The organism is Lysobacter auxotrophicus, assembly GCF_027924565.1.
GTDB classification, from domain to species: domain Bacteria; phylum Pseudomonadota; class Gammaproteobacteria; order Xanthomonadales; family Xanthomonadaceae; genus Lysobacter_J; species Lysobacter_J auxotrophicus.
The window spans coordinates 3,119,404-3,176,783 of the sequence record NZ_AP027041.1 but is presented as its reverse complement, the minus strand read 5'-3'; the positions used below and the strand labels follow the sequence as shown (position 1 = coordinate 3,176,783).

General features: G+C 68.2%; 50 protein-coding genes and 1 pseudogene (2 of these 51 only partly in view). 28 read left to right on the top strand and 23 right to left on the bottom strand.

Annotated features, from left to right (window positions below; genetic code table 11):
* The 5 genes in view from LA521A_RS14440 to LA521A_RS14420 are tightly spaced (at most 44 nt apart) and all read right to left on the bottom strand, a layout consistent with a single transcriptional unit that may run on beyond the window.
* Window positions 1-339, bottom strand: partial view of a cysteine desulfurase gene (locus LA521A_RS14440; protein WP_281779564.1) — the start only. 906 nt of this gene lie to the left of the window's left edge; only the first 339 of its 1,245 coding nucleotides appear in the window; its start codon is at window positions 337-339; the stop codon falls past the left edge of the window.
* Between the two features lie 11 nt (window positions 340-350).
* Complete coding sequence (sufD, locus tag LA521A_RS14435; RefSeq protein ID WP_281779563.1) at window positions 351-1,652, bottom strand: Fe-S cluster assembly protein SufD; 1,302 nt, start codon at window positions 1,650-1,652, stop codon at window positions 351-353.
* 1 nt (window position 1,653) lies between these two features.
* Window positions 1,654-2,418, bottom strand: a complete 765-nt coding sequence (sufC, locus tag LA521A_RS14430) for a Fe-S cluster assembly ATPase SufC (protein ID WP_281779562.1) — start codon at window positions 2,416-2,418, stop codon at window positions 1,654-1,656.
* 44 nt (window positions 2,419-2,462) lie between these two features.
* Window positions 2,463-3,926 (bottom strand): Fe-S cluster assembly protein SufB, encoded by a 1,464-nt coding sequence (gene sufB / locus LA521A_RS14425; RefSeq protein ID WP_281779561.1) that lies wholly within the window; start codon window positions 3,924-3,926, stop codon window positions 2,463-2,465.
* A 15-nt stretch (window positions 3,927-3,941) separates the two neighbouring features.
* Window positions 3,942-4,397, bottom strand: coding sequence for an SUF system Fe-S cluster assembly regulator (locus tag LA521A_RS14420; RefSeq protein WP_281779560.1), 456 nt, complete (start codon window positions 4,395-4,397; stop codon window positions 3,942-3,944).
* A gap of 227 nt (window positions 4,398-4,624) precedes the next feature.
* Between LA521A_RS14420 and LA521A_RS14415 the strand changes: the two are divergent.
* From LA521A_RS14415 to LA521A_RS14405, 3 genes and pseudogenes are all read left to right on the top strand, one after another.
* Window positions 4,625-5,086, top strand: a pseudogene (locus LA521A_RS14415) (SET domain-containing protein); the annotation flags it as partial.
* Window positions 5,087-5,490: 404 nt separating this feature from the next.
* Window positions 5,491-6,300 (top strand): 3-hydroxybutyrate dehydrogenase, encoded by an 810-nt coding sequence (locus tag LA521A_RS14410; protein ID WP_281779559.1) that lies wholly within the window; start codon window positions 5,491-5,493, stop codon window positions 6,298-6,300.
* Window positions 6,301-6,545: 245 nt separating this feature from the next.
* Window positions 6,546-8,771 carry a DUF5916 domain-containing protein gene (locus LA521A_RS14405; protein ID WP_281779558.1) on the top strand — a complete coding sequence of 742 codons (2,226 nt, stop codon included), beginning with the start codon at window positions 6,546-6,548 and terminating at the stop codon, window positions 8,769-8,771.
* 143 nt (window positions 8,772-8,914) lie between these two features.
* On the opposite strand, the gene LA521A_RS14400 is transcribed toward LA521A_RS14405, so the two are convergent.
* From LA521A_RS14400 to fusA, 6 genes are all read right to left on the bottom strand, one after another.
* Window positions 8,915-9,412 carry a putative toxin-antitoxin system toxin component, PIN family gene (locus LA521A_RS14400; protein ID WP_281779557.1) on the bottom strand — a complete coding sequence of 166 codons (498 nt, stop codon included), beginning with the start codon at window positions 9,410-9,412 and terminating at the stop codon, window positions 8,915-8,917.
* A 10-nt stretch (window positions 9,413-9,422) separates the two neighbouring features.
* The gene (locus tag LA521A_RS14395) at window positions 9,423-10,118 is read right to left on the bottom strand and encodes a hypothetical protein (protein ID WP_281779556.1); all 696 of its coding nucleotides are present in this window, start codon (window positions 10,116-10,118) and stop codon (window positions 9,423-9,425) included.
* 1 nt (window position 10,119) lies between these two features.
* Entirely contained in the window at window positions 10,120-10,692 is a 573-nt protein-coding gene (locus LA521A_RS14390; protein ID WP_281779555.1) for a YceB family lipoprotein, read from the bottom strand.
* A gap of 142 nt (window positions 10,693-10,834) precedes the next feature.
* The gene (locus LA521A_RS14385; protein WP_281779554.1) at window positions 10,835-11,476 is read right to left on the bottom strand and encodes a LysE family translocator; all 642 of its coding nucleotides are present in this window, start codon (window positions 11,474-11,476) and stop codon (window positions 10,835-10,837) included.
* A 157-nt stretch (window positions 11,477-11,633) separates the two neighbouring features.
* Window positions 11,634-12,881 (bottom strand): DUF2272 domain-containing protein, encoded by a 1,248-nt coding sequence (locus LA521A_RS14380; protein ID WP_281779553.1) that lies wholly within the window; start codon window positions 12,879-12,881, stop codon window positions 11,634-11,636.
* An 87-nt stretch (window positions 12,882-12,968) separates the two neighbouring features.
* The gene (fusA, locus tag LA521A_RS14375) at window positions 12,969-15,011 is read right to left on the bottom strand and encodes an elongation factor G (RefSeq protein WP_281779552.1); all 2,043 of its coding nucleotides are present in this window, start codon (window positions 15,009-15,011) and stop codon (window positions 12,969-12,971) included.
* A gap of 271 nt (window positions 15,012-15,282) precedes the next feature.
* Between fusA and LA521A_RS14370 the strand changes: the two genes are divergently transcribed.
* The 3 genes from LA521A_RS14370 to LA521A_RS14360 all read left to right on the top strand — a co-directional run bounded on the left by LA521A_RS14370 (window position 15,283) and on the right by LA521A_RS14360 (window position 17,168).
* Complete coding sequence (locus LA521A_RS14370) at window positions 15,283-15,720, top strand: OsmC family protein (RefSeq protein WP_281779551.1); 438 nt, start codon at window positions 15,283-15,285, stop codon at window positions 15,718-15,720.
* Window positions 15,721-15,729: 9 nt separating this feature from the next.
* Entirely contained in the window at window positions 15,730-16,422 is a 693-nt protein-coding gene (locus tag LA521A_RS14365; protein ID WP_281779550.1) for an alpha/beta fold hydrolase, read from the top strand.
* Window positions 16,423-16,532: 110 nt separating this feature from the next.
* Entirely contained in the window at window positions 16,533-17,168 is a 636-nt protein-coding gene (locus tag LA521A_RS14360) for a glycine zipper 2TM domain-containing protein (protein WP_281779549.1), read from the top strand.
* A 53-nt stretch (window positions 17,169-17,221) separates the two neighbouring features.
* On the opposite strand, the gene LA521A_RS14355 is transcribed toward LA521A_RS14360, so the two are convergent.
* Entirely contained in the window at window positions 17,222-18,103 is an 882-nt protein-coding gene (locus tag LA521A_RS14355; protein WP_281779548.1) for a PhzF family protein, read from the bottom strand.
* A gap of 184 nt (window positions 18,104-18,287) precedes the next feature.
* On the opposite strand from LA521A_RS14355, the gene LA521A_RS14350 reads away from it, so the two are divergent.
* From LA521A_RS14350 to murD, 3 genes are read left to right on the top strand one after another with little or no spacing between them, the layout of a single operon-like run.
* The gene (locus tag LA521A_RS14350; RefSeq protein WP_281782106.1) at window positions 18,288-20,867 is read left to right on the top strand and encodes a bifunctional aspartate kinase/diaminopimelate decarboxylase; all 2,580 of its coding nucleotides are present in this window, start codon (window positions 18,288-18,290) and stop codon (window positions 20,865-20,867) included.
* A complete protein-coding gene (gene murL / locus LA521A_RS14345; protein WP_281779547.1) occupies window positions 20,864-22,225 on the top strand; it encodes a UDP-N-acetyl-alpha-D-muramoyl-L-alanyl-L-glutamate epimerase in 1,362 nt (453 codons plus the stop codon). Before LA521A_RS14350 ends, murL begins: the two co-directional genes overlap by 4 nt.
* On the top strand, window positions 22,206-23,630 hold the full coding sequence (murD, locus tag LA521A_RS14340) for a UDP-N-acetylmuramoyl-L-alanine--D-glutamate ligase (RefSeq protein ID WP_281779546.1): 1,425 nt from the start codon (window positions 22,206-22,208) through the stop codon (window positions 23,628-23,630). The genes murL and murD overlap by 20 nt, the downstream gene beginning before the upstream one ends.
* A gap of 24 nt (window positions 23,631-23,654) precedes the next feature.
* Here murD and LA521A_RS14335 read toward each other — a convergent pair whose 3' ends face one another.
* Entirely contained in the window at window positions 23,655-24,671 is a 1,017-nt protein-coding gene (locus LA521A_RS14335) for a polyprenyl synthetase family protein (RefSeq protein WP_281779545.1), read from the bottom strand.
* Window positions 24,672-24,818: 147 nt separating this feature from the next.
* Between LA521A_RS14335 and LA521A_RS14330 the strand changes: the two genes are divergently transcribed.
* The 8 genes from LA521A_RS14330 to LA521A_RS14295 all read left to right on the top strand — a co-directional run bounded on the left by LA521A_RS14330 (window position 24,819) and on the right by LA521A_RS14295 (window position 31,583).
* Window positions 24,819-25,106, top strand: coding sequence for a hypothetical protein (locus tag LA521A_RS14330; RefSeq protein ID WP_281779544.1), 288 nt, complete (start codon window positions 24,819-24,821; stop codon window positions 25,104-25,106).
* The gene (locus tag LA521A_RS14325; RefSeq protein WP_281779543.1) at window positions 25,106-25,420 is read left to right on the top strand and encodes a DUF5076 domain-containing protein; all 315 of its coding nucleotides are present in this window, start codon (window positions 25,106-25,108) and stop codon (window positions 25,418-25,420) included. Before LA521A_RS14330 ends, LA521A_RS14325 begins: the two co-directional genes overlap by 1 nt.
* A 139-nt stretch (window positions 25,421-25,559) precedes the next feature.
* On the top strand, window positions 25,560-26,057 hold the full coding sequence (gene ssb, locus LA521A_RS14320; RefSeq protein WP_281779542.1) for a single-stranded DNA-binding protein: 498 nt from the start codon (window positions 25,560-25,562) through the stop codon (window positions 26,055-26,057).
* Between the two features lie 44 nt (window positions 26,058-26,101).
* The gene (gene rfbB, locus LA521A_RS14315) at window positions 26,102-27,154 is read left to right on the top strand and encodes a dTDP-glucose 4,6-dehydratase (protein WP_281779541.1); all 1,053 of its coding nucleotides are present in this window, start codon (window positions 26,102-26,104) and stop codon (window positions 27,152-27,154) included.
* Between the two features lie 9 nt (window positions 27,155-27,163).
* Window positions 27,164-28,048 (top strand): glucose-1-phosphate thymidylyltransferase RfbA, encoded by an 885-nt coding sequence (gene rfbA, locus LA521A_RS14310; protein WP_281779540.1) that lies wholly within the window; start codon window positions 27,164-27,166, stop codon window positions 28,046-28,048.
* Complete coding sequence (gene rfbC / locus LA521A_RS14305; protein WP_281779539.1) at window positions 28,045-28,602, top strand: dTDP-4-dehydrorhamnose 3,5-epimerase; 558 nt, start codon at window positions 28,045-28,047, stop codon at window positions 28,600-28,602. Before rfbA ends, rfbC begins: the two co-directional genes overlap by 4 nt.
* A gap of 7 nt (window positions 28,603-28,609) precedes the next feature.
* Window positions 28,610-29,494: a dTDP-4-dehydrorhamnose reductase gene (gene rfbD, locus LA521A_RS14300; RefSeq protein WP_281779538.1), complete on the top strand. Its 885-nt coding sequence runs from the start codon at window positions 28,610-28,612 to the stop codon at window positions 29,492-29,494.
* Between the two features lie 250 nt (window positions 29,495-29,744).
* Entirely contained in the window at window positions 29,745-31,583 is a 1,839-nt protein-coding gene (locus LA521A_RS14295; RefSeq protein WP_425494526.1) for an alpha/beta hydrolase family protein, read from the top strand.
* Between the two features lie 56 nt (window positions 31,584-31,639).
* Here LA521A_RS14295 and LA521A_RS14290 read toward each other — a convergent pair whose 3' ends face one another.
* A complete protein-coding gene (locus LA521A_RS14290; RefSeq protein ID WP_281779537.1) occupies window positions 31,640-33,409 on the bottom strand; it encodes a peptide MFS transporter in 1,770 nt (589 codons plus the stop codon).
* A gap of 682 nt (window positions 33,410-34,091) precedes the next feature.
* Between LA521A_RS14290 and LA521A_RS14285 the strand changes: the two genes are divergently transcribed.
* The 4 genes from LA521A_RS14285 (at window position 34,092) to LA521A_RS14270 (ending at window position 40,709) form a co-directional block, all read left to right on the top strand.
* Window positions 34,092-36,035, top strand: coding sequence for an OPT family oligopeptide transporter (locus tag LA521A_RS14285; RefSeq protein WP_281779536.1), 1,944 nt, complete (start codon window positions 34,092-34,094; stop codon window positions 36,033-36,035).
* A 171-nt stretch (window positions 36,036-36,206) separates the two neighbouring features.
* Window positions 36,207-38,288, top strand: a complete 2,082-nt coding sequence (locus LA521A_RS14280; RefSeq protein WP_281779535.1) for a S9 family peptidase — start codon at window positions 36,207-36,209, stop codon at window positions 38,286-38,288.
* A 92-nt stretch (window positions 38,289-38,380) separates the two neighbouring features.
* Window positions 38,381-39,625: a DUF819 family protein gene (locus LA521A_RS14275; RefSeq protein WP_281779534.1), complete on the top strand. Its 1,245-nt coding sequence runs from the start codon at window positions 38,381-38,383 to the stop codon at window positions 39,623-39,625.
* Window positions 39,626-39,788: 163 nt separating this feature from the next.
* Window positions 39,789-40,709 (top strand): hypothetical protein, encoded by a 921-nt coding sequence (locus tag LA521A_RS14270; protein ID WP_281779533.1) that lies wholly within the window; start codon window positions 39,789-39,791, stop codon window positions 40,707-40,709.
* Window positions 40,710-40,847: 138 nt separating this feature from the next.
* On the opposite strand, the gene LA521A_RS14265 is transcribed toward LA521A_RS14270, so the two are convergent.
* The 8 genes from LA521A_RS14265 to LA521A_RS14230 all read right to left on the bottom strand — a co-directional run bounded on the left by LA521A_RS14265 (window position 40,848) and on the right by LA521A_RS14230 (window position 48,258).
* Window positions 40,848-41,075 (bottom strand): YbdD/YjiX family protein, encoded by a 228-nt coding sequence (locus tag LA521A_RS14265; RefSeq protein ID WP_425494603.1) that lies wholly within the window; start codon window positions 41,073-41,075, stop codon window positions 40,848-40,850.
* Entirely contained in the window at window positions 41,059-43,119 is a 2,061-nt protein-coding gene (locus tag LA521A_RS14260) for a carbon starvation CstA family protein (RefSeq protein WP_281779531.1), read from the bottom strand. The genes LA521A_RS14265 and LA521A_RS14260 overlap by 17 nt, the downstream gene beginning before the upstream one ends.
* Window positions 43,120-43,232: 113 nt before the next feature.
* Window positions 43,233-44,258, bottom strand: coding sequence for a magnesium/cobalt transporter CorA (gene corA, locus LA521A_RS14255; protein WP_281779530.1), 1,026 nt, complete (start codon window positions 44,256-44,258; stop codon window positions 43,233-43,235).
* 38 nt (window positions 44,259-44,296) lie between these two features.
* Window positions 44,297-45,463 carry a lipoprotein N-acyltransferase Lnb domain-containing protein gene (locus LA521A_RS14250; protein ID WP_425494602.1) on the bottom strand — a complete coding sequence of 389 codons (1,167 nt, stop codon included), beginning with the start codon at window positions 45,461-45,463 and terminating at the stop codon, window positions 44,297-44,299.
* A 10-nt stretch (window positions 45,464-45,473) separates the two neighbouring features.
* Window positions 45,474-46,370, bottom strand: a complete 897-nt coding sequence (locus tag LA521A_RS14245; RefSeq protein WP_281779528.1) for a CorC family transporter — start codon at window positions 46,368-46,370, stop codon at window positions 45,474-45,476.
* 95 nt (window positions 46,371-46,465) lie between these two features.
* Entirely contained in the window at window positions 46,466-46,945 is a 480-nt protein-coding gene (gene ybeY / locus LA521A_RS14240; protein ID WP_281779527.1) for an rRNA maturation RNase YbeY, read from the bottom strand.
* An 8-nt stretch (window positions 46,946-46,953) separates the two neighbouring features.
* Window positions 46,954-47,937 (bottom strand): PhoH family protein, encoded by a 984-nt coding sequence (locus tag LA521A_RS14235; RefSeq protein WP_281779526.1) that lies wholly within the window; start codon window positions 47,935-47,937, stop codon window positions 46,954-46,956.
* 90 nt (window positions 47,938-48,027) lie between these two features.
* Window positions 48,028-48,258: a hypothetical protein gene (locus LA521A_RS14230; protein WP_281779525.1), complete on the bottom strand. Its 231-nt coding sequence runs from the start codon at window positions 48,256-48,258 to the stop codon at window positions 48,028-48,030.
* Window positions 48,259-48,422: 164 nt separating this feature from the next.
* Between LA521A_RS14230 and LA521A_RS14225 the strand changes: the two genes are divergently transcribed.
* The 7 genes from LA521A_RS14225 to LA521A_RS14195 all read left to right on the top strand — a co-directional run bounded on the left by LA521A_RS14225 (window position 48,423) and on the right by LA521A_RS14195 (window position 56,919).
* A complete protein-coding gene (locus tag LA521A_RS14225) occupies window positions 48,423-49,145 on the top strand; it encodes a TetR/AcrR family transcriptional regulator (protein WP_281779524.1) in 723 nt (240 codons plus the stop codon).
* A 4-nt stretch (window positions 49,146-49,149) separates the two neighbouring features.
* Window positions 49,150-50,097: an HlyD family secretion protein gene (locus tag LA521A_RS14220; RefSeq protein WP_281779523.1), complete on the top strand. Its 948-nt coding sequence runs from the start codon at window positions 49,150-49,152 to the stop codon at window positions 50,095-50,097.
* A 38-nt stretch (window positions 50,098-50,135) separates the two neighbouring features.
* Entirely contained in the window at window positions 50,136-51,068 is a 933-nt protein-coding gene (locus LA521A_RS14215) for an ABC transporter ATP-binding protein (protein ID WP_281782104.1), read from the top strand.
* Window positions 51,065-52,174, top strand: coding sequence for an ABC transporter permease (locus LA521A_RS14210; RefSeq protein WP_281779522.1), 1,110 nt, complete (start codon window positions 51,065-51,067; stop codon window positions 52,172-52,174). The genes LA521A_RS14215 and LA521A_RS14210 overlap by 4 nt, the downstream gene beginning before the upstream one ends.
* A 100-nt stretch (window positions 52,175-52,274) precedes the next feature.
* On the top strand, window positions 52,275-53,912 hold the full coding sequence (locus LA521A_RS14205; protein WP_281779521.1) for an amidohydrolase: 1,638 nt from the start codon (window positions 52,275-52,277) through the stop codon (window positions 53,910-53,912).
* Between the two features lie 241 nt (window positions 53,913-54,153).
* On the top strand, window positions 54,154-55,785 hold the full coding sequence (locus LA521A_RS14200; RefSeq protein ID WP_281779520.1) for an ABC-F family ATP-binding cassette domain-containing protein: 1,632 nt from the start codon (window positions 54,154-54,156) through the stop codon (window positions 55,783-55,785).
* Window positions 55,786-55,866: 81 nt separating this feature from the next.
* Entirely contained in the window at window positions 55,867-56,919 is a 1,053-nt protein-coding gene (locus tag LA521A_RS14195; RefSeq protein WP_281779519.1) for a DUF5694 domain-containing protein, read from the top strand.
* Between the two features lie 46 nt (window positions 56,920-56,965).
* Here the strand turns inward: LA521A_RS14195 and miaB are convergent, their stop codons facing one another.
* On the bottom strand, window positions 56,966-57,380 hold the final stretch of the coding sequence (gene miaB / locus LA521A_RS14190; RefSeq protein WP_281782103.1) for a tRNA (N6-isopentenyl adenosine(37)-C2)-methylthiotransferase MiaB. The gene runs 905 nt beyond the window's last position; only the last 415 of its 1,320 coding nucleotides appear in the window; its start codon lies off the right edge, out of view; it ends in the stop codon at window positions 56,966-56,968.

Sequence of the window (57,380 nt, the reverse complement as noted above, 5' to 3'; positions counted from 1 at the left end):
CCACGAATACGCGACCAGGTTCAGCGCGAACGTGGTGCCGCTGCACAGCACCAGTTCGTCTGCGCGCACGTTGAGGAACTTGGCCAGCTTCGAGCGCGCGCCTTCGTAGGCTTCCGTCGCCTCCGTGCCGAGCGCATGCACGGCGCGGCTGACGTTGGCGTTGTGGCGACGATAGAAGTCGTCGACCGCGTCGATCACCGACTCAGGTTTCTGCCCGGTGTTGGCCGAATCGAAATAGACCAGCGGCTTGCCGTGCACTTCGCGCGTGAGCAGCGGGAAGTCCGCGCGGACGCGGGCCCAGTCGATGACGTGGGTCGAATCGGTGGCGGGAAGGTTCATCGTGGCTCCAATCAGGCCGCGCCGAGGCGTTCCAGCGCGGCGTCGAGGCGGGCTTCCAGCGCGCTGCGCAGCGCGTCGCCCGGCTCGAATACGGACAGGGTTTCGCGGCAGAACGCCGCGGTGAGCAGCGCGCGCGCCTGGTCGGACGACAGGCCGCGGCTGCGCAGGTAGAACAGCGCGGTCGGGTCCAGCTGGCCCACGGTCGCGCCGTGCGCGGCCTGCACTTCGTCGGCGTGGATTTCGAGCACCGGCTGCGTGTCGATCTCCGCGCCTTCGCTCAGCAGCAGGTTCTTGTTCGACAGCTGCGCGTTGGTGCCATCGGCGCCTTCGCGGATCAGGATGCCGCCATGGAACGCCGCCTTGGAACGGCCGGCCGCCATGCCGCGCCACGTGAGTTCGCACGAGGTGTCGCGGCCGACGTGGTCGATGCCAAGGCGCGTATCCAGATGACGCTTGCCCGACGCGAGCAGCACGCCGTTCGCGTGCAGGCGCGCGTTGTTTCCGTGCAGCGCGGCGTTGAGTTCGTGGCGCGACAGGCCGCCGCCGAGTTCGAGATCGATACGACGGTAATCCGCGTCCTTCGCGAGCACCGCTTCGGTACGCGCCATCAGCGTTGCGTCGGTCGCGTCGTCCTGCACGCGCGCGTGGCGCAGCGTGGCGCTCGCGCCGAGGTGCACGTGCATCAGCTGGTTCGCAAGATGGCTGTGCGCGCCGGCTGCGAGATGGTGTTCGACCACGACGAGCGATGCGTCATCGCGAAGCTCGATGAGATGACGCAGATGCCAGGCCTGGTCGGTACCAGCGGCTGCGACGCCGACGAACACCAGGTGGATGGGCTGCGACGACTGCACGCCGGCTTGCGCGCGAAGCACGACGCCATCATCGGCGAGCGCGGCGTTGATGCGCGCGAAGATCTCGTCGCTGCGATCGAAGCGGCGTGCGAGGAAGTTGGCGTCGCGCGGCTCGCCTTCGACCAGCAGGTGCGACAGCGGCTGCAACGTCACGCCGGACGGCAGGCCCGACACATCGCTGTGCTGCGCATCGAAACGGCCGTTGACGAACACGATGCGCGGCGACGGAATGTCGGCGAGCAGCGCGGTATCCAACGCCGCGGGAGATTGCGAGGGCGCGGCGAACGCACGGCGTTCCAGCGCACGCAGCGGCGTGTACTTCCACGCCTCCACGCGCGCATGCGGAACGCCGTCGCGCAGTGCGTCGTCGAGCGCGGCGCGGCGGGTGTCGCGCAGGCCCGCGGCATCGCGCAGGTCCAGCGACTGGAAAGCCGCGGCGAAGGAATCGAGCAGGGCGCTCATGTCAGGCGCTCGCGGTTGGCGTGATGCGGTCCTTCACCCACGCGTAGCCGTGCTGTTCCAGCTCCAGCGCGAGTTCGGGGCCGCCGGTCTCGACGATGCGGCCATCGGCCAGCACGTGCACCACGTCAGGCTTGATGTAGTCGAGCAGGCGCTGGTAGTGGGTGATCACCAAGAACGCACGCTCCGGCGAACGCAGTGCGTTCACGCCATCGGCGACGGCCTTCAAAGCGTCGATGTCGAGGCCCGAATCGGTTTCGTCGAGGATCGCAAGCTTCGGCTCGAGCAGCGCGAGCTGGAAGATCTCGTTGCGCTTCTTTTCGCCGCCGGAGAAGCCTTCGTTGACGCCGCGGTGCAGCAGCTCGTCCTTCAGGTGCAGCACGGCGAGCTTCTCGCGCACCAGCTTGAGGAACTGCATCGAATCCAGTTCGCTCTCGCCGCGCGCCTTGCGCTGCGCATTGAGCGCCGAACGCAGGAAATAGGTGTTGTTCACGCCCGGGATCTCGACCGGGTACTGGAACGCGAGGAACACGCCAGTCGCGGCGCGCTCTTCCGGCTCAAGCGCCAGCAGGTCGCGGCCATCGAACGTCACGGTGCCGGCAGTGACTTCGTAGCCTTCGCGGCCGGCGAGCACGTTGCCGAGCGTGGACTTGCCCGCGCCGTTGGGACCCATCACCGCGTGCACCTGGCCGGGCGTGAGTTCCAGCGTGAGGCCCTTGAGGATCTCCTTGCCGGCGACGGAGACGTGGAGGTTTTCGATCTTGAGCATGGCGGCGTGATTCGTGATTCGTGATTTGTGGTTCGAAAGATGCGTCAACCGACGCTGCCTTCCAGCGACACTTCCAGCAGCTTCTTGGCTTCCACCGCGAACTCCATCGGCAGTTCGCGGAAGACGCTCTTGCAGAAGCCGTCGACGATCATCGACACGGCGTCTTCCTCGCCGATGCCGCGCGAACGGCAATAGAACAGCTGGTCCTCGCTGATCTTCGAGGTGGTCGCTTCGTGCTCGACGGTGGCGTCGGGATGCTTCACTTCGATGTACGGGAACGTGTGCGCGCCGCACTTCTTGCCGATCAGCAGGCTGTCGCACTGCGTGTGGTTGCGCGCGCCGGAGGCAGAGCCGAGCACCTTCACCAGGCCGCGGTAGGTGTTCTGGCCGTGGCCGGCGCTGATGCCCTTGCTGACGATCTTGCTCTTGGTGCGCTTGCCGACGTGGATCATCTTGGTGCCGGTGTCGGCCTGCTGGCGATGGTGCGTGAGCGCGACCGAATAGAACTCGCCGACCGAGTCGTCGCCGACCAGCACGCACGACGGATACTTCCACGTGATCGCCGAACCGGTTTCCACCTGCGTCCAGCTGATCTTGCTGCGTGCGCCGCGGCATTCGCCGCGCTTGGTCACGAAGTTGTAGATGCCGCCGCGACCTTCCTCGTCGCCCGGATACCAGTTCTGCACGGTCGAATACTTGATCTCCGCATCGTCCAGCGCGACGAGCTCGACGACCGCCGCGTGCAGCTGGTTCTCATCGCGCATCGGCGCGGTGCAGCCTTCCAGGTACGACACGTAGCTGCCTTCCTCGGCGATGATCAGCGTGCGCTCGAACTGGCCCGTGCCCATAGCGTTGATGCGGAAGTAGGTGCTCAGCTCCATCGGGCAACGCACGCCCTTGGGGATGAACACGAAGCTGCCGTCGGAAAACACCGCCGAATTCAGCGCGGCGAAGTAGTTGTCGCCGGTCGGGACCACCGTGCCGAGGTACTGCTTCACCAGCTCGGGGTGATCGTGCAGCGCTTCGGACAGCGAGCAGAAGATGATGCCCTTCTCGGCCAGTTCCTTGCGGAACGTGGTGCCGACGGATACCGAGTCGAACACCGCGTCCACGGCGACACCGGCGAGCTTCGCGCGCTCGTGCAGCGGCACGCCGAGCTTCTCGTAGGTGTCGAGCAGCTCCTGCGGGACGTCGTCGAGCGAGGCGTACTTGGCCTTCGGCGCGGAGTAATAGCTCACCGCCTGCAGGTCGATCGGCGCGATGTTGAGCTTGGCCCAGTGCGGCATCGGCATGGTGAGGAAGTGCCGGTACGCGGCCAGGCGCCAGTCGGTCATCCATGCCGGCTCGTTCTTCTTCGCCGACAGCGCGCGGATCACGTCCTCGTTGAGGCCGGGCGGCAGGGAGTCGGATTCGATGTCCGTGACGAAGCCGGCCTCGTACTTGCGGCCGAGCTGTTCATGGATCTCGCGGTTTTCGAGCGGGCGGTTTTCAAGGATTTCGGTGGCCATTGGGCTGCCTACTGTTCAAGCCAGGCGCAGGTCGATGCGCTTGGCGGGTGTTCCGGGGACGCCGTCGGGCGGCGGGACGAGCATCTGCGCGAGGGTGACCGCGCGCAGCGCCTCCACCACGACGTCGTTGATGCGGCGCCAGTTGGCGCGGACGGTGCAGGACGACTCCAGATCGCACTGACCGGTGTGGCCGCTGCATTCGGTCATCGCCAACGGCCCTTCCATGGCCTCCACGATCTCGATCAGGCCGATCTCGTCGGCGGGACGCGCCAGGCGGTAGCCGCCGTTCGCGCCGCGGAACCCTTCCACCAGCCCGGCCTGCGCCAGCGGCTTCAGGACCTTGGCGACCGTGGTGGCTTCCAGGCCCGCGCGCTCGGCCAGTTCGGAGGCGCTGAGGACGGAATCCGCGCCGTGGGCGAGGGCGGTCATGACGACCGTGGCGTAATCGGTGAGCTTGGTGACGCGGAGCATCGGGCACTGCTTGGTTGAATCCGTACCGGAATTGTACGGTTTCAAGTGCCCGGGGCCAAGGGCCCGGGTCGGGGGGATTCAGACTGGTCGCGGCGCCAGCGGCCAAGTGCGCCGGCGACGCGATCGTGCCGCCATCGGGGCGCATCTTCGGTCCCGTGACGGGCCTGCGATGGCGATGTCGCGCCGATCCGTACAGAATGGCCGCTTTCACCCAACCGGACCTCCGCATGCCGCGCAAGATCGTCGCCCGTCGTTCCGCCATCCATGGCAATGGCGTCTTCGCCGTCGCCCCGATCGCCAAGGGCGAACGCATCATCGAATACAAGGGCCGGCGCCGGACGCACGAGGAAGTCGACAACGACGTGACCGGCGATCCCGATTCGGGCCACACCTTCCTGTTCACGCTCAACGACGAATACGTCATCGACGCGAACTACGAAGGCGGCGTGGCGCGCTGGATCAACCACAGCTGCTCGCCCAACTGCGAGGCCGTGCTGGAAGAGGCCGACGGGGACGACCGCACGAAGGACCGCGTGTTCATCGAGGCGATCCGCGACATCAAGCCGGGCCAGGAGCTGTCGTACAACTACGGCATCACGCTCGAGGAAAAGCACACGGCCGAGCTGAAGAAGATCTGGGAATGCCGCTGCGGTTCGCGCAACTGCACCGGCACGCTGCTGCAGCCCAAGACGCCGAAGAAGCCGGCTTCGAAGGCGAAGAAGGCCGCCGGTTCGAAGAAGGCGGCTGGCAAGAAGGCCGCTGGCTCGAAGAAGGCCGGATCGAAGAAGACCGGCGCGAAGAAGGCCGGACGCAAGGCGGCGTAAGCCTCGCGCGGCTTTGGTAGCCCGGGTAAGCGAAGCGCACCCGGGAGCGCGGTCGCGTCTCCAACCCGGGTGCGCTTCGCTTACCCGGCTACAAACGCTGAGAAGGGAACGGGTTGCCGCCCAACGCCGGCAAGCCGCAGCGTCCCGGCGCTGCGGAAGAATCACGCAATCCCCATCCCGTACCATCGAACAATGGCGCTCCTGCCGTCGCATGGACACACTGCGTCGGCACGATCGGTGCGCACCGCGCCACGCACAGGAGCCCCCGCATGACCCAGCCCCGCGCCCTCGTCGGCCAGACCGCCCTCGTCACCGGCGCCGCCAGCGGCATCGGTCGTGAGATCGCCTTCGAACTGGCACGTGCCGGCGCGGCGGTGGTAATTGCCGACCTCAACGAGGCCGGCGCCCGGGCCGTCGCCTCGGAGATCGAAGGGCAGGGCGGCAAGGCGCTGGGTATCGCGATGGACGTCACCGACGAAGCCGCCGTCCACGCGGGTGTCGCCAAAGCGAATGAAGCCTTCGGCGGCGTGGACATCCTCGTGTCGAACGCGGGCATCCAGATCGTCAACCCGATCGACCAGTTCGCCTACGCCGACTGGAAGAAGATGCTGGCGATCCACCTCGACGGCGCGTTCCTCACCACCCGGGCCGTGCTGCCGCACATGTACGCCACCAAAGCCGACGGCACGCCGCGTGGCGGCACCGTCATCTACATGGGCTCGGTGCACTCGCACCTGGCCTCGCCGCTGAAATCGGCCTACGTGACCGCCAAGCACGGCCTGCTCGGCCTGTCGCGCACGCTGGCCAAGGAAGGCGCCAAACATGGCGTGCGCAGCCACGTCGTGTGCCCCGGCTTCGTGCGCACGCCGCTGGTGGACAAGCAGATCCCGGAGCAGGCGAAGGAACTGGGCATCAGCGAGGAGGAAGTCGTCAGCCGCGTGATGCTCGGCAACACGGTCGACGGCATCTTCACCACGGTCGAGGACGTGGCGCGCACGGTGCGCTTCCTCGCCGAGTTCCCGACTGCGGCCTTCACGGGCCAGAGCTTCGTGGTCAGCCACGGCTGGCACATGCAGTAACGACGCGCAACGCGTCGTGCGCCGCCTCGCGGGGGCGCTCCACATCGGGTTGATGCGCGGAAAACCCAAAGGGTTGCCATGACTCACGCCACTGCGTAGGGTTCGCCCGCGCCGCTTAGTCTGCGCACCGTTCGGGCACTCGGCCCGGGCCGGCACGAAGCCGAATCTGCAGCACGGAATGCCGTTGGCGCGCGATCGCGCGGCCGGCTCGCCGCGCTGGCCACATGGACCGCGAAGACCTCCGCATGCGCGCAACGCTGCTCCCGATCCTCACATTCGCCGCACTTTCCACGCCCGCCTTCGCCGTGGAGATCGACGGCCGCATCGACCCTGCCGAATGGGAGGGCGCACGCCACGTCACCGACTTCCGCAAGGTCCAGCCGTTGTCGCTCGAGCCGGCGACGCTGCCGACGCAAGCCTGGATCCTCGCCACGCCCGAAGGTTTGGCCGTCGCGTTCCGCAACGAGCAGCCGATGGACACGCGCACCCGCCAGCGCGTGCGCCGCGACTTCGAGGAGCAGGTCGACCGCGTCAACCTGATGATCGATTACGACGGCGATGCGCGCACCGGCTACAACTTCACGGTGTCCTCGACGGACGGCATCTCCGACGCGGTGATCACCAACGAGAACCAGTTCAACGACGACTGGGACGGCAACTGGCGCCACGCCGTGAGCGAGGACGACACGTCGTGGTCGGTCGAGATGCTCATCCCCTGGTACATCGCGCCGATGCGCGAGGGCAAGGACGGCGTGCGCACGGTGCGGATCTACCTCGACCGCGTGACCGGTTCCACCGGCGAGCGCGCGGCGTGGCCGGGCGCGAGCTACACGCGCCCGCGCTTTTTGTCCGACTTCGCGCCGGTGGAGATGCCGCAGTACGACCAGTCGCTGCTGGCGATCACGCCGTACGTGTCGGGCCTGTACGACAACATCAGCGGCGACAGCGATTTCGACGGCGGCGCGGACATCTTCTGGAAGCCGAACGGCCAGTTCCAGTTGTCGGCGACGATCAACCCGGATTTCGGCCAGGTCGAAAGCGACGACCTCGTGGTCAACTTCGACGCCACCGAAACCTTCATCAGCGACAAGCGCCCGTTCTTCACCGAGAACCAGGGCATCTTCGAATTCACCACGCCGTCGGACTACAGCCAGCTGCTGTATACGCGCCGCGTGGGCGGGCCGGCGGACGACGGCAACGGCGCCGGCGACATCACCGCGGCGGTGAAACTCAACGGCAGCATCGGCGCGACCAAGTACGGCGTGTTCGCCGCGGACGAAGCCGACGAAGTCGGCCGCACGTTCGGCGCGGTGCGCGTGGTGCGCGACCTCGCCAAGCAGAACCTGGGCGCGATGGTGACCTACGTCGACCGACCGTTCCTGGATCGCACCGCGACGGTGATGGGCGTGGACCACAACTGGCGCCCGACGGCGAAGCTCAGCGTGGAAACGCGCGTCATCGGCAGCCAGATCGACGAGCAGGGCCGCACCACCGACGACAACGGCGCGACCATGTGGGTCAACTACGAGATGGACCACGGCTGGCGCCAGCAGTGGCTTGCGATGCATTTCGGCAACGAGCTGGAAATCAACGATTTCGGCTACCTGCAGCGCAACAGCACCAACTACCTGAACTGGCAGGTGATGCGCCGTTTCACCGACCTGCCGAAGGAATCGCGTTACGCGATGAAGGACTGGCGCGCGCGCATCAGCGGCACGGACAGCGACCACGGCGACCGGTTGTCGCGCCAGCTGCGCATCAGCCGCGAAGGCAACCTGCGCAACGGCAGCTACGAATATGCGCAGATCAACATCAACGGCGCCGGCATCGACGACCTGCTCACGCGCGGCAATGGCATCGTCGACAAGCCCGCCAACTTCAATGCGTTCTACGAGTACGAGCGGCCGCGCAAGGGCGACTGGGCGTGGGATACGGAGGCCGAAGTGTTCTCCGGCGGCCTCGCCGGCAACGACAAGATCGGCTACAACCTGCGCGTGCAGCCGACGTACTTCATCAGCGACGCCTTCAGCGTGTACCTGGGCGGCTTCTACGAGCGCATTCCCAGCTGGCTGGTGTGGCAGCAGGACAACCTGATCGGCGAGTTCGAGGAACGCATGCTGCAGGTGGATGCCGGCCTGGACTGGACGATCACCAACAAGCAGGAGCTGCGCGTGAAGATGCAGGCGATCGGCCTGGACGCGGGCATCCAGCAGGCGTATCGCGTGCTGCCGGGCGGCGCGTCGGTCGCGTCGGAGGATCTGGTCGAAGACTTCAGCGTGCGCAACCTGGGCTTCCAGATCCGCTACCGCTACGAGTTCGCGCCGCTGTCGTACCTGTACGTCGTGTACGGGCGCGGCGGTTACCAGCAGGATCCGTTCACCGAGCGCGCCAGCGACCTGCTGCGTGACAGCCTGGACCTGCGCGACGACGAGCAGCTGCTGGTGAAGTTGAGTTACCGGTTCGAGCTTTGAGGCGGGCGTTGCGGCCACTCGCACGAAGAAGGCAGATCACCTGAAACCGTGACCCGGCGAAGGCCGGGATCCACGCAAACATGCGATCTGCATAGCGGCGCCAGCTACCGGCGCTGCTAACGAAAACAGGAAGAAACTCGGCGCTAAGGGCCAGGGTTCCGGCCTTCGCCGGAATGACGGCGAGCGATGTGCGATTCCACCCATTGCCGAGGCGTCAGGATCTCGAACCATCCTTCGCGCTTCGTTCTGCGGGCGAGCTGCAACAGCGCGTCATCGCGGCTCAGCAGCCATCGCGCGCCGCATCGCGCGGCGAGTTCCAGGAACATCTGGTCGTCCGGATCGGCGCAGCGCGGCAGGACGACATCGAGCGGTCGCGTGTCGTCGAACACATGCATGGCCGCGTCGTACTCGCGCAGCCGCTCTGCGCGGGCCGCTTCGTCCAGCCGCAGCACCGGATAGGCGAGCACGCGCTGCCATTCGGCGCGGCATTCGTCGCTTGTCGTGCCGACGACCGCGTTCGACGCCAACGCATCGCGCAACGTCGCCACCGACGGATCGCGGAACACGAACAGGTCCAGGCACACGTTGGTGTCGAGCACGATGCGCGGTGAAGCGTCACGCTCGCGCGGATCGCTCACCATGCCGTCCGCATCACGGCGACACTTCGCGAAGGTCCGCCGTGCCGATGCGCCACGCGCGCTGCTCGGCGCTGGCGCCGTCCACCACGGCGCGACGCAGGGTGTACGCGCCGACGAAGCGCTGCTGCCGGCCATCGGCGTGCGTGGCGGTCAGCGCGACGGGCACCTCGACGTAGCGCGATCCGGCTGCGGCATCGACACGACCGGGCGCCATGATCTCCACCGAAACGCCCGTCGTATCGGCGAACCCCGCGGCGAACTGCTCCGGCGTCTGGTTGCTCGAACGCCCGCCGTCGGACCACAGCGCGTACGCCTGCGCGAAGTCGCGGCGATTGATCGCGGCGTAGTAATCGCGGATGACGGCGACGGCGTCTTCGACCGAGGGTTCGTTGGTCGCGATGTCGGTGGGCAACACGGGCGGCGCATTGGGATCGACCGGCGCGGTCGTGCCCGCGAGCGGGTCGTCCGTCGGCAGCACGGGATTGCCTTCGGCGTCGAGCGCCACGGCGTCTTCGGGTTTCGGCGGGCCGACCTGGCCCGGGCCGGGTTCGTCGGGCATGCCGGTCACGCTGCCGCGCGCGCCGGCGGGGGCGGGCAGCGCCTCGGTGCCGTCTTCGGACGTGCTGCCCGGCGCGCGCGACTTGTCGCCGCCGCACGCGGACAACGCAACGGCGCAGGCCAGCAGAAGGACGTGTCGGAACTGCGGCATGTCATTGATCCAGGTGGACGACCACGTTGCCATTCTCGATGGCGGTCGTGCCGATGCGGCGTGAACCCAGGCGGTCGAGCAGGCTGTTGTCGAACCGGTAGACCGGCTCCTCGCGCGCGTACTCGGACAGCCACGAGTTGAGCAGCGCACGCGAGCTGGCATTCATCACGCCGCCGAGCGCGGGCACGTCGACCTGTTCGATGCGCGGATCGAGCAGGTGCAGCCCGCGCGTGGACGGATCGAAACGCAGCGCGCTGGTGAGCGCGAATCGCCCCGACGCCTTGCTGCTGTCGCTGCCCAGCGCGCCCAGGCCGACGTCGAAATCCAGTCGCAGGCGATTGCCGTCCTGCGGGATCGACAGGCGCGGGTTCATCAGCGTCAGCGAGACGAGTCCGCCGAGCTTGTCGTAATGCTTCGGGAAATTGCGATCCAGCGAATGCTGCAGCTGCATCGGCGTGAAGCGGACGTCGTCGCCGAGCAGCGCGCCCATCGTCGAACAGGCCGACAGCAGCGCGAACATCGCGATGGCGAAGAGGGTGGTATGGGCGATGCGAAGAGTGCGGCGCGGGATCATCTCGTGCTCCACGGGGATGCACCGGACGATACCCGCGCCGCATGAACAACACCACTCGCAGCGGTGGCGTGCGGCGATGCTAGCGATCCGGCGTCCACGTGGGGTGACGATGCGACCGGCGGTTCCGTCGCGCCGATGGACGTCAGCCGCGCTGCTGCATCGCCAGGCGCAGGCCGAGGCCGATGAAGAGCGTGCCGGTCACGCGCTGCATCCAGCGCCCGTTGCCGCCGGCGAAGCGTCGACCGAAGCGTCCGGCGGCAAAGCTCAGGAACAGGTCGTTGCAGAACCCGATCAGTGCCAGCAACGCGCCCAGCACGAAGAACTGCAGCCACACCCAGCCGCGCTCGGGATGCACGAACTGCGGAAGGAACGCGAGGAAGAACAGCGCGACCTTCGGATTGAGCACGCCGGTGACCACCGAGCGCAGGTAGACGCTGCGGCCGGACGCGCGGGGTTTCGGCGCGTCCGCATCGGCAGGCGTCGCCCCGGCGTCGCCGTTGCGCCACGCCTTGATGCCGAGCCAGACCAGATACGCCGCGCCGAGGTATTTGACGAACTCGAACGCCATCGCCGAGGTGGCCAGCAGTGCCGAAAGCCCCAGGCCCGCGGCCAGCGCGTGCAGCAGCGTCGCGGTTTCCAGGCCGAGGCCCGCCTGGATGCCGCGCTTCGTGCCGCCGGCGAAACTCTGCGCGAGGATCCATGCCGTGCCGGGCCCCGGCAGCAGCACCAGCACGACGGCCGCGGCGGTGTAGGCGAGCAGGGTGGCGGTGTCGAACAGGGGCATGGCGGAGCGTGGGGCTGCGGCGGGAGCACAGGTTACGTGGGCCGTGTCGCAGGCGGGAATGCGGCGATGCAACGGTTTGTCGTGCCAGGCGAGTGGGTCGGTCCTGCGATCCGCCAGCCGCCGTGGGCATCAGCGACCGCCCGGCAACGGCCGCGATTCAAGGAGATGCCGCATTCGCCTTCGCCTTCGCCCCACGCGCCTCGACGGGCACGGGCGGTTGTCCGCGTCGGGCGCCGGCGTAGCGCGCGTAGTCGCGATAGAGCATCTGCACCGTCGGCGTACCGTCCAGGTCGTGCGCGACCTTCCCGCCCACGCGCGGCTTGAGCACCGCGAACCAGCGATGCGCGCCGATGATGTCCGAGTCCGTCAGCGGCCGGCCCTTCGTATCGGTGGCGACCACCGACAAGGTCACCGCGTGGTTCACGTTCCCGCCGATGGCATACAGCCGGTTGTGTTGGGCATCGGTCTTCACCACCAGGTCGCAATGCAGCGCGTTCGACGGGCTGTTGCCGGAGCGGATATCGGCGATGGAGGCGAACGAACTGTCGCCGCGCGACGTGCACAGCAGGTCGCCGGCTTCGGGCGTCGCTTCGGTCAGATCGTACGCGACGAAGGCGTGGCTCGGATCCTGGCCGTCGCGCGCGCGCACTGCGGCACGCACGTAGTCGATGTGCCCGCCGCTGCGTCGGAACTGCTCGGTCGACAATCCCGCCTCGCACGCCAGCCACGATATGAACGCCGCCGACCACGGCATCGCCCAGCCGGCGCCCTCCCAGCCATAGTCGACGATGCTCTGCACGCGCATCGCTTCCTCGCTGCCGGTCGCCGCCCAGTAGCCGGCGATGGCGCCGCTCACCTCGTAGTCGTCTTCCGACAGCCCCAGGCGCGGCGCCTGGCGCAGGACGCGATCGCCGATGGAGGCGTTGCGCTGCGGCGAGATGATCTCGACCACGCCCGAGGGCTGCAGCACGCGCGGCACGATCGCCGCCGGCTCCACCGCCATGTCGAGGATGGGAAGGCCGAAATAGGCCCATTCCGCGGCGGCGAGGTCGATCATGCGCGAGCGGTAATCGCCGCCGCGCGTGGTGATCGATGGACACGAACTCATGGCGATGCGATAGCCCGCCGCTCGCGCCGGCGCATAACCGCCGTCGGGCGTGCGGCGATACAGCGGCTCGAAGCGGTTCTCGCCCACGCGCACCATCATCGGCGGCGCTTCGTCGGCACGCGAGTAGGTCACGCGCAGCGCCGGATCGGGGAACCCGGCCGGCCGCGGAAACGCCGGGATCGCGCGGCTGGCGCTGCGCGCCGTCTGCGCCCACGCCGGGAGGCTCGCGAACACCGCCAGCGTCATGCCCAAGGCGACCATCACAACGGTCGGCAGCGTGGTTCGTGTCGATCGCATGGGGGGCGCTCGTCCGTGGCGGAGCGCACAGAGTGGCCACAGGCGCGTGAAGCCGGCATCGCGTCGCACGCGTGCCGGCCGCCGACCTCAATCCTCCTCGTGCCGCGGCTTGTACGCCTCGACCAGCTTCTGCTGCACGTTCGTCGGCACCGGCTCGTAGTGGCTGAAGTCCAGCGAGTAGCGGCCGCGGCCGGCGGTGACGGACTTGAGTTCCGCCGCGTAGCCTTCCAGCTCCGACAGCGGCACCTGCGCCTTCACGACGATCTCGTTGCCGCGCACGCTGTCGGTGCCGCTGATGCGCGCGCGTTTGCTGGCCAGGCCGCCGCTTACGTCGCCCATGTGCTGCTCGGGCGCGTTGACTTCCAGCTCGACGATGGGCTCCAGCACCTGCGGGCGCGCCTTGCCGATCGCATCGAGGAAGGCCTTCTTGCCCGCGGCGACGAACGCGACTTCCTTGCTGTCCACCGGATGATGCTTGCCGTCGTAGACGATCACGCGTACGTCCTGGATCGGGTATCCGGCCAGCGCGCCGCTGCGCAGCACCTGGCGCACGCCTTTCTCCACCGCCGGCATGAACTGGCCCGGGATCGTGCCGCCCTTCACCTCGTCGACGAATTCGAACCCCGTGCCGCGCGGCAGCGGTTCGATGCGCAGGAACACCTCGCCGAACTGGCCCGCGCCCCCGGTCTGCTTCTTGTGGCGGTGGTGGCCCTCGGCCTTGCCGCTGACGGTTTCGCGATACGCGATGCGCGGCGGGCGCGAGGTCACTTCCACGCCGTAGCGTTCCTTCAATCGTTCCAGGTTGATGCGCAGGTGCAGGTCGGAGAGGCCGCGGATCACCGTCTCGTTGGTTTCGGCCTCGTGTTCGACGACGAAGCATGGATCTTCTTCCGACAGTTTGTGCAGCGCCGTGGCGAGCTTCTGTTCCTGTCCCTTGCTCGCCGCTTCCACCGCGAGGCCGAACATCGGGCGTGGGAAATCCAGCGGCGAGAGACGGATCTGGTCCTCGTCGTGACTGTCGTGCAGCACCGCGTCGAAGTGCAGCTCCTCAACCTTGGCCACCGCGGCGATGTCGCCGGGAATCGCCTGTTCGATTTCGACGTGGTCCTTGCCGCGCAGCTTGAACAGATGGCCGACCTTGAACGGTTTCTTGCCGTCGTCGACGAACAGCTGCGTGTCCTTCTTCACCGTGCCCTGGTGCACGCGGAACACGCCGAGCTTGCCGACGAAGGGATCGTTGACGATCTTGAACACGTCGGCGATGACGTGCGCCTTCGGATCGGGCGTGGCCTGGATGCGCGTGCGTTCGGGGCCCTTCTCGAACGGCGGCGCGTTGGCTTCGGCGGGATTGGGGAACCAGCGTTCGGCCACGTCCAGCAGTTCGGCGATGCCGACGCCCGTGCGCGCGGAGCAGAACAGCACCGGCACCAGGTGGCCTTCGCGCAGGCATTGCTCGAATGCGTCGTGCAATTCCTCGCCCGAAAGCCCTTCTTCGCCCACGTCGAGGTAGTGCTCCATCACCGTTTCGTTGATCTCGACGATCTGGTCGATGATCTTCTGGTGCCAGTCGGCCACGGACCCCAGGTCGCTGTCGCCCTGCGGGTTGAGCAGGCAATCGACCACGCGCTTTCCGCCTTCGGCGGGCAGGTTGAGGGGGAGGCATTCCGGGCCGAAGGTCTCGCGCAGGTCCGACAGCACGCCGTCGAGCGCGGCGCCTTCATGGTCGATCTTGTTGACGATGATGGCCCGGCACAGGTTGCGGCCGCGCGCGTACTCCATCATCCGGCGCGCGCCGTATTCCACGCCGGTGGCGGCATCGACGACGACGGCCACGGTTTCCACCGCGCCCAGCGCCGAGAGCGCGGGCCCGCGGAAATCCGGATAGCCCGGGGTGTCGATGAGGTTCACGTGCATGCCGGCGTGGTCGATGCTGGCGACGCCGGCGTCGATGGAATGCCCGCGTTGTTTCTCGATCGGATCGAAGTCGGACACGGTGTTGCCGCGTTCGATCGTGCCTGCCGTCTGGAGTGCGCCGCCGGCCTGCAGCAGGGCTTCGAAGAGCGTTGTTTTGCCGGCGCCGGGGTGGCCTGCCAGGGCCACGTTGCGGATGGATTGTGTGCTGTAGGACATGAGCGGACTTCTCCCGTGAGGGTGGGAAGGCCGTCATGGCTGTCCGGCGCTGCGCCTGCGCGAAGGGGCGCTCGGCGGGCGGTCATGGCGGGTGCCGGCGGGGCGCCGGGACCGAAAGCCTCGCGCAAGGGGGAGGGGTGGTCAAGCCGGCGCGCGGCGAACTGTGGACCCTCTACGGGTTTCACGCCGTGCGTCCCCGCCATCGCGCATGCGCGGCTAACGTCCGTCACGCTAGGCTGCACGCTCTTTCACCCCACGAAGGAGTAGCGAGATGGCGTTCAAGCGCATTGCCGAAGCGGTCTGGAACGGCGACCTGCAGGGCGGAAAGGGCGCCCTGAGCACGCCGCAGAGCGGCTTGTTCACGGACCAGAACTACTCCTTCAAGACGCGGTTCGGCGACGAGAAGGGCACCAATCCCGAGGAACTGCTGGCCGCCGCGCACGCGGGCTGCTTCTCGATGGCGCTGTCGGCCGTGATGAGCAAGGCCGGCACCCCGCCGGACACCATCCAGACCCGCGCCGAAGTGACGATGGAACCGGGCATGGACCCCGGCCCGACGATCACCGGCGTGAACCTGGTGGTCACCGCCAAGGCCCCGGGCATGGACGAGGCCACCTTCAAGCAGCACGCCGAAGCGGCCAAGGCCGGCTGCGTGATCTCGCGCGCACTGTCGGTGCCGGTGACGCTCCAGGCCACGCTGCAGGGCTGATCGGGCGGCATGGCGTCCGGTCCGAACCGCCACGCCGTGCTGGTGCATGGCGCCGGCGGCGGCGGGTGGGAATGGAACGTGTGGCGGCGCGTGCTCGCCGCCGAAGGGTTCGAGGTCGATGCGCTGGACCTGGAGCCCGGCAGCGGCGGGCTGGAATCCACCGGTTTCGACGACTACGTGGCGCAGGTGCGCGCTGCGCTGGACGCCGCGCCGCATCCCTGCGCGCTGGTCGGCGCGAGCCTCGGCGGTCTGCTCGCGATGGCCTGCGCGGACGCGGCCGACGCGCTGGTGCTGGTGAACCCCGTACCGCCCGCGCCGTGGGCCGACCGCCTGCCGCGTCGCGACTGGCCCGACCTCGTCCACTGGCGGCACGACGCCCGACTCGCCTCTACCCGGCGCGCGCTGCCCGATTCGGACGACGCCACCGCGCTGTATGCGTTCCGGCGATGGCGCGACGAATCCGGCGCCGTGCTCCGGCAGGCGCACGCCGGCCTGCTGCTGGATGCGCCCGCATGCCCGACGCTCTGCATCGCCTCGGCGCTGGACGAGGATGTCCCGCCGGAACTCACCGTCGAACTCGCGCGGGCCTGGGACGCGGACCTTGTGCGGGTCGCATCGCCGGGCCACGTGGGGCCGCTGCTCGGCCGCGATGCCGCGACCGTCGCGACGCAGGCCGCGCTCTGGCTGACCCCGCGGCTGTAGGCACGGTAAATCGCGTCGGGGGGACGGGGCGTGTGAAGGCCGGGATTCAGCACCCATTGCCCGCAGCGGCAGGACGATGCGGCCACGCCCTTCGGCGTCGGAGCCTTCCCATGATTCGCCTGATCGTCGCTTCCCTCGCGCTGGCCGCCGCCGCGAGCGGCCCGTTGCATGCGCAGTCCTACCCGCAGTACGGATCGACCAGCAGCAGCGATTACGCGCGGGTGGTCCGCGTCGATCCGGTGTTCGACCGCTACGACACCGCCGCCCCGCAGCAGCGGTGCTACGAGCGCCCGACCTACGTCGGCGGCGACGGCTACCGCAACGACGGTTACCGGAACGACGGCTACTACGGCGGCGATTCGTACGGGAGCGGATATCCCACGGGTGGTTCGCAAGCCGGGCGCACGGTCTCGACCATCGTCGGCACCATCGTCGGTGCGGCGGTCGGCAGCCAGATCGGCGGCGGCAGTGCGCGTTATGCGACCTCGGCGATCGGTTCGGTCGTGGGCGGCATGGCCGGCCGTCAGATCTACGACCAGAGCCAGAACCAGCGCGAACGCGTCGGCACGGTACGCGTCTGCGACCCCGTGTACGAAGGCGACGGCTACTACTCCTCGCGCAACGGCAGCCGCAATGCGGGCGCCTACGACGTGACGTACGAATACGCCGGGCGCACCTACACCACGCGGACGAACTACGACCCGGGCGATCGCATCCGCGTGCGGGTCAACGTCACGCCCGAGTAATCGCCGTCTTGTAGCCCGGGCAAGCGCAGCGCGCCCGGGTCCGACGCACAGACTTACGCCCAGTCGATCGTCCCGCGCACCACGTTGCACACCTGTCCGCCCGACCACACTTCGCCGTCGGCGTCGACGCGCAATTGCAGGCGCGCGTCGAAACCGACTTCGCGCCCCTGGCTCACGGTATAGCGCCCGCCCGATCCCGGCAGCGCGTCGTTGTGCCTGAGCCATGCGGCCAGCGTGGCGTTGGCGGCGCCGGAGGCGGCGTCCTCGAACCGCGCCGGCGCGCCAACGAAAGCCCGCACGACCAGGTCGTAATCGCGGCCCGCATCGGCGCGGGCGAACGCGCACAAGCCCATCGTTTCGGTGGTTTCCGCCAGTTGCGCGATGGCGTCCCAGTCCGGCGTCGCGCCGCGCAGCGCCGATTCGCTGGCGACTTCGGCCAGCCACCAGCGGCGGCCGCCGTCCATCAGGGCCGGCGGGAGCGCGCCGGGTTCCAGCGCTGCCAGCACTGCGGCAAGACGCGCATCGCCCGGTTCGGCGACCTCGACCACCCGCGCGCGCGGCGTGCGCACCGCGATGGTGCGCGTCGCGCCGTCGCCCTCCACGGACAACGGCAGCGTACCCGCGGCGCCTTCCTGCACGATTTGCCCGTCGACGAGTTCGGCCATCCCCGCATCCAGCACGACGTGCGCGGTGCCGACGCTGGGATGTCCGGCGAACGGCACCTCGCGCCGCGGGCTGAACATGCGCACGCGATACGCCGCGCCGGGTTGCGTCGGCGGGAAGACGAAGGTGGTTTCGGGCAGGCGCGTCCAGCGGGCGATGGCCTGCATGCGGGCGTCGTCCAGGCCCTGTGCGTCCAGCACGACGGCGAGCGGGTTGCCGGCGCCGGGCCGGTCGGCGAACACATCCAGTTGCAGGTAGCGGCGAAGCGTCATTCGGCGGGGGTCCGAGTGGAATATTCGACTAGAATCGCGAAGTTTACGGCGCGTCCCACGCCCTGGCAGGGCGGGCGCGCCATTCTAGTTTCCGTGGCGGCCTCGCGCCGGCATGGTTTCGGCGGCAACCACATTCCATCTGATCATCACCAGACTCCAGAACCTCATCAAAGGAACCGTTGCAGTGGCGGAAGCGAATCGCTGGGTAGTACTCAAGTTCGGCGGCACCTCGGTGTCCCGCCGGAACCGTTGGGACACCATCGGACGCCTCGCCGGAAAACGCATGTCCGAAGAGGGCGTCCGCGTGCTGGTGGTGGTTTCGGCGCTGTCGGGCGTTACCAACGAGCTGCAGGCGATCTCCAACGGCGATGACGTCGACGCACGCATCGCCGCGCTGGTCGAACGCCATCGCGCGTTCTGCAGCGAACTCGACCTGGATCCGGACACCGTGCTTGGCCAGCGCCTCGCGGCATTGCAGGCGCTGGGTACGGACCCGCGCGCGGCGCAGCGTCCGCTCGAGTGGCAGGCCGAAGTGCTCGCGCAGGGCGAACTGCTGTCGTCCACGCTCGGTGCGGCGTACCTGCGTTCGCAGGGGCTGGATTTCGGCTGGTGCGATGCGCGCGACTGGCTCGATGCCGTGTCCTTGCCCAACGCCAGCGCGTGGTCGCAGCGGTTGTCGGTGAATTGCAGGCTCGACGGCGACGGTTTCGGCGAACGCTTCTCCGCGCAGCCGACCCGCGCGCTGATCACGCAGGGCTTTATCTCGCGCCACGGCGACGGCGGCACGGCGATCCTCGGCCGCGGCGGTTCGGACACCTCGGCGGCGTATTTCGGCGCGTTGCTGAAGGCGCAGCGCGTGGAAATCTGGACCGATGTGCCCGGCATGTTCAGCGCCAATCCGCGCGACGTGCCCGAAGCGCGCCTGCTCACGCGCCTGCATTACGCCGAAGCGCAGGAAATCGCCACCACCGGCGCGAAGGTGCTGCATCCGCGTTCGATCGCGCCGTGCCGCGATGCCGGCGTGCCGATGGCGATCCTAGACACCGAACGCGCGGAACTGCCCGGCACGCGCATCGACGCGACCGCCGCGACGGTGCCCGGCGTGAAGGCGATCAGCCGTCGCAACGGCATCGTGCTGGTGTCGATGGAAAGCATCGGCATGTGGCAGCAGGTCGGCTTCCTTGCCGACGTGTTCGAACGCTTCAAGCGCCACGGGTTGTCGATCGACCTGATCGGTTCGTCGGAAACCAACGTCACCGTCTCGCTCGATCCCAGCGAGAACCTGGTCACGACCAACGTGCTGGAAGCGCTCAGCGCGGATCTCGCGGAAATCTGCCGCGTGAAGGTCATCGCGCCGTGCGCGGCGATCACGCTGGTCGGGCGCGGCATGCGTTCGCTGCTGCATCGCCTGAGCGACATCTGGGCGACGTTCGGCCGCCAGCACGTGCACCTGATCTCGCAATCGTCCAACGACCTCAACCTCACCTTCGTTATCGACGAAGCCGATGCCGAAGGCCTGCTGCCGCACCTGCACGCCGAACTCATCCGTTCGCGCGCGATGCCGGTGCGCGATGCGACGGTGTTCGGGCCGAGCTGGCGCGAGATCGCCTTCGGCGCGCCGCAGCGCGCGCCGGCGTGGTGGCGCGGTCGTCGCGATGAACTGCTTTCGCTCGCCGGCAAAGGCACGCCGCGCTACGTCTACGACCTGGCGACGGTGCGCGATCGCGCGCGTTCGCTCAGCGCGACCAATGCGGTGGATCGCTGCTTCTATGCGATCAAGGCCAATCCGAATGCGGACATCCTGCGCACGCTGGTCGGCGAAGGCTTCGGGCTGGAATGCGTGTCGCAGGGCGAATTCGACCACGTCTTCGCGACGCTGCCGCACATCGCGCCGAGCCGCGTGCTGTTCACGCCGAGCTTCGCGCCGCGTCGCGAATACGAGGCGGCGTTCGAGCGCGGCATCATCGTCACGCTCGACAACATCGAAGCGCTGCAGCGCTGGCCCGAGGTGTTCCGCAACCGCACGATCTGGCTGCGCATCGACCTCGGCCACGGCGAAGGCCATCACGAGAAGGTCAAGACCGGTGGCGTCGCGGCGAAGTTCGGCCTGCCGATGACGCGCTTCGATGCGTTCGTCGAAGAGGCGCGCAAGCTTGGCATTCGCATCAGCGGCCTGCACGCGCACCTGGGCAGCGGCATCGAGGATCCGCAGCACTGGCGTGGCGTGTACGCGCACCTCGCCGGGCTGGCGGACGGCATCGGCACGATCGAGACCATCGACATCGGCGGCGGATTGCCGATCCCGTACACGCCGGAAGCGCCGCAGTTCGACCTGCCGCTGTGGCGCGCGGGGCTGGAGGAAATCAAGGCGGCGTATCCGCGCTACGGTCTGGTGATCGAGCCGGGTCGTTACCTCGTCGCCGAAAGCGGCGCGCTGCTGCTGACGGCGACGCAGGTCGTCGAAAAGGACGGCGTGCGCCGCGTCGGCTGCGATGCCGGCATGAACGCGCTGATGCGTCCGGCGATGTACGAGGCCTACCACAGCATCTTCAACCTGGGCCGCGACGAGGCGAACGGCACGGCGGTGTTCGAAGTGGTCGGTCCGGTCTGCGAAAGCAGCGACGTGATCGGCCGCGGTCGCACGCTGCCCGCCGACACCGCCGAAGGCGACGTGATCCTCGTTGCCGACGCCGGCGCCTACGGCATGGCGATGGCCAACACCTACAACCTGCGGGCCCTTCCGGCCGAGGAAGCAATCGAATGAGTGAGTGGAAATTCAACCGCGACGCGATCCGCGCGTTCCGTTTCGTGCGTTGCGGATTCGACGCGGACACGGGCGTCGCGCAGCTGGTGTACGCCTTCGACGACGGCCCGGAGATGATCGAGACGATCACCGTGCCGGGTGCGCCGTTCGTGCTCGACGTGCAGCGCACGCAGGCTGCCGAGCGCGCGCTGCGCCTGCTGCACCTGATCGCCGGCGTGAGCTATTACAAGGCGGCGGTGCCGTCGGAAATCCGCATCGATTCCTACGCGATCGACGGGGACACCGCGGCGCTGATGGAGCTGATCTACGTCAACGGCCTGGGCGAATTCGCCTATCGCAATGGCTTGAACCTGCACGGGAAGATCAACTTCCCGGTGACGCAGCAGGCGGGCACGAAGGCGCCGAAGCTCGGCCTGCGCGAACACGCGCTCGTCGCCATCGGCGGCGGCAAGGATTCGCTGGTCAGCATCGAAGCGCTGCGCGCGCTGGGCGTCGAACAGACGGTCACGTGGATCGGCGGCTCGCAGCTGATCCGCGCCTGTGCCGAACGCACGGGCCTGCCGACGCTGAACCTCGGCCGCGCGCTCGCGCCGCAGCTGTTCGACTACAACCGCGAAGGCGCGTGGAACGGGCACATTCCGGTCACGGTGCTGAACTCGGCGATCATGGTCTTCGCCGCGGTGCTGCTGGGCGTGGACCAGGTGGTGTTCTCGAACGAACGCTCCGCCAGCTACGGCAGCGTGATCGAAGGCACGGGCGAGGTGAACCACCAGTGGTCGAAGGGCTGGGCGTGCGAGCGCGCGTTCGGCGAGTACGTGCAGCGCGAGGTCGCCGCGGACCTGCATTACTACTCGCTGTTGCGTCCGCTGAGCGAACTCGCGGTCGCGCGCCAGTTCGCGAAGACCGACCGCTACGACGCGCACTTCAGCAGCTGCAACCGCAACTTCCACATCCTCGGCGAGCGCCCGGCGAGCCGCTGGTGCGGCGTGTGCCCGAAGTGCCATTTCGTGTTCCTCGCGCTCGCGCCGTTCATGCCGAAGCCGCGCCTGATGGGGATTTTCGGCCGCAACCTGCTCGACGACCCGGCGCAGATCCCCGGCTTCGACGCGCTGCTGGAATACCAGAACCACAAGCCGTTCGAATGCGTCGGCGAAGGCCGCGAATCCCGCGCCGCGATGTCCGCATTGGCCGATCGGCCGGAGTGGCGCGAGGACGCGCTGGTTGACCGCTTCGCGCACGAGATCCGTCCGCAGCTGGATGCTGGCGAACTCGCGATCGAGCCGCTGCTCGTCATCGACGACGATCACCGCATCCCGGCCGCCTTGTGGGAACGCCTGCGTGCGCAGTTCGCCGCCTGACATCGCCTCGCTCGACGGCCGCAAGGTCGCGCTCTGGGGCTGGGGCCGCGAAGGCCGAGCGGCGTATCGCGCGATCCGCGCTCGACTGCCGGAGTTGGCGTTGACGTTGTTCTGCTCGACGGCGGAAGCCGCGGAAGCGATGGCGCTCGGCGATGCGAACCTGTCCGCTGAAACGGACGCCTCCGCATCGCGCCTGTCGGCGTTCGACGTGGTGGTGAAATCGCCCGGCATCAGCCCGTACAAGCCCGAGGCCGTTGCCGCCGCGCAGGCCGGCACGCGTTTCATCGGCGGCACGACGCTGTGGTTCGCCGAACATGCGGGCCGCGACGGCGTCGCCGCGGACACGATCTGCGTCACCGGCACGAAGGGAAAGAGCACGACGACGGCGCTGCTCGCGCACCTGCTACGCGCTGGCGGCCACGTCACCGCGCTCGCGGGCAACATCGGGTTGCCGCTGCTGGAAGCGCTGGAGCCGGACATCGCGCCGGAGCTCTGGGCGATCGAGCTGTCGAGCTACCAGACCGGCGACGTCGCGGAGAGCGGTGTACGACCGCAGGTGGCGATCGCGCTGAACCTCTTCCCCGAGCACCTGGACTGGCACGGCTCGCACGAGCGCTACGTCGCGGACAAGCTCCGCCTGATCACGCAGGCCCGGCCGCGCATTGCCGTGCTCAACGCGAACGATCCGCGACTGGCGCAACTGGGCGCTTCGCTCACCGGCAGCGAGGTGCGCTGGTTCGGTCGCGCCGACGGGTGGCATCTGCGCGAGGACGATCTGTACCGCGGCGATGCGTTCGTCATGGATACGCGCGCGCTGCCGCTGCCGGGGCGCCACAACCGCGGCAACCTGTGCGCGGTGCTGACGGCGATCGAAGCACTTGGGCTGGATGCGGTGCCGCTTGCGCCGCACGCCGCGAGCTTCCGCCCGCTGCCGCATCGGCTGCAGACGATCGGTACGCGGGACGGCATCACCTACGTCAACGATTCGATCAGCACCACGCCGCACGCGAGCCTCGCGGCATTGGAGTGTTTCGCCTCGCGACGTGTCGCGATCCTGATCGGTGGACACGATCGTGGCCTGCCGTGGGAAGACTTCGCCGAGGCGATGCGGACACGTGCGCCGCGGTCGATCGTGACGATGGGGCAGAACGGGCCGCGCATCCACGCGCTGCTCGAACCGCTCGCCGCGCAGATGGGCTTCGTACTGGGTGAGGCGAGCGATCTGGCCGATGCGATGGCGCAGGCGAAATCGGCATTGGGCGGGGAGGGCGTGGTGCTGCTGTCGCCCGGTGCGCCGAGCTTCGGCCTGTATCGCGATTACGTGGCGCGCGGGCGCCACTTCGCCGAGCTGGCGGGGTTCGATCCGGAGAGGATCAGCACGATTCCGGGACTCGGCGTCGCCTGACTCCCGAGGGTCGGTGGATCGCGATCAGTGATCGCGGCTCACCGCATAGCGCGCCAGCCCACGCAGCGCGAGCGTGTAGTCGTTCTCGTCGAGGCCATCGAGCGCGCGTTCGGCTTCGCGTGCGTATTCCTGCGCGCGGCGGCGGCTGTAGTCGAGGCCGCCGGTGGCGTGGATCGCGGCCAGCACCTGCGGCATCGCAGCGGTATCGCCTTGCTCCACCGCGTTGCGTAGTACGTCGCGCGTGGCGGCGTCGCTGTGCGCGATGGCGTGGATCAGCGGCAGCGTCGCCTTGCCTTCGGCGAGGTCGTCGCCGAGGTTCTTGCCCAGCGTCGCCGCATCGGATGCGTAATCGAGCACGTCGTCGGCGATCTGGAACGCGTAACCCAGGTTCATGCCATAGTCGTGCAGCGCGTCGCACGTGGTCTCGTCCGCGTCGGCCAGCAGCGCGCCCAGGCGCGTCGCGGCGGCGAAGAGCACCGCGGTCTTGCGCTCGATCACCCGCAGGTAGGCGGCCTCGTCCGTGTCGGGGTTGCGCACGTGCAGCAGCTGCAGCACTTCGCCTTCGGCGATGCGGTTGGTCGTGTCGGCCAGGATCTGCATCACCGCCATGCGTTCCAGTTCGACCATCAGCTGGAAGCTGCGCGAATACAGGAAGTCGCCGACCAGCACGCTCGCCGCGTTGCCCCATACCGCGTTGGCCGTCTTGCGGCCGCGGCGCAGGTCCGATTCATCGACGACGTCGTCGTGCAGCAGCGTCGCGGTATGGATGAACTCCACGACGGCGGCGAGCTGGTGCGCGTCCTCGCCGATGCCACGGCCCTGTCGTCCGCCCAGCGCCCCGTTGGCGAGCAGCAGCAACATCGGCCGCAAACGCTTGCCGCCGGCGCCGACGATGTACTCGGCGACCTGGTTGATCAGCACCACGTCCGATGCGAGCCGGCGCCGGATCAGCGCGTCCACCGCCGCCATGTCCTGACGGGCCAGGGCCTGGATGGTGGCCAGGTCGGGGACGGCCGGGGTCGTCGTCGGGCTGGGTTGCATGGGCGAGCCGCGAAGGAAGGGCTCTGGATTATACGAGGGCGCGTCCGCGGCGCGGATTTTTCGGACAGTTCCGATGTACGTCGCCCGGTGGTGCGCACCAACCTGTGGTTTCGACTCCCGCATCGCAGTCACCCACCGGAACATCCCATGAGTACACGACAGAACGCCGCCGCAGACGCCGCGATATCGCCCGTCGCCGTCCCCCAATTCCCGGGTTTGCGCCATGTGGACGTGATCGAACGCAACCTTCGCCGGCTTGGCGGCTCGCGGCGCGAGGCGCTGCTCGACGCGGTGGCGCAGACGCTCGACCGTTACCTCGCCGGCACGACGCAGCGTATTGGCACCGCCTGCCTCGACCTGGACGCGGAGCTCGACGAAGTGCTCCGGCGCCTCGGGCCGGCACGCGCGATGGCCAGCGACGGAGCGGCCGCCTGATGGCCGGTCGTACGGTCCGGCGCAAGCCGAAGGAACGCATCCTCGTGGGCGAGGCGCTGGCCGTGCCGCCGGGCGCGCACGAGGACCCGGCGTCGTTCGAACTGCTCAGGCTCTGGGCGATCGACCGCAGCCTGGAGATGAGCGTGTATTCGCGCATCGAGGGCGAGCCGTCGGATTTCGGGATCCTCCTCGCCGACCTGTTCAGCCACGCCTGCGGACGGTACGCCCAAGGCACGGGACAGGCGGAATCCGACATCCGCGCCAGCATGTTCCTGGCCTTCGCTTGCCGTTTGGGCGACTTGCGGCGCATGTGATTTCCGACGCCCGCGCGGCCGGATCGCCCCCGGCGGCGGACGACGGGCGGCTGTTATGATGCTTCCCCTGCCGGCGCGGCCGCCTCGCGCGTCGCGCCCGGCCTCCAGACGAAACAACATAAGAGGGGAAGGCACTCCCATGGCACGCGGCATCAACAAGGTGATCCTGGTCGGCAATCTTGGCGACGATCCCGAAACCAAGTACACCCAGGGCGGCATGGCCGTGACCAAGGCCCGCCTGGCGACGACGAGCGTGCGCAAGGACCGCGACGGCAACACCCAGGAGCGCACCGAGTGGCACCGAGTGACCTTCTTCGGCAAGCTTGGCGAGATCGCCGGCGAGTACCTGCGCAAGGGCAGCCAGGTATACGTCGAAGGCTCGATCCGCTACGACAAGTACACCGGCCAGGACGGCGTGGAGCGCTACTCCACCGACATCATCGCCGACGAGATGCAGATGCTCGGCGGCCGTCCGGGCGAGGGCGGCGGCAGCCGCAGCGAATACCGCGGCGGTGGCGGCGGCGAGCGTTCGTCGCGTGCGCCGGCGCGCCAGGAATCCGCACCGCGTCGTGAGGCGCCTCCGGCCAAGTCGAGCAGCTTCAACGACGATTTCGCGGACGACGATATTCCGTTCTGAGCCATACCGGCTTTCGGCGCTTCGAGAATCGACAAGGAGTTCCAGTGGCGACGTGGCTTGTCACGGGAGGCGCCGGTTTCATCGGTGGCAACTTCGTGCTGGATGCGGTCCAGCGCAACATCAAGGTCGTCAACCTCGACGCGCTCACGTATGCGGGCAACGTCGACACGCTCGCGTCGCTCGAGAACGACCCCAGACACGTCTTCGTCCATGGCGACATCGGCGATGGTGACCTGGTCGAAGGCCTTCTGCGCGAGCACCGCCCCGACGCGGTGATCAATTTCGCGGCCGAAAGCCACGTGGACCGGTCGATCGATGGACCGGCCGCATTCGTCCAGACGAACGTGGTGGGCACCCTGGCGCTGCTCGAAAAGACGCGCGACTACTGGAAGTCGCTGGACGCCGCCGGTCGCGATGCGTTCCGCTTCCTCCATGTGTCCACCGACGAGGTCTACGGGACGCTCGGCGAAACCGGCAAGTTCACCGAGGAAACTCCGTACGCGCCGAATTCGCCGTACTCGGCCTCCAAGGCGGCGTCGGACCACCTCGTCCGTGCGTTCCACCACACGTACGGCCTCCCGGTGCTGACCACCAACTGCTCGAACAATTACGGGCAGTACCAGTTCCCGGAAAAGCTGATCCCGCTGATCATCGCGCGAGCGTTGGCTGGCGAGCCGCTGCCGGTGTACGGCGACGGACGCAACGTGCGCGACTGGCTCTACGTGGGCGATCACTGCGCCGCGATCCGGCGCGTGCTCGAAGCCGGACGCGTAGGCGAGACCTACAACGTCGGCGGCGATGCGGAACGGCAGAACCTGGAAGTCGTCACGGCGATCTGTCGCCTGCTCGACGCGCGTCAGCCGCTCGTCGACGGACGCGCGCGCGAATCGTTGATCACCTTCGTCGCCGATCGACCCGGCCACGATCGCCGTTATGCGATCGATGCGTCCAAGCTCAAGCGCGAGCTGGGGTGGGCGCCGACGGTCACGTTCGAAGAAGGCATCGCGATCACTGTCGACTGGTACCTCCGGAACCAGGCCTGGGTGCAGCGGGTGCTTGACGGCAGTTATCGGCTAGAACGCATCGGACAGGGTTGAGCACAACCAATGAACCGCAAGGGCATCATCCTCGCAGGCGGGACCGGCACGCGGCTCTATCCGATCACCAAGGGCGTCAGCAAGCAGCTGCTGCCGGTGTACGACAAGCCGATGATCTACTACCCGCTGAGCGTGCTGATGCTCGCGGGCATCCGGGACGTGCTGGTGATCAACACGCCTCACGAGCAGGCGCTCTTCAAGGCGCTGCTGGGAGATGGCTCCCAGTGGGGCATGCGCATCGAGTATGCCGTGCAACCCAGCCCCGACGGCCTGGCGCAGGCGTTTCTGATCGGACGCGAATTCCTTGCGGGTGGGCCGAGCTGTCTCGTGCTGGGCGACAACATCTTCCACGGTCCCGGTCTGACCTCGATGTTGAAGCGCGCCGACGCGCGGGCGTCAGGCGCCACCGTGTTCGGTTATTGGGTCCGCGATCCGGAGCGTTATGGCGTTGCCGAATTCGACACTGACGGGAAGATCGTCGGCCTGGAAGAAAAGCCCGCAGTCCCGCGCTCGAACTACGCCGTGACCGGGCTGTACTTCTACGACGGGCGTGCCAGCGATTTCGCGGCGCAGCTGCAGCCCTCCGCGCGCGGCGAGCTCGAGATCACCGATCTCAATCGCCGGTACCTGGAAGAGGGTTCGCTGCACCTGGAGCAACTCGGCCGCGGATACGCGTGGCTGGACACCGGCACGCACCAGTCGTTGCTCGAGGCTTCGAACTACATCGAAACCATCGAAGCGCGCCAGGGCCTGCGTGTGTGCTGTCCGGAAGAGATCGCCTGGAACAACGGCTGGATCACCGCGGCGCAACTCAATGAACTGGCCCGTCCGCTGGCAAAGAACGGCTACGGCGAATACCTGCTGAGCCTCGCCGAGCGGGGGCCGGTACCGTGAAGATCATCGAAACCGACCTGCCGGGTTGCGTGGTGATCGAGCCGCGTGTCTTCGGCGACGATCGCGGCTTCTTCTTCGAATCGTTCAACCTCGACAAACTCGGCGACGCCGGCATCAAGCCGACGTTCGTGCAGGGCAACGTGTCGTCGTCGCGACGCGGCGTGTTGCGCGGTCTCCATTACCAGTGGCCCCGGCCGCAGGGCAAGTACGTCTCCGTGATCGAAGGCGAGGTCTGGGACGTGGCGGTCGACATCCGCCGCGGTTCGCCTACTTTCGGCCGCTGGACGGGCGTGCTGCTCAGCGCCGAGAACAAGCGCCATTTCTGGATTCCGGAAGGCTTCGCGCACGGGTTCGTCACCCTCAGCGAGCGCGCGGTGTTCACGTACCTGTGCACGCAGACCTACGATGCGTCCGCCGATGCGGCCGTCCGCTGGAACGATGCCACGCTCGCGGTCGATTGGCCGATGTCGGACGTCACGCTTTCGGACAAGGACGCGCGCGCGCCGTTCCTGGACGAAATCCCCGAGGACCGGCTGCCGGTCTACGCACCGTGAGGCCGTCGTGAGACTGCTGCTGGTTGGCGCGAACGGTCAGGTCGGCCATGCGTTGCGGCGCAGCCTGGCGCCACTGGGCGACGTGGTCGCGACCACGCGCAGCGGACGTCTGGACGACGACGTCGCCTGCGAAACCCTTGATCTGGCGGAACTGGACGCCATCGCGCCGTTCGTCGAACGCGTGCGGCCCGACGTGGTCGTCAATGCGGCCGCATACACGGCCGTGGATCGTGCCGAGGACGAACCCGAGGTCGCGTTCCGCATCAACGCACGCGCCACGGAGCGCCTCGCGCTTGCGTGCGCCGAGGCCGGCGTCCCGCTCGTGCATTACTCGACCGATTACGTTTTCGATGGCGGCGGCTCGCGCCCGTATCGTGAAGACGATCCGACGAGCCCGCTCGGCGTGTACGGACACAGCAAGCGCGATGGCGAAGTGGCCATCGAACGCAGCGGCGCACGACACCTGATCCTGCGCACCGCGTGGGTGTACGGGCTCCACGGCCACAATTTCCTGCGCACGATGCTGCGCGTGGGCGCCGAACGCGACGAACTTCGCGTGGTCGCCGACCAGCACGGCTGCCCCACGCCCGCGTGGCTGATCGCCGATGCCACGGCGGCCATCCTGCGCCAGGGCATCACGGCATCGGGTATCCGTCACCTGGTCGCCAGCGGACAGACGACGTGGCACGGCTTCGCCGACGCGATCTTCGACGCGGCGAGCCAGCGCGGCCTGATCGCGCGGCGCCCCGTCGTCACCCCGATCGCGACCGCCGATTACCCCACGCGCGCTGTCCGGCCTGCGTACTCCGTGCTGGACACCACCCGCCTGCGCGAGGAATACGCGCTGGATTTGCCGGATTGGCGCGACGCGTTGGCACGAACGCTGGACTGAGGCCTTCCGGGCGGTGCCTCTCGTGTCGCGCGACGCCACGCGCTAGTCTGGCGTGGTCCGCCGACGGGGAGTCGGGCGGCGCACACTAGGGAAGGGGACAATGAAGAAACTTCTGCTCGCGGCCGCGCTCATGGCGCTGTCGCTCAATGCAGCGGCCGACGGTGTCGACGTGTCGGCCTACACGCGCTAGGACCAGTTCACCGATCTGAAGATCTCGCCAGGCGGACAGTACCTGGCTGCGACGGTGCCCATGGAGGATCGCAGCGTCCTGGCAGTGATCGAGCGCGGGACCAACAAGCTCACCGGCACCTTCAAGATGCCGCGCGACAACTACGTCGCCGACTTCGAGTGGATCAACCCGGAGCGCGTGGTGCTCAGCGCCGCGGAGAAGTTCGGTTCGCTCGACGAGCCGGTGCTCACCGGCGAGCTGTTCGCCATCAACGCCGACGGCAGCAAGGCCGAGATGTTGATCGGCTACCGCACGCAGGACGGCGGCCTTGGCACGACCATCAAGCCGAAGAAGGGCAACGACCGGGTCTGGGCCCGCCTCGTGCCGACGCCGATCGCCGATGACGGTCGCACGACGCTGATCTCGGCGCAGCCCTACTCGCAGGACCCGCGTTCCACCGCCGAACGCCTCGACGCCTACAGCGGCCGGATGCGGCGCGTTGCGATCGCGCCGATTCGCAACGCACGTTTCGCCGCCGACAACGCGGGCGTGGTGCGGTTCACGTGGGGCTCGGACTCCGACAACATCCGGCATCTGTACTACCGCACCGGCGATGGCGCGGAGTGGGACCTGCTGACCATCGAGAAGGACGGCCTGTTCGAGGTGCCGATCGGGTTCTCCGCCGACAACCAGACGGTCTACCTGCAGGTCGAGCAGCCGCGCGGTCCCGATGCGATCGTCGCGATGAACCTCGCCTCGCGCCAGCGCACGCAGGTGCTGCGCGACGACAAGGCCGATCCGGCGCGCATCATCTATCGCAACAACACGCGCGTGCCCATCGGTGCGTACTTCGCCGACGGCCGTCCGCACTCGGCGTTCTTCGACAGCCAAGCGCCTGAAGCGCGCCTGCAGAAGAGCCTGGAAGCCGCGTTCCAGGGGCAGGGCGTCGTGGTCACCTCGCAGACGAACGACGGGTCGCTTGCACTGGTCCAGGTGTTCAGCGACCAGAACCCCGGCGACTTCTACCTCTTCGACACGCAGGCGAAGAAGCCCGCGCACGTGCTGGCCAAGCGCGAGTGGTTCGATCCGCAGAAGCAGGCCACCTCCAGGCCGATCGAACTCAAGGCGCGCGATGGCATGACCCTGCACGGGTTCCTGACCACGCCCAGCGGCAGCAGCGGAAAGAACCTGCCGCTGGTGGTGATGCCGCACGGCGGTCCCATCGACGTGCAGGATTCCTGGGGCTTCGATTCGGACGCGCAGCTGCTCGCATCGGCCGGTTACGCCGTGCTGCAGCTGAACTATCGCGGCTCGGCCGGCTACGGCAAGTCCTACATCGGCGCCGGCGCGCGCGAGTGGGGCGGCCGCATGCAGGACGACCTCACCGATGCCACGCGCTGGGCCATCGCCGAAGGCGTCGCCGACAAGGGCCGCATCTGCATGTACGGCGCCAGCTACGGCGGCTATGCGTCGCTGATGGGCGTGGCGAAGGAACCGGGCCTGTACAAGTGCGCGGTGGGCTACGTCGGTGTGTACGACCTGCCGAAAATGATCGCCGACGACACGCGCGAAAGCCGCCGTTCCGGCAACTGGCTGCGCGAATGGGTCGGCGATCCGGCCGAACTGGGCGACGTTTCGCCGAACCGCATCGCCGATCGCATCAAGGTGCCGGTGTTCCTGGCGGCGGGCGGCAAGGACCGCGTGGCGCCGATCGAGCACAGCCGGATGATGGAATCCTCGTTGCGCAAGGCTGGCGTGCCGGTGGAGACGCTCTACTACGACACCGAAGCGCACGGCTTCTACACGCAGGAACACCGCCAGGAGTTCTACACGCGCCTGCTCGCATTCCTCTCGCGCAGCCTCGGCGGTTCGATCGCGACAACCAGCCCCGCCACGGGCGAAGCCAAGGCCGCGAAGTAGCTGGCTTCAATGAGCGGATCGAACGGCGCCTGCGGGCGCCGTTCGTTTTCGTGCGATCACTTCACGCCGTGCATCAGCCGGCGCAGCATCGGCGCGGCGATGAAGGCGAGCAGCGCCCAGCCGACGCCGATGGCGGTCATCAGCCAGAACAGGTCCGCGTATTTCGTGCCGGCCGCGGGGAAGTCGAGCGCGGCGCCTTCGGGCATGTCGATCGCGGCGAGCTTGCCGAACAGCGCGGCCAGTGTTTCGGAGAACGCGGTCGCGAGGAACCACGTGCCCATCATCAGGCTCATGACGCTCTTCACCGACAGCTGCGTCACCGCCGCGAGGCCGACCGGCGCCAGGCACATCTCGCCGATTTCCAGCACCAGGTAGGCCAGCACCAGCCACCACACGCTTGCGAGTTGTCCCGTGTCGCCCGCGTGCTGCGCCGCGCACGCCATGGGCACGAAGCTCAGGCCGGCGAAGAGCAGGCCCAGCGCGGATTTTGCCGGCTTCGATGGATCCAGCCCGCGCCGGTCGAGCGAATCCCACAAGCGCGCGAACACCGGCGCGAGCAGCACCAGGAACAGCGCGCCGAGGTACGTCAGCGAGCCGGCCGTCTGCGGCAACACCACGCAATCGCGCAGGAGGAAGACGAGCATCAGCACGATCGCGCCGGCGAACAGCACTTTCGGCATCGGCGAATCCGGCCGGCGGTCCGACAGCGCCGCCGCGGCGACGAACGCCGCGGGCGCGAGCACCAGCGAGATCGTCGACCACGGCCACGGCGTGCCTTCGCGGATCACCAGCGACGGGAACACATCCTTGGTGAGCAGGCGATCGGTGAAGGTCACCCACGAACCGTACGTCTGCTCGTACAACGTGAAGTACACCAGCGCCATGAAGATCAACGCCATCAGCGCGAGCATGCGATGGCGTTGTTCGCGCGTGCAGCGCGTTTTCAGGAACCACGCGAACCACGCCAGCACCGCGAGCATCACCAGCAGCATGAGCAGCAACGCGAGCGAGACCTCGCCGCCGAGCGCGAACCGTCCGTTCGCGACGGCCCACATCAGCGCCGCCAGCGGCACCAGCGCGAGCAGCGAGCCCAGGTAGATCGCCCATTCGCGCGGCATGCCGGCAACGCGCTCGCGCAGGCGCGCGGGATCCGGCGGCTCGGCGTGGCCGTGCAGATATTTCTGGCCCCAGAGGAACTGCGCCAGTCCCAGCAGCATGCCGATGCCCGCCGCGCCGAAGCCCCACTTCCAGCCGAGCGTCTGCCCCAGGTAGCCGCACACCAGCGCCGAGAACAGCGCGCCGAGGTTGATGCCGGCGTAGAACAGCGAGAAACCCGAATCGCGGCGCGGATCGTTCTCGGGATACAGGCGCCCGACGATGGTGGAAATGTTCGGCTTGAGGAAGCCGACGCCGACAATGATCAGCGCCAGTGAAAAATAGAACACGCGCAGCGCGCCCTCGTCGCGCATCACATGACCGCCACTGACGGTCGCCGCGTGGCCCTCCACCGCCATGCCCAGGTGCCCGGCGACGAGCAGCAGTCCGCCGAAGACGATGGCCTTGCGCATGCCCAGGAAGCGATCGGCGAGCAGGCCGCCCACCACCGGCAGGCAGTACACGAGCCCGCCGTATGCGCCGAGGACGTCCAACCCCGGCCCATCGCCGAAGCGATGGTGTTGCAGCAGGTAGAGCAGCAGCAGCGCCTTCATCCCGTAGAAGGAGAAACGTTCCCACATCTCGGTGAAGAAGCAGACGTAGACGCCTTTGGGGTGGCCGAAGAGTTCGTCGCGCGGATCGCGGGCGATGGGGAGGTAGAGGGTGGCCACGATGGGTTCCGCGAGGGGACGGGGGAGTATAGGAGCGGGGCGCGGCGCCCCGTGGAGACGAGGGTTGGAAAGGTTCGCGCGCAGGCGTGGGGCGGCGTTTGGGTGCGTTTTTGTAGCGGGTGGAGCGGATTGTGCGCGGGCGTCGTTGGCGTGTGCGCCTCGTTACTCCGTCGTCCCGGCGAAGGCCGGGACCCAGACCGTCACGCTGTCCGCGTCCTCGTCGTCTTCGTTCGAGAAAAGGCAGCCGGCCCGTAAGCCCGTTCGCTCTGGGCCACGCTCTCTCACCGTCATTCCAGCGAAAGCTGGAACCCATGTTGATGTTGCGTCCCATGCTTGAAGGACGGAAAGCAAAAATGGGTTCCAGCTTTCGCTGGAATGACGATGCAAGGGCGGATGGCGTGAGGCCTGGGTCCCGGCCTTCGCCGGGTTGACGGTGTGGACGGCCGATGTCTTGATGGCCTGAGTCCGGCCTTCGCCGGGACGACGGAATCGGGGCGCGCCCGAATCCCACCAATACCACCGCGTATCGCTGCACCGCCGCATGCTTGCCCCGTCCTGTCCATTCGTGACGGGGTTTTTACAGGCGCGCCTGCCGGATGCGATGATCCGGGCGCTTTGCCCGATTCGCGTCACCGTTTTCCCGTTTTCCCGTTTTCCCCGTTCACTCCGCCTGGAGCTGCCGATGGCCTCGCCCGCGACGCCGCAATTGACCTTCCGTGCTGTCCTGCTGGCCGTCGTGCTGGCGGTGATCCTCTCCGCCGCCAACGCATACCTGGGCCTGTTCGCGGGCCTGACCATCGCCACCGCGATTCCCGCCGCGGTCGTCTCCATGGGCGTGCTGCGCCTGCTGGGCGGCGGCAGCATCCTGGAAAACAACATCGTCCAGACCGGCGCTTCGGCGGGCTCGTCGATCGCCGCCGGCGTGATCTTCACGATCCCCGCGCTGATCATCATGGGCGTCTGGCCCGACTTCAAATACTGGTGGGTCGTCGGCATCGCCGGTCTCGGCGGCCTGCTCGGCGTGCTGTTCTCGGTGCCGCTGCGCCGCTCGATGATCGTCGAGGAACCGCTGCCGTTCCCCGAAGGCAAGGCCGCGGCCGAAGTGCTCAAGGCCGGCGAGAACCCCGGCCCGGGCCTGAAGATCCTCGGCGTCGCCGGTGGCCTCGGCGCGCTGGTGAAGCTTGCCGCGGAAAGCGGCCTGCGCCTGATCCCCGACAACGCCGTCGCCTCGGGCTTCATCGGCAAGTACCTGGGCTACATGGGCACCAACCTGTCGCCGGCGCTGCTGGGCGTGGGTTACATCGTCGGCCTGAACATCGGCATCGTGGTGGTGTCCGGCTCGATCCTGTCGTGGCAGTTCGCCATTCCGATCTACCACGCGTTCTTCCTCAACTCCGATCCGGCGCTGGCCGCGCAGATCGCCGGCGCGTCCGCCGCTGATGCAGGCGGCGCGATCTGGTCGGCGAAGATCCGCTACCTCGGCGTCGGCGCGATGCTGATCGGCGGCATCTGGACGCTGTTCTCGCTGCGCAACTCGCTGGCTTCGGGCATCAAGAGCGGCCTGGCCGCGGCGCGCAAGGGCGGCGGCCTGGCCGTTGCCGAAACCGAACGCGATCTTCCGATGAAGTGGATGCTCGTCGCGCTCGCCGTGTTCGTGATCCCGCTGTGGATGCTCTACCACGCGATCGTGCAGTCCTGGGGCGTGAGCCTGACGATGACGATCATCATGATCGTCGCCGGCTTCCTGTTCGTGTCGGTGTCGGCGTACCTCGCCGGCCTGGTGGGTTCCTCGAACAATCCCGTTTCCGGCATCACCATCGCGACGATCCTGTTCGCCTCGCTCGTGCTGATGCTGCTGCTCGGCCGCGATTCGTCCATCGGCCCGGTTGCCGCGATCATGATCGGCGCCGTGGTGTGCTGCGCGGCAGCGGTCGGCGGCGACAACCTGCAGGATCTCAAGGCCGGCTACATCGTCGGCGCCACGCCGTGGAAGCAGCAGCTGATGCTCGGCATCGGCGCGTTCTCGTGCGCGCTGATCATGGCACCGGTGCTGAACCTGCTCGCGCAGGCCTACGGCATCGGTCCGCCGACCGCGCAGCATCCAAACTCGCTGTCCGCGCCGCAGGCCACGCTGATGGCGTCCGTCGCCAAGGGCCTGTTCGGCGGCAAGCTGCCGTGGGACATGATCGGCATCGGCGCCGTCATCGGCGCGCTGGTCATCGCGCTGGATGAATGGCTGAAGTCGCGCAGGTCGCACTTCCGCGTGCCGGTGCTGGCCGCGGCCATCGGCATCTACCTGCCGCTGGAACTGATGGTGCCGATTTTCCTCGGCGGCCTGCTCGCGTACATCGTCGAGCGTCGCCACGGCCTGTCGATCGACAGCGACGAAGCCGAGCGCGATCGCGCGCATCGTCCGGGCACGCTGTTCGCCGCGGGCCTGATCACCGGCGAAGCGCTGACGGGCATCGCCATCGCGATTCCGATCGTCGTGTCCGGTCGCGCCGACGTGCTCTCGCTGGGTACGCACCTGGGCCCGTGGGTCGGCCTCGCGGTCCTGGCCGTGGTTGCGTGGCTGCTGTATCGCACCAGCGTGCGCGACAGCGATCCGGCACTGAAGACGACCTGACGAGGTCCAGACATTCGGTCATTCCCGCGAAGGCGGACTCCATGGACGTTGCTTCATCCGCCACGACGCGCAGCGGCAAGGCGCATGACGTCCATGGATCCCCGCCTGCGCGGGGATGACGATCAAACCCCGCGGCTCGCTCCAGCGACCGCATGCAATCGAGAGACGCACATGACGCCACGCCACGCCATCCTCCCGCTCGCGCTACTGCTCGCCTGCGGTTCCACCAACGCACTGGCCGCGCGCGGCTTCGACGTGCGCGACCTCGCTTCGCTCGAGCGCGTGTCCTCGCCGACGCTGTCGCCCGACGGCCGCCGCGTGGTGTTCGCCAAGCGCGTGGTCGATATGGCAGCCAACAAGTCCTCGACCGCGCTTTACATCGAAGACCTGATGGCGCGCGATGCCGCGCCGCCCAAGCGCCTCACGCCGGACGGCTGGAACGTCAATTCGCCGGGCTTCTCGCCCGACGGCAAGACCGTCTACTTCCTCAGCGCGAAGGGCGGCTCGATGCAGCTGTACTCGATTCCCGCCGCCGGCGGCACGCCCAAGCAGGTGACGGCGCTGAACACCGACGTCGGCGGCTACAAGCTCTCGCCCGACGGCAAGCGCGTGGCGATCAACCTGGAAGTCTTCCCGGACTGCAAGGGCGATCTCGCCTGCTCGAAGAAGCAGCTCGACGAGCGCGGCGCGCAGAAGAACACGGGCGTCGTGTTCGACCGCATGTTCATCCGCCACTGGGACGCGTGGAACGACGGCCGCCTGAACCGCCTGTTCGTGGCCACGCTCGGCGACAAGCCGGCGAGCAACGCGACGCTCGTCAGCGGCGGCGTCAACGGCGACGTGCCGTCGCGCCCGTTCGGAGACAGCACCGAATACACCTGGTCGCCCGACGGCAAGTCGCTGGTGTTCAGCGCACGCATCGCCGACGCGAAGGAGCCGACGTCGACCAACTTCGACCTGTACCAGGTCAACGCCGACGGCACCGGCACGGCGAAGAACCTCACCGCGTCGAATCCCGCATGGGACACCGGCGCGACCTTCAGCAGCGACGGCAAGACGCTGTTCTATCGCGCGATGAAGCGTCCGGGTTTCGAAGCCGACCGCTTCGGCCTGATGGCGATGGACCTCGCGACGGGCAAGGCGCGCGAGATCGCGCCGAAGTGGGACCGTTCCGCCGATGGCATCACGCTCGCCAATGACGGCAGGACGATCTACACCACCGCCACCGACATGGGCGAGCACCCGCTGTTCGCAGTCGACATCGCGTCGGGCGAGGCGAAGAAGCTCGTCGGCGAAGGCAGCATCTCGTCCATCGATCTCGCCGGTCCGACGCTCGCGCTCACGCGCAACACGCTCAAGACCGGCGACGTGCTCTACACCACGAGCGCCGATGCGTCCGCGCCGCTGCGCGCGATCACGCAGACCACCGGCGAGCGCCTGCCCGACGTCGCGTTCGGCGATTTCGAACAGTTCGACTTCAAGGGCTGGAACGGCGACACCGTGCACGGCTACATCGTCAAGCCGTGGAACTACCAGGAAGGCAAGAAGTATCCGGTCGCGTTCCTCATCCACGGCGGCCCGCAGGGCAGCTTCGGCAACGGCTGGAGCTACCGCTGGAACCCGCAGACGTACGCGGGCCAGGGCTACGCGGTGGTGATGATCGACTTCCACGGCTCGACCGGTTACGGCCAGGCGTTCACCGATGCGATCAGCCAGCACTGGGGCGACCGTCCGCTGGAGGACCTGCAGAAGGGCTGGGCCGCGGCGCAAAAGCAGTACGGCTTCCTCGACGGCGACAAGGCCTGCGCGCTGGGCGCGAGCTACGGTGGCTTCATGGTCAACTGGATTGCCGGCAACTGGAACCAGCCGTGGAAGTGCCTGGTCAGCCACGACGGCGTGTTCGACCAGCGCATGATGGGCTTCGCGACGGAAGAACAGTGGTTCACCGACTGGGAGCAGGGCGGCAACGCCATCGACAAGGCGTCGAACTACGAGAAGTTCAACCCGGTCAACCACGTCAAGCAGTGGCGCGTGCCGATGCTCGTCGTGCACGGGCAGCAGGACTTCCGCATCCCGGTGGAGCAGGGCATCGGCGTGTTCACCGCGCTGCAGCGCCAGGGCATCGCGTCGCAGTTCCTGTACTTCCCGGACGAGAACCACTGGGTGCTCAAGCCGGCCAACTCGGTGCAGTGGCACGATACGGTCAACGCGTGGCTGAAGCGTTACATCGGCCAGGACGTCGTCGCCAAGTAAGCACGAGCAATTCGCCCTCTCCCGCTCGCGGGAGAGGGTCGGGGTGAGGGAACGTACCCTCACCGTCTCCACAGGACACCGGAACCCGCACGATGCCCAACGACACCCCGAGTACCGCGCTGATCACCAACGACATCGTGATACTGGGGCTGATCGCCGCCACGCTCGGCGCGGTGTTCTGGACCTCGTCGCTCGCATCGTTCCGCAAGTTCTACTCGATCGTCCCCGCGCTGCTGCTGTGCTACCTGATCCCGGGGTTGTTCAACACCTTCGGCGTCATCGACGGCGAACACAGCAAGCTCTACAACCCGGTCGCCAGCCGCGTGCTGCTGCCCGCCGCACTGGTGCTGCTGACGCTCTCCATCGACCTGAAGGCCGTGCTGCGCCTGGGACCGAAGCTGGTGGCGATGTACGTCACCGCCTCGCTCAGTGTCGTCGCAGGCGGCATCCTCGCCTTCCTGCTGTTCAAGGCGGTGCACCCGGAAACCGTCGCAGGCGATACCTGGGCCGGCATGACCGCGCTCGCCGGCAGCTGGACCGGCGGCGGCGCGAACATGCTCGCGATGAAGGAAATCTTCCAGGTCGACGCGACGACGTTCGGCCAGTTCGCGGTGGTCGACGTCGGCGTGGGTTACGTGTGGATGGCGATCCTCATCTTCCTCGCCGGGCGCTCGGCGGCGATCGACGCGCGCAGCGGCGCGGACACCCGCGCCATCGACGAGCTGAAGGACAAGCTGGCCGCATTCAAGGCGCAGCACAGCCGCGTACCGACGCTGACCGACCTGATGGTGATCGTCGGCATCGCCTTCGGCACCGTGGGCTTGGCGCATTGGCTGGCGGCGCCGCTGTCGGCGTGGTTCGGCGCGAACGTGTCGTGGGCGCGTTCGGTGAGCCTGCACGAACCCTTCGTGTGGGTGGTGCTGATCTCCACCTTCGTCGGGCTCGGCCTGAGCTTCACCCGCGCGCGCACGCTGGAAGGCGCCGGCGCGTCGAACATCGGCACGCTGCTGCTGTATTTCCTGATCGCCGCCATCGGCATGCAGATGGACATCCTCGCGCTGTTCGACCGCCCGTGGCTGTATCTGCTGGGCCTGGTGTGGCTCGCGATCCACATCCTCCTGCTGTGGCTGGTCGGCCGCCTGCTGAAGGTGCCGTTCTTCTATTTCGCGATCGGCTCGCAGAGCAACATCGGCGGCCCGGCCTCGGCGCCGGTCGTTGCATCAGCCTTCCATCCGGCATTGGCGCCGGTGGGCGCGTTGCTCGGCACGCTGGGCTACGCGACCGGCACGGGGCTCGCGTACGCGCTGGGGCTGGTGCTGCGATCGCTGGCGGAGTGATGCCACGGCGGTAGCTGTTTCGCGGGGTCGCGTGCGCGAACTCGGAAGCGTCTGATTCGAACCGCGTGGGTGCGTGCCGAGAATGGGAGGCCGAATCCCCTGATGGGTGCGGCGCCCGATGCGTTCCCCGCTTTCCGTTTCCCATGCCGCGGCCCGCTGGCGCGTGGCCGCCGTTCCGCTTTCGTGCGCGGGAGCGATCGCGCTCGCATTGGCCTGCTTCGGCTGGCGACACGCGGCGCACCGTCCGGTCGCCGCGGGCGCCGTTGCGCTGGCCGTCGCCGTGTTCGCCGGCGGCATCGTGTCGGCGTTGCGCAACCGCATCGGCGTGCGACTGGAACGCGTGCGGATTGAAGCGGAAGCGCTACGCATCGGGAGCGGACAGGGCGAGCGCGCGATCGAACTCGTGCAGGTCCGCGACGTTCAGGTGCGCGACGTGTTTCCGCTGGAAGTGGTGACGCTGCGACTCGCCGACGACGCGCGATGCAGCTTCGCCTTCGCGCATCGCAATGCATTCACGCGGCTTCGCTCGCCGATGCTCGCCGAACTGCTCGCACGGCTGCCCGATACCTCGGTGCGCGAGCGTGCGCCGCGCCTGGGCGGCGAGGTGTCCACGCTGCCGTGGTGGGCACGATGTCCGGAGCTGATGGCGATCCCGCTGGCGACGGTGCTCGCGATCGGCAGTGTGGTGTCGTGTTACCTCATCGCCCTGGCGTGGCCCGCCGCGTTCGATGCGCCGCCGTGGTGGGTTGCGATCGCGGCGTGTTGCGCCGGCGCGATCGTCGGGACGATGGTGTTCCTCGCGATCCGCAGCTCGCGGACGCCGCCCGACGTGCGTCTGTGGAAAGGCGTGCTGCTGGTGCGGTGCAAACGTCGCGGCCGGTGGGTCGAACGCTGCCATCCGCTCGATGGCGTCGCCGGCGTGCGCTACTCGCGCGCGCTCGGACGGACGCGACGCGTGTGCCTGTTCGCCATCGAGCTGCGCGGCGTGTTGTCCTCGCGCGCGCTGCGCATCACGTTCCCGGCGCAGTCCTCGCAGGCGGTCTTGCGCACCTTGCGCTGGCCCGGAACCGAAGCGGTCGAGTAGCGGGGCAGCGCCTTTGTAGCCGGGCAATGCGGCAGGCCGCGTCCCGGGGCTTGGCGCGACGATGCCCCGGCTGCGCTTCGCCTACCCGGGCTACAAAAGAAAAAGGCGCCTTAAAGGCGCCTTTTTCCCTGAGACCGCTCAACAACAGCGGCTTCGTCCTTTCCCGTATCGCGCTTCCATGCGTTCGCGGAAGAACTCCTCGCGCGTCATCGGGTCCCGGTCGGGATGCGTGCGTCGCACATGCGCCACGTACACGTCGTAATCGGGGATGCCGATGGCGAGCCGCGCCGTCTGGCAGCTCGCACGCCACCAGCGTGCGAGCAGTTCGAGGGCGACGCGGACTGCGCGATCAGCGGGCGATGGCATCGAGCGCGACATAGTCGGACTCCTTCGCCGTCGGTGCGTTGCTGCGTCGTGCGGCGAGCGCGGCGCGGATGCCGAACAGCACCGTCGCCACCACGACCGCGACGAACAACCCGCACAGCGCGGCGTCGAGGTAGTTGTTGAAGATCACCCGCGACATGTCGTCCATCGACTTCGCCGGCGCGAGCACTTCGCCGCGCGCGGCGGCATCGGCGAACTTGCGGGCGTTGGCGATGAAGCCGATCTTCGGATCCGGGTGGAACAGCTTCTGCCAGCCCGCGGTGAGCGTGCAGATCAGCAGCCACGCGGTCGGGATCAGCGGAATCCACAGGAACTTCTCGCGCTTCATCTTCACCATCACCACACTGCAGAACACCAGCGCGATGCCCGCGAGCATCTGGTTGGCGATGCCGAACAGCGGCCACAGCGTGTTGATGCCGCCCAGCGGATCGACCACGCCCTGGTACAGGAAGTAGCCCCACAGACTCACGGCCAGCAGCGTGCACACCACGTTGCTCACCCAGCTTTCGGTCTGCTTGAACGGCTCGTACGCCAGGCCCACGAGTTCCTGGATCATGAAGCGCGCCACGCGCGTGCCGGCATCGACCGTGGTCAGGATGAAGAGCGCTTCGAACAGGATCGCGTAGTGGTACCAGAACGCCATCATCCCCTCACCCGGGATCAGGCCGTGCAGGATCTGCGCCATGCCCACCGCGAGCGTCGGCGCGCCGCCGGTACGCGACAGGATCGTCTGTTCGCCGATTTCCTTCGCCGTGGCGGTCAGCACGTCGGGCGTCAGCACGAAGCCCCAGCTGGAGATCGCCGCGGCGGCGGACTCGGCGGTGGTGCCGATCAGCGCGGCGGGCGAGTTCATCGCGAAGTACACGCCCGGCTGCAGCACGCACGCGGCGATGAGCGCCATGATCGCGACGAAGGCTTCCATCAGCATGCCGCCGTAGCCCACGATCGGGATATCGCGTTCGTTGGAGATCATCTTCGGCGTGGTGCCGGAGCTGATCAGCGCGTGGAAACCCGAGACCGCGCCGCACGCGATGGTGATGAACAGGAACGGGAACAGCTTGCCCGAGAACACCGGGCCGGTGCCGTCGACGAACTTCGTCATGGCCGGCATCTGCAGGTCGGGCATCGCCACGATGATGGCGAGCGCGAGGATCAGCACGGTGCCGATCTTGAGGAACGTGGAGAGGTAATCGCGCGGCGCGAGCAGGAACCACACCGGCAGCACCGAGGCGATGAAGCCGTAGCCGATCATCAGCCACGCCAGCGTCGTGCCCTTGAGATGGAACACCGGGCCCCACGTCGGGTGCGCGGCGACCAGCCCGCCGCCCCAGATCGCCAGCATCAGCAGCACGAAGCCGATGATCGACACTTCCAGGATGCGGCCGGGGCGGAAGTAGCGCAGGTACAGGCCCATCAGGATCGCGATCGGAATGGTCATCGCGACGGTGAACGTGCCCCACGGGCTTTCGGCCAGCGCCTTCACCACGACCAGCGCGAGCACCGCGAGCAGGATCACCATGATCATCAGGATGCCGATCATGGAGATCACGCCGGCGGCCGGACCCATCTCGGCGCGGATCATCTCGCCGAGCGAGCGGCCGTCGCGGCGCGTGGAGAAGAACAGCACCAGCATGTCCTGCACCGCGCCGGCGAGGACCACGCCGAAGAGGATCCACAGCGTGCCGGGCAGGTAGCCCATCTGCGCGGCGAGCACCGGGCCGACCAGCGGGCCGGCGCCGGCGATCGCGGCGAAGTGGTGGCCGAAGACGATGCTCTTGGCGGTCGGGACGTAGTCCAGTCCGTCGTTGCGTCGCCATGCGGGCGTGGCGCGCGAGCCGTCGATCATCAGCGCGTTGCGCGCGATGTACAGCCCATAGAAGCGGAACGCGACGGTGAACGTCGCCACCGCCGCGACCACCAGCCAGATGGCGTTGATGGTTTCGCCGCGATGCAGGGCGATGGTGCCGATGCAGAAAGCCGCCAGTACCGCCAGGACGGCCCAGCCAAGCCAGGACAGAGATTTCATGACACCCCTCCGGAAGGATCAAGGAAGGGTCGCGCCGCGCCGGGCGCCCGGTCAATGCGCAATGCGTCAACTCGCCTGCGACTTTGGTCTATGCGCGGCCCGCGTTCACGCCATCAGAGCCATTTTGCGCGCCGCAACAACACATACAGCACAACGCAGACCACGGCGACGAGGACGATCATCGCCGGATAACTCCAGCGGCCCTCCAGTTCGGGCATGTGCGAGAAATTCATGCCGTACCAGCTGGTGATGAGGGTCGGGGCGGCCAGCAGTGCGGCCCAGCCCGCCAGCCGCTTGACGACTTCGCCCTGGTGGATCGTGACCAGCGACAGGTTCACGCTCATCGCGGCGGTGAGCATCTCGCGCAGGGTGTCGGTGGTCTCGTTCAGGCGCACGGCGTGGTCGAGCACGTCGCGGAAGTAGAGCTGGCTTTCCTCGTCGATGAGCCCGGTGCGCGCACGCGTGAGCTGGCCGAGGATGTCCTGCAGCGGCGACACCGCCATGCGCAGTCGCGTGAGTTCGCGCTTGAGGTCGTACAGGTGCTTCACCGTCTCGCTGCGGAATTCCTCGGCGAAGATGTCCTGCTCCAGCTCGTTCAGGTCCTGGCTGAACTCCTGCACGATCGGCTGGAAGTTGTCGACGATGAGGTCGAGCACCGTGTACAGCGCCGCGCCCGGACCGTGCGCGAGATCGTCGGCGTCGCGCTCGTAGCGGGCTCGCGCCGGCGCATAACTGGTGGACGCGCCGTGGCGTACCGTCACCAGGTAACGTGGGCCGACGAAGATGTGCGTCTCGCCGAAACGGATGTGGCTGTCCACGCTCTGCGCGGTGTGCACGACGATGAAGAGCGAGTTGCCGTAGGTTTCGATCTTCGGCCGCTGGTGCGCGTTGCGCGCGTCCTCGATGGCCAGATCGTGCAGGGAGAATTCTTCCTGCAGCTTGTCGAGGATGAAGTCTTCCGGCTCGTACACGCCGACCCAGACGAAGGTGTCGTCGTCCTTCGCGAGGACTTCGCTGATCTCGTCCAGCGTGATCTCGCGCCGCTTGCCGCCGCGCTCATAGGCGGCGCAGTTGACCACGCATTGCGGATTGGATCGTGGGCTCTCGGCGTGGGTCTGGATCGGGGCAGGCGTGCTCATGCGCGAATCGTGCGCCGGCACGCCTGCCACGGCAAGCCTCAACGCCGCACGCGAAAGGCCTGGAAGAGACCCAGGTGGATCGGCAGCAGCAGCGCGATCCAGTGCACGTTGCGCTGCGGGGTCACCGGCAGCCAGTACACGAACAGCGACGCCACCGCGCCCAGCGCGATGACCGCGAGCACGCCGCGGAAGAAGCGCCCCGCATCGCGTCCGCGCAGCACGCGCACGCCGCCGGGAAGCAGCAGCCAGCACAAGGGGCTGAGCAGCAGCAGGTTCGCATTTGCCCACGCATAGGTGTGCTGCGTGCCGAACCACAGGAACAGCATCAGCGCCCCGAGCACGCCTGCAAGCAACCAGAACGGCAGCGCTATCGCGGCCACCACGCGCGGGCGTGTGCGTGCGGCCATCGCGGCGGCGATGCCGATCGCGATGCCGGCCAACGCCCACGGCCACCAGCGCACCGGGCCGTCCTGCGGTTCGGGCGGGAGGCGATGCGGGAGGATTTGCTGTTCTTCCCGAACGAGCGGGCGACCGTCGGTGTTCTTCACCTCGCGCAGCGCGGCCGCCAGGCGCATCGGCACGTAGGATTCGCGCCACACCGGCATCGGCTGGTCCGCCGACGGGCCCAGGCCGACGTCGAAGCCCAGCCACATCCACCACGCGGGCGAGGCCAGGCGCACCGCTTCGCTACGCGCAGTGGAACCGTGCGAACGCCCTTCGATCTGTCGACGCAGGCCGCCGTCGAGCACGCGGTCGAGCGCGTCGCGCACGCGCGTGGAGCAGTTGTCGTCGAAGTATTCGTACTTGTAGAACGCGTTCTCGGGCTTCGCGTTCTCGGCCAGCGCGGCGGCGATCCGCGTCGCCTGCGCGTCGCTCAGGTCGAGCCACTGCACGCTGACGCCGCGGCCTTCCTCGCGGTACTGCATCAGGTCCTGCTCGAACGGCAGCGCCGCGAGGCGATAGCGCATGTCGCCCTTGACGAAGCGGCTGACGAAATCCTTCTCGGTCGGATCGAAGAAACCGAAGTTGTAGGAGATCGCGTCGCCGGTGTCGGGATCGACCACCACGATCGCGTTGTGACCGAAGCGTTCGAAGAAGATCTCGCCCGGCTGCATCGTCGCCACGCCGATGCGCGGCGCGGCGGCGTAGGCCGGCAGGGCGACGAGCGCCAGCAGGAAGACGACCAGCGCGAGCGCGCGGCGCATCGCGCCCGGCTTACGCGTCACCCAGCACCCCGACGTGGAAGGCGTGCACGCGGCGCGCGTCGGCGCCGGAGACGCGGAACACGAAGCGTCCCAGCGTGAGTTCTTCACCGGCCTCGGGCAGGTGGCCGATCGCGGCCGTGACGAGGCCGCCGATGGTGTCGTATTCGTCGTCATCGAAATCGGCACCGAAGCGCTCGTTGAAATCGGAAATCGGCGTCAGCGCATCGACCACGAACTGGCCATCGGCCTGCGCGGCGATCAGCGCGCTCGGATCCTCGGCATCGTCGTGCTCGTCGTCGATCTCGCCGACGATCTGTTCCAGCACGTCCTCGATGGTGACCAGGCCGGCGACGCCGCCGTGCTCGTCGATCACGATCGCCATGTGGTTGCGCGACTGGCGGAACTCGCGCAACAGCACGTTCAGGCGCTTGGATTCGGGGATCAGCACCGCCGGGCGCAGCAGCTCGTGGATGCTGCCCGGGCCGTTGTCGGCGACCACGCCGCGCAGCAGGTCCTTGGCGAGCAGCACGCCGAGGATCTCGTCCTTGTCCTCGCCGTGCACCGGGAAGCGCGAATGGCCGGATTCGACCACCTGCTTCATCAGGTCCAGGAACTTGGCGTCGGCCGGCAGCGAGACCATCTGCGAGCGCGGGATCATCACATCGCCCACCGTGAGGTCGGACACCGCGATGGCGCCTTCCATCATGCGAAGCGTGTCGGCGGCGATCAGCCCGTCGGCCTGCGCGTCGCGCAGCAGTTCGACCAGGTCTTCGCGGGTGGTCGGTTCGCCGGAAAGCGCCGAGCTGATGCGTTCGAGCCAGGAACGGGGCTTTTCGTGCCCGCGCCGGTCGGCGCGCTTTTCCTGGTTCTCGGGCGAATGGAAGCTACTACTGTCGTCCTCGGACATTGCGTTCAGTCAGGCGCCCCGGGGGGATGGGGACGTCCGTGGGAGTCTAGCGCGGATGGGCGACGGGCGCTTGGCGGGGCCCGGCGGCGGCGCGCTCACTCCCGGTAGGGATCCTCGATGCCCATCGCGGCGAGGATTTCGCGCTCCAGCTGCTCCATGCAGACGGCTTCCTTTTCGTCCTCGTGGTCCCAGCCGAGCAGGTGCAGCACGCCGTGCACGGTCAGGTGCGCGTAGTGCGCCGCCAGCGGCTTCTTCTGTTCCTTCGCCTCGCGCGCCACCACGGGGGCGCAGATGACCAGGTCGCCGAGCAGCGGCATCTTCACGCCTTCGGGGAGCCCGTCGGGCAGCTCCGCCGGAAAGCTCAGCACGTTCGTCGCGTAGTCCTTGCCACGGTAGTGGTGGTTGAGTGCGCGGCCTTCCTTCGTGCCGACGATGCGGATGGCGAGGTCGGCCTCGCGGATGCGGCTGTCGAGCGCCGCGGCCACCCACTTGCGGAAGCTCACCGCGGACGGCACCCCTGCGCGCGGCACCGCATAGTTGATGACGACGTCGAGACGGATCGGGCCCTTGGTCATGGCGTCGCTCAGGCGGACGGGCCGGTCGCGGCGTTCTGCGCGTCGCGGGCGTCGTAGGCGTTGACGATTCGCGCCACCAGCGGATGGCGGACCACGTCGCGCGATTCGAAGAAGGTGAAGCTGATGCCGTTGACGTCGCGCAGTACGTCGAGCGCGTCCTTCAGGCCGGACTTCTGGTGGCGCGGAAGGTCGATCTGCGTCAGATCGCCGGTGACGACGGCGGTGCTGCCGTAACCGATGCGGGTCAGGAACATCTTCATCTGCTCGATGGTCGTGTTCTGCGCCTCGTCGAGGATCACATACGCGTCGTTAAGCGTGCGTCCGCGCATGTACGCCAGCGGCGCGATCTCGATGACGTTCTTCTCCAGCAGCTTGACGACCTTTTCCACGCCGAGCATTTCGTACAGCGCGTCGTAGAGCGGGCGCAGGTACGGGTCGACCTTCTGCGTGAGGTCGCCCGGCAGGAAACCCAGCTTCTCGCCGGCTTCGACCGCCGGGCGCACCAGGACCAGGCGTTGCACGCGCGCTTCGTTCAACGCCTCCACCGCGCTGGCGACGGCGAGGAACGTCTTGCCCGTGCCGGCCGGCCCGATGCCGAAGTTGATGTCGTTGGTGGCGATGGCGTGCAGGTATTTCGCCTGGTTCGCGCCGCGGCCGCGGATGGTGCCGCGCTTGACGCGGATGGCCACTTCCTGCGGCTCGACGTCGTCGTTGGCGACGCGGTCGGCGTCGATCTCGGTCAGGCGCAGGTGGATCGCCGGCTCGGTGAGCGTTTCCTCGGCGGCGTCGCGCCACAGGTCGCGCAGCAGGCGCTCGGCCTTGCCCACCGCGTCCTGCGGACCGACGATGCGGAAGATGTTGCCGCGGTTGGCGATCTCCACGCCCAGGCGCAGTTCGATCATGCGCAGGTGACCGTCGAAGGGGCCGCTGAGGTTGGCCAGGCGCTCGGTTTCGGCCGGCTCGAGGACGAATTCGGACGTGGTTCGGGACATCGTGATGGGGCGTCTTCCGTGGGGGAGTGCGCGCGTCGCGCGCCGGAGTCCACAAGCTTGCGCCCGTGGGTGTCATTTTTCAAAGAGACGCTAGCGTGCGTCGCGATGGCGTCGATGCGCCGCGAACGCCCGCGCGACCCAGATCGCGCCGATCGCGGTGAGCCCCAGCGATCCCCACAGCCACGCGTGCATCACCGCATCGGCGAACACCTGCGCATCGCGCGAGTAGCGCATCCACCAGCGCAGCAGCCCGAGGAAGCCGAGCCCCAGGAACCACAGACCCAAGGCGCAGCGATGGAGCAGGGACGTCGACGGCGTCATGGCGAGGGACCCATGGTGAACCGGGCCCCATCATGGACCCGCGCGGCCTGCGGCGCTTGTCATGGCCCCGACGGTTGCCTTCACGCCGCGGATTGCCCGGGGGGCGGGACCGTTCGTCGGGCTGTGGTTGCAATATAATTAATCGCCCAATTAAATTGCTGACCATGAGCCCGGACCAACCCGCCAAACCCCGCCGCAAGCCGGCAAAACCAGCCCCCGCGGCGCCCGCCGCAGACGCCCGACCCGGAGCTGGCCGGCCCGGTCGCTCGCCCGGCCGCCCGGGTGCCGACGGCCCGGACCTTCGCGAGCGCCTGCTCGATGCCGCCATCGCCTGCTTCGTGCGCGAGGGCATCGCCGGCACGTCGCTGCGGACCATCGCGTCCGAAGCGGGCGTCACGCCCGCTCTCCTGCATTACTACTTCGGCGACAAGGTCCAGCTGCAGGAGGCCGTGATCTCCGAGCGCGTGTTGCCGGCCTTCCAGCAGTTGCGCGAACCCCTCGCGGCCGCGGGCGATGACGTCGCCGGGTTGATCGCGGCGTTCGTGAACGGCGTGGGTCGCGTGGTCGCCGCGCATCCGTGGCTGCCGCCGCTGTGGGTGCGCGAAGTGCTGTGTGAAGGCGGGGCGCTGCGCGACGTGCTCTTCGAACGCATCGGCCCGCAACTGCCGCAGATGATGACGGCGCGCTTCGCGCAGGCGCAGGCGCGCGGTGAAATCAACGAAGACCTCGACCCGCGGCTGCTGATGGTGTCGCTGGTCGGGCTGACCTTGTTCCCCGCGGCCGGCGCGCCGATCTGGCGCCGTCTGCTGCAGGCGGACGACCTCGATTTCGATGCCCTGCGCCGGCACACGCTTGCGCTGCTCGACCGCGGCCTGGGACTGGAGTGACGCCATGAAAGCCCGTCTGTGTCTTCTCGCGTTGACGCTCCTGCTGGTCGCCTGCCGCGACGACACGCCGCAGGCACTGGGCACGCTGGAATGGGACCGCATCGCGCTGCCCGCGCCCGCATCGGAAAAGATCGTCCGCATCGACGTGCGCGAGGGTCAGCACGTGAAGGCCGGCACGCCGCTGCTGCAACTGGAAGTCACGCGCACGCAGGCGCAGCTGGAGGCGTTGCAGGCGCAGGCGCAGCAGGCGGGTGAGGCGCTGGAGGAACTCGAACACGGCCCGCGCAGCGAGCAGATCGCGCAGGCCCGCGCGAACCTCGCCGCAGCGCAGGCGCAGGCCGCCGATGCACGCGCGTACTACACGCGCCTGCAGCCGCTTGGGCGACAGCAACTGGTCGCCGCGTCCGATGTCGACCGTGCCCGCGCCGCGGCCGGCAATGCCGACGGCCAGGTACGGGCCGCGCAGGCCGCGCTGCTCGAACTCGAACGCGGCACGCGCGTGGAGCAGATCGCGCAGGGCCGCTCGGCGGTCGCCGCCGCGCAGGCGCAGGCCGCGAACCAGTCGGCGACGCTGCGCCGGCTCGACGTCACCGCGCCGCGTGCCGGCGTCGTCGACAGCCTGCCGTACCGGCTGGGCGATGAAGCGCCGCTTGGCGCGCCACTGGCGGTGATGCTGGTCGGCGATCGTCCGTACGCGCGCATCTACGTGCCCGAACCGATCCGCGCGAGCGTCAAGGTGGGCGATGCCGCGCGCGTGTTCCTCAGCGGACGCGATGCCGCGCTGGCCGGCCGTGTGCGCATGATACGCAGCGAGCCCAGCTTCACGCCGTACTACGCCCTGATCGGCGAGGACGCCGCGCGATTGAGCTACCTGGCCGAAGTGGAGATCACCGGCGACACCGGTGGCGACCTTCCGGCGGGCGTGCCGGTGCGGGTGGAATTCGCGCGATGAACGCGCCAAGCGACACGATCGCGCCGCAGGACCTGGCGATTCGCGCGCGGGGTTTGACCAAGCGGTTCGGCCAACTGATCGCCGTGAACCACGTCGACCTGAGCGTTCCGCGTGCGAACGTGTACGGCTTCCTCGGCCCGAACGGCTCGGGCAAGACCACGACGATCCGCATGCTCTGCGGCCTGCTCACGCCGACCGAAGGCGACGTCGAGGTGCTCGGCCTGCGCATTCCGGAACAAGCCGAAGCGCTGCGCCGCCGCATCGGCTACATGACGCAGAAGTTCTCGCTGTTCGAGGACCTCACCGTGCGCGAGAACCTGGAATTCCTCGCCGCCGTGCAGGACATCCCGCGCGCCGAAGCGGCCAAACGCATCGACGAACTCGTCGAGCAGTACCACTTCGCCGACCGCCAGAAACAGCTCGCCGGCACGATGAGCGGCGGGCAGAAGCAGCGCCTCGCGCTGGCCGGCGCGGTGATCCAGAAGCCCGAGCTGCTGTTCCTCGACGAACCAACCAGCGCGGTGGACCCGGAATCGCGACGGGATTTCTGGGAGAAGCTCTTCGACCTCGCCGATGCGGGCACCACCATCCTCGTTTCCACGCACTACATGGACGAGGCCGAGCGGTGCCATCGCATCGCGATCCTCGACCGCGGCGTGCTCGTTGCCGACGGCACGCCGGACGAACTCACGCACGCACTCGCCGGACGCACGCTGGAGGTGATGGCCAAGCAGCCGCGCCGCGCGCAGAAGGCGCTGCTCGGCGTGCCGGGCGTGCTCAGCGTCGCGCAGATAGGCAATGCGCTGCGCGTGCTGAACGATGCCAACGGCGACGCCGCCGCACGCGTGCACAAAGCGCTGGCCGACGCCGGGCTCGACGCCGAGGTCACGCAATCGCATCCCAACCTCGAGGACGTGTTCGTCTCGTCCACGCGCGGTCGCGACGACGAAGGCGCGGAGAAAGCCGCATGAACCCGCGCCGCCTCTTCGCCATCGTGATGAAGGAACTGCGGCAGATGCGCCGCGACCGCATCACGCTGGCGATGATCGTCGGCATCCCGGTGATGCAGCTGGTGCTGTTCGGTTATGCGATCAACCTCAACCTGCGCGGACTGGAAACCGGCATCGCCGACCAGTCGAACACTGCGGCCTCGCGCGCGCTGGTGATGGACATGGTCGCCACCGGCGTGATCACGCCGACGGTCAGCGCGACCTCGCCGCAGGCGCTGATGGAAGGCCTGCGGCGTGGCGAGATCAGCATCGGCGTGGTGATTCCGCCGGACTTCGAGCGGCGTCGTTTCGAAGGCCGCGAAGCGGTGCAGGTGCTGGTCGACGGTAGCGACACCGTCGTGCAGAGCGCCGCGGTGCAGCTGGCGCAACTGCCGTTGAACACGCAGTCCACTACCAACCTGCGCGTCGGCAACGTGGGCCAGGCGGCGGGGCAGGTGAGCGTGGTGAGCTTCTACAACCCGCAGCGACGTTCGGCGATCAACATCGTGCCGGGACTGATCGGCGTGATCCTGACGATGACCATGGTGCTGTTCACCGGCGTGGCCATCGTGCGCGAGCGCGAGCGCGGCAACATGGAACTGCTGATCGCCACGCCGCTGTCGAGTTCGGAACTGATGATCGGCAAGGTGCTGCCGTACGCGGCGATCGGCCTGGTCCAGACCACCGTGATCCTGGTGCTCGGGGTCTGGCTCTTCGACGTGCCGATCCGCGGCAGCCTGCTCGACGTGTACCTGGCTGCCGTGCTGCTGATCCTCGCCAACCTCACGCTGGGGCTGCTGATCTCGACCAAGGCGCAGTCGCAGTTCCAGGCGATGCAGATGACGTTCTTCGTGTTCCTGCCATCGATCCTGCTGTCGGGTTTCATGTTCCCCTTCGCCGGCATGCCGCGCGTGGTGCAGTGGCTGGCGGAGGTCCTGCCGCTGACGCATTTCCTGCGGCTGATCCGCGGCATCATGCTGCGCGGCGCGGGCCTGACCGAGCTGTGGCCCGACGTGCTGGCGCTGCTGGCCTTCATCGCGGTGATGATGACCCTGGCGATCTCGCGGTTCCGCAAGCGGCTGGATTGACGGCCCCGGGGCTTGCCACCGCGCACGCGATTGCGCACAGTCCGGACACTTTCGGACATGCGGGGAAGTGGGGATGCGCAAGCGGGTTTCTGGAATTTTCATGGCGCTGGCCGCCATGTCGGGCCATGCGATGGCCGCGCAGGTCACGGTGCTCACCGCCGCGCGCATCCACACGATGGAAACCGCGCAGCCGAAGGTGCAGGCGGTGGCGTTCGACGAGTCCGGCCGCATCCTCGCGCTGGGCGCGACCGCCGAGCTGATCAAGCGCTACCCGAAGGCGCAGCGCATCGACGCGGGGCAGGCGACGGTGATCCCGGGCCTGATCGATGCGCACGCGCACGTGTCCGGCCTCGGCATGACGATGCTTAGTGCCGATCTGGTCGATGCGGCGAGCAAGCAGGAGGTCGTGCAGCGGCTGCAGGCGTTCGAAAAGCAACTGCCGCCGGGCGCGTGGCTGATCGGGCGCGGCTGGGACCAGAACGACTGGCCGGAAAAGACCTTCCCGACCGCGGCCGATCTGGATGCCGCCTTCCCCGATCGCCCGGTGTGGCTCGAGCGCATCGACGGCCACGCCGGCTGGGCGAACACCGCGGCGATGCGCGCGGTGAAACGCGATCTGTCCGGCGACTGGCAGCCCGACGGCGGTCGCATCGAACGCGATGCGCGCAGGCAGCCCACCGGCGTGTTCGTCGACGCCGCCTCGGCGCTGGTCGAGCAGGCCCGCCCGCCGCTGGATGACGCCACGGCCGAACGCGCGCTGACGCTCGGCATGCAGTCGGCGGTCGAGCACGGCCTCACCGGCGTGCACGACGCGGGCGTGAGCCTGGCCGAACTCAAGCGCTACCAGCGCCTGGCCGATCGCGGCGCGATGCCGCTGCGCATCACGGCGATGGCCGACGGCAACAACGAAGCGCTCGAATCGCTGTGCCAGCACGGCCTGTACACGCATCCGTCGGGCCGGCTGCAGATGCGCACGCTCAAGCTCTACGCCGACGGCGCGCTGGGCAGCCGCGGCGCGGCGATGCTGAAGGACTACAGCGACGATCACGGCAACCTCGGCATCATGGTGACCTCGCCCGAGCAGATCGCCGTGGCGGTGGACAAGGCCAAGCGCTGCGGCGTGCAGGTCGCCACGCACGCCATCGGCGACCGCGGCAACCACGTCGTGCTCGAAAGCTACGCCCGGGCGCTGGGCAACGACGCGGCGAAGACCGATCACCGCTGGCGCATCGAACACGCGCAGGTGCTGTCGCCGACCGACCTGCCGCGCCTGGCGCAGATGCACGTGATCGCCTCGATGCAGCCCACGCATGCGACCAGCGACATGCCCTGGGCCGAAGATCGCGTCGGCCCGCAGCGCATCATCGGCGCTTACGCATGGCGCCAGTTGCGCGACAGCGGCGCGCGCCTCGCGCTCGGTTCGGATTTCCCGGTGGAATCGGTCGATCCGCGCTTCGGCCTGTATTCGGCGACCACGCGTGCGGATGCACAGGGGCTGCCCGCCGGCGGCTGGTTCCCGCAGGAAAAGCTCACCGCGTTCGAGGCGCTGCGCGGCTTCACGCTCGATGCGGCCTATGCGGGTTTCGCCGAGACGCAGGTCGGCAGCCTCGCGGTCGGCAAGCGCGCCGACTTCGTGGTGCTGACCGAGGATCCGCTGGCGATCGCGCCCAACGGCCTGCGCAACCTCACCGTGCAGGCGACCTACGTGGACGGCAAGGCGGTGTACCGGGCGAAGTGAGGAGCGCCTCCTCACGCTGCTGAACGTTCCGGCCGTGCCCGCGCGACATCGCGCGGCGCACGGCCGATAATGCGCGCCACGCCCAATCTCAGCGCGCCGTTCTGGCGCGCATATCCGGAGACCGCCCCGCACATGTGATCGCACGACTCCTTCCGCAGAGCCGCCGACCTGCCATCGCCTCGCGCGACGCAGGTTCCGTTCTGATCGCCGCGCCTTCGCGCCGGCCCGATGGAGTCACCCCATGCGCGCACACGTACGCGTCTCGCAACTTTGTTTCGCCTGGCCGGATGGCACGCCGGTCTTCGATGGACTTTCCTTCACGCTCGACGCGCGCCGCACCGGTCTCGTCGCCCCCAACGGTGCCGGCAAGAGCACGTTGCTGCGCCTGCTCGCCGGCACGCTGACGCCCGCGTCCGGGCACGTCGAGATCGCCGGCTCGCTGGCCTGGCTCCCGCAGGACCTCGTGTTCCCCAACGCGATGCGCGTCGCCGACGTGCTGGGCGTGCGCGAGCGGCTCGATGCACTCGCCGCGATCGCGGCCGGGCGCATGGAGCAGGGGCTGTTCGACATGGTCGGCGACGCGTGGGACCTGGAAGAGCGCACGCGCGCGAGCCTGGCGAGGTTCGGGCTCGACCATCTCGCGCTCGACCGCGCGCTGGCGTCGCTAAGCGGCGGCGAAGTCATGGCGCTCGGGCTCGCGGCGCAATGGCTGAAGCAGCCGGACGTCCTCCTGCTGGACGAGCCGTCGAACCACCTCGACGCGGCCGCGCGGCAGCGGCTTCATCGCTTCATCGACGACTGGCCGGGCTGCCTGCTCGTCGCCAGCCACGATCGCGCGCTGCTGGAGCGCATGGACCAGATCGCCGAACTCGATCGCGAATCGCTGCGCATGTACGGCGGCAACTTCACGTTCTACGAAGCGGCCGTGCGGGCGCAGGCGGACGCCGCGGAGCAGGACGTGCGCAACCTCCGGCAGGCCGCCAGGCGGGAGCACCGCGAACGCCAGCAGTCGCGCGAGCGCAGCGAACGTCGCGCGTCCAACGCGCGTCGCGGCGTAGACGATGCCGGATTGCCGCGCATCGTCGCCGGGAACCGCGCGCGCTCGGCGCAGGTGTCGGCCGCTCGCTCGGACGACGTGCATGCGGCCCGCGCGGCCGACGCGGCGCAGCGCCTGGCGGTCGCGCGGCGGTCCATCCGCGAAGCGCCGGACCTTCTCATCGAGTTGCCGGACACGCAGGTTCCGCCGGGGAAATGGCTGTTTTCCGGGCAAGCGCTGCAGGTCGTGCATGACGGCGCGGCGCTGTTCGCACCCGGCGGCATCGACCTGGACATCCGCGGCCCCGAGCGCATCGTCATCGCCGGTGGGAACGGCGCGGGAAAGACCACGCTGGCGCGGCTGGTCAGCGGTGAGCTCGCGCCGGATGCGGGGTCGGTCCGGCGCGGCGAGGGTCGTGTCGCGCGGCTATCGCAACGGCTGGAGTCGTTCGATGCGGGCGAGACGGTGATGGGATGTTTCGCGGCATGTACGCCGGCGCTCGACGACGTCGAACGCGCGAACCTGCTGGCGCGCTGGCTGTTCCGCGGAACGGCGATGCACCGGCCCGTCGCTGCATTGTCCGGCGGCGAGCGCCTGCGCATCCACCTGGCGTGCACGTTGCACGCGACGCCCGCGCCGCAATTGCTCGTGCTGGACGAGCCGACCAACAACCTCGACCTGTGGGCCGTGCGCGAACTCGAACGCGCGTTGCGTGCGTATCGCGGCGCGCTGGTGGTGATCAGCCACGATGCGGCGTTCGTCGACGCGATTGCCCCCACGCGCCGGCTCGCGCTCGAGCATGGCCGACTCGTCGAACGCGTCGTCGTCGACGCATGACGCGCCTGTGTCCGATGTCACGGGTGTGGAGCGTCGTCGTCTGCAAGAATCCTCCGCACCCAAACACCGACAGGAGTCGTGATGAGCAGACGATGGATCCGATGGACGGGCGCGATGCTGCTGGCGCCGGCGATGGCGCACGCGCAGGTCGACCTGACGACGCTCGACCGCGACACGGCGGGGCCGCGCGCGCAGGTGCTGGTGCTCGGGACCGTGCACTTCGGCGAGCAGCCGGGGTCGATCACGCCGGCATCGCTCGAGCCGGTGATCGACCGCCTTGCCGCGTTCAAGCCCGGGATCGTCACCATCGAGACGCTGCCGGGCGAGGAATGCGACACGGCCGCGCGCAACGTCGCGATCTACGGCGCCAACTATTGCGCGGGCACGGAGGCGGCGAAAAACGCGACGGGCCTCGACGTTCCGGCGGCCATCGCGGAAGTCGAGAAGACGCTCGCGACCTGGCCCGCGCAGCCCACGCCCGCGCAACGCAGGCACCTGGCGTCGCGTTTCCTCGCAGCGAACGATCGTCCGTCGGCGTACGTGCAATGGCTGCAGCTGCCCGAAGCCGAACGGCGCGCGGGCGACGGCCTGGACGACGCGCTCGTCGCGATGCTGCGCAAGCTGGAAACGCGCCGCGACGAGGGGTACCAGCTCGGCGCGCAACTTGCCGCGCGACTGGGCCTGCCGCGCGTGCACGCGGTGGACAACCACACCGGCGACAACGCCCGCATCACCGACGTGCAGGCGTACGGGAAGGCGATACAGGCGGCATGGGATTCCGATCGCACGGCGCTCGACGCCGTGGAGAAGCGCGAGAAGGCGTTCGTCGAGGCGGGCGACATGCTGTCGCTGTATCGCGCGGTGAACCGCCCCGAATCGCTGGCGATCCGCGCCAGGCACAACATCGTGGCGGCGATGGGGTCGTCGTCCCCCGAACGCTATCCGCAGGTGTGGGTCGCCGGTTGGGAAATCCGCAATCTGCGCATGGTCGCCAACATCCGCGAGACCTTCCGCGAAAAGCCCGGCGCGCGCGTGCTGTCGATCGTCGGGAGCGGGCACAAGCCGTGGTTCGACAGCTGGCTGGGCCAGCTGCAGGGCGTGGACATCGTGGACGTCGAGCGGGTCCTGAAGTAGATCGCCCCGGCAGGAAGCGGGGCGATGGAAGCGGACGAAGCCGCGATCAGGCTTCGTTCGTTTCCGCCATGGCCACGCGGCCACGCAGCGAGTTGCTCATCGCCTCGGTAATGACGACATCGACGAACTGGCCGATCAGCCGCGCGTTGCCGGGGAAGTTCACCGAACGCATGTTCTCGGTCTTGCCGGTGAGCTCGTTCGGATTCTTCTTCGACGGGCCTTCGACCAGCACCGTCTGCACGCTTCCGACCATCGCGTCGGAGATCGAACGCGCATGCGCGTTGATGTGCGCCTGCAGGCGCGACAGGCGCGCGTGCTTCTCGTCGCTGGTGACATTGTCTTCCAGGTCGGCCGCCGGCGTACCTGGGCGGCGCGAATAGATGAAGGAGAACGACTGGTCGAAGCCGACGTCCTCGATCAGCTTCATGGTCTTCTCGAAGTCGGCCTCGGATTCGCCGGGG

Excerpts from the sequence above, each read along its gene's own strand:
- LA521A_RS14265 (WP_425494603.1), bottom strand. The coding sequence starts at position 41,075 with ATGCCATCGCCCGCTGATCGCGCAGTCCGCGTCGCCCTCGAACTGCTC.
- sufC (WP_281779562.1), bottom strand. The coding sequence starts at position 2,418 with ATGCTCAAGATCGAAAACCTCCACGTCTCCGTCGCCGGCAAGGAGATC.
- LA521A_RS14210 (WP_281779522.1), top strand. The coding sequence starts at position 51,065 with ATGAACCCGCGCCGCCTCTTCGCCATCGTGATGAAGGAACTGCGGCAG.
- LA521A_RS14390 (WP_281779555.1), bottom strand. The coding sequence starts at position 10,692 with ATGATCCCGCGCCGCACTCTTCGCATCGCCCATACCACCCTCTTCGCC.
- LA521A_RS14225 (WP_281779524.1), top strand. The coding sequence starts at position 48,423 with ATGAGCCCGGACCAACCCGCCAAACCCCGCCGCAAGCCGGCAAAACCA.
- LA521A_RS14355 (WP_281779548.1), bottom strand. The coding sequence starts at position 18,103 with ATGACGCTTCGCCGCTACCTGCAACTGGATGTGTTCGCCGACCGGCCC.
- LA521A_RS14360 (WP_281779549.1), top strand. The coding sequence starts at position 16,533 with ATGATTCGCCTGATCGTCGCTTCCCTCGCGCTGGCCGCCGCCGCGAGC.
- LA521A_RS14235 (WP_281779526.1), bottom strand. The coding sequence starts at position 47,937 with ATGTCCCGAACCACGTCCGAATTCGTCCTCGAGCCGGCCGAAACCGAG.
- LA521A_RS14325 (WP_281779543.1), top strand. The coding sequence starts at position 25,106 with ATGGCCGGTCGTACGGTCCGGCGCAAGCCGAAGGAACGCATCCTCGTG.
- ssb (WP_281779542.1), top strand. The coding sequence starts at position 25,560 with ATGGCACGCGGCATCAACAAGGTGATCCTGGTCGGCAATCTTGGCGAC.
- fusA (WP_281779552.1), bottom strand. The coding sequence starts at position 15,011 with ATGTCCTACAGCACACAATCCATCCGCAACGTGGCCCTGGCAGGCCAC.
- LA521A_RS14400 (WP_281779557.1), bottom strand. The coding sequence starts at position 9,412 with ATGGTGAGCGATCCGCGCGAGCGTGACGCTTCACCGCGCATCGTGCTC.
- LA521A_RS14220 (WP_281779523.1), top strand. The coding sequence starts at position 49,150 with ATGAAAGCCCGTCTGTGTCTTCTCGCGTTGACGCTCCTGCTGGTCGCC.
- LA521A_RS14380 (WP_281779553.1), bottom strand. The coding sequence starts at position 12,881 with ATGCGATCGACACGAACCACGCTGCCGACCGTTGTGATGGTCGCCTTG.
- LA521A_RS14275 (WP_281779534.1), top strand. The coding sequence starts at position 38,381 with ATGCCCAACGACACCCCGAGTACCGCGCTGATCACCAACGACATCGTG.
- rfbA (WP_281779540.1), top strand. The coding sequence starts at position 27,164 with ATGAACCGCAAGGGCATCATCCTCGCAGGCGGGACCGGCACGCGGCTC.
- LA521A_RS14205 (WP_281779521.1), top strand. The coding sequence starts at position 52,275 with ATGGCGCTGGCCGCCATGTCGGGCCATGCGATGGCCGCGCAGGTCACG.
- LA521A_RS14285 (WP_281779536.1), top strand. The coding sequence starts at position 34,092 with ATGGCCTCGCCCGCGACGCCGCAATTGACCTTCCGTGCTGTCCTGCTG.
- sufD (WP_281779563.1), bottom strand. The coding sequence starts at position 1,652 with ATGAGCGCCCTGCTCGATTCCTTCGCCGCGGCTTTCCAGTCGCTGGAC.
- LA521A_RS14365 (WP_281779550.1), top strand. The coding sequence starts at position 15,730 with ATGGCGTCCGGTCCGAACCGCCACGCCGTGCTGGTGCATGGCGCCGGC.
- LA521A_RS14280 (WP_281779535.1), top strand. The coding sequence starts at position 36,207 with ATGACGCCACGCCACGCCATCCTCCCGCTCGCGCTACTGCTCGCCTGC.
- LA521A_RS14335 (WP_281779545.1), bottom strand. The coding sequence starts at position 24,671 with ATGCAACCCAGCCCGACGACGACCCCGGCCGTCCCCGACCTGGCCACC.
- LA521A_RS14420 (WP_281779560.1), bottom strand. The coding sequence starts at position 4,397 with ATGCTCCGCGTCACCAAGCTCACCGATTACGCCACGGTCGTCATGACC.
- sufB (WP_281779561.1), bottom strand. The coding sequence starts at position 3,926 with ATGGCCACCGAAATCCTTGAAAACCGCCCGCTCGAAAACCGCGAGATC.
- LA521A_RS14385 (WP_281779554.1), bottom strand. The coding sequence starts at position 11,476 with ATGCCCCTGTTCGACACCGCCACCCTGCTCGCCTACACCGCCGCGGCC.
- LA521A_RS14395 (WP_281779556.1), bottom strand. The coding sequence starts at position 10,118 with ATGCCGCAGTTCCGACACGTCCTTCTGCTGGCCTGCGCCGTTGCGTTG.
- LA521A_RS14200 (WP_281779520.1), top strand. The coding sequence starts at position 54,154 with ATGCGCGCACACGTACGCGTCTCGCAACTTTGTTTCGCCTGGCCGGAT.
- LA521A_RS14410 (WP_281779559.1), top strand. The coding sequence starts at position 5,491 with ATGACCCAGCCCCGCGCCCTCGTCGGCCAGACCGCCCTCGTCACCGGC.
- LA521A_RS14260 (WP_281779531.1), bottom strand. The coding sequence starts at position 43,119 with ATGAAATCTCTGTCCTGGCTTGGCTGGGCCGTCCTGGCGGTACTGGCG.
- LA521A_RS14295 (WP_425494526.1), top strand. The coding sequence starts at position 29,745 with ATGGAGGATCGCAGCGTCCTGGCAGTGATCGAGCGCGGGACCAACAAG.
- LA521A_RS14370 (WP_281779551.1), top strand. The coding sequence starts at position 15,283 with ATGGCGTTCAAGCGCATTGCCGAAGCGGTCTGGAACGGCGACCTGCAG.
- ybeY (WP_281779527.1), bottom strand. The coding sequence starts at position 46,945 with ATGACCAAGGGCCCGATCCGTCTCGACGTCGTCATCAACTATGCGGTG.
- LA521A_RS14245 (WP_281779528.1), bottom strand. The coding sequence starts at position 46,370 with ATGTCCGAGGACGACAGTAGTAGCTTCCATTCGCCCGAGAACCAGGAA.
- LA521A_RS14330 (WP_281779544.1), top strand. The coding sequence starts at position 24,819 with ATGAGTACACGACAGAACGCCGCCGCAGACGCCGCGATATCGCCCGTC.
- LA521A_RS14230 (WP_281779525.1), bottom strand. The coding sequence starts at position 48,258 with ATGACGCCGTCGACGTCCCTGCTCCATCGCTGCGCCTTGGGTCTGTGG.
- LA521A_RS14250 (WP_425494602.1), bottom strand. The coding sequence starts at position 45,463 with ATGCGCCGCGCGCTCGCGCTGGTCGTCTTCCTGCTGGCGCTCGTCGCC.
- LA521A_RS14195 (WP_281779519.1), top strand. The coding sequence starts at position 55,867 with ATGAGCAGACGATGGATCCGATGGACGGGCGCGATGCTGCTGGCGCCG.
- murL (WP_281779547.1), top strand. The coding sequence starts at position 20,864 with ATGAGTGAGTGGAAATTCAACCGCGACGCGATCCGCGCGTTCCGTTTC.
- corA (WP_281779530.1), bottom strand. The coding sequence starts at position 44,258 with ATGAGCACGCCTGCCCCGATCCAGACCCACGCCGAGAGCCCACGATCC.
- LA521A_RS14405 (WP_281779558.1), top strand. The coding sequence starts at position 6,546 with ATGCGCGCAACGCTGCTCCCGATCCTCACATTCGCCGCACTTTCCACG.